Origin of the sequence: Janthinobacterium sp. PC23-8 (assembly GCF_002250505.1) — a bacterium.
Lineage (GTDB): Bacteria > Pseudomonadota > Gammaproteobacteria > Burkholderiales > Burkholderiaceae_D > Janthinobacterium.
Map to the genome: position 1 here is coordinate 939,474 of NZ_NJGY01000002.1, position 46,662 is coordinate 986,135.

Genomic DNA, 46,662 nt, shown 5'->3' on the forward strand with positions numbered 1-46,662 from the left:
GCACCAGCTTTTCATCCCCGCCGGCGCTCTGGTAGAACGGATCTTGCAACGGTTGCCACTGTGCCGCCATGAAGGTGCCGTCACCGTTGGCTATCGCCACGTGGGCGGTGGCGTACTCGACTTCCGATGTGCGCTTGACGTCGTAGCCCAGGTCTTTCAGTCCCTGGATCACTACCCTGGTCTGGAACGCTTCCTCCTGCTGTGCCGTCTGCACGGGAACCACAACCACCCCTTTGCCGGGTGTCAGAGACTGGGCGCCGGCCGCCCCCGTGATCAGCGCCAGCGCTGCCGATGCGAAGCCCATTTGCATGAAGCCGCGCGCAATGATTCCTTGTTTCATATGTTCATCCCCCTTGGTTAACATCATCGAATTTTTATTGAACGAAGGTTCAGGCACCTTTGCGTACCTGCCCCATCGATTGCGTCATGCGGTCGAGCACGATCGCCATCAGCACGATGCCCACTCCCCCCACCGTCGCCAGCCCCATGTCGAGCCGGCCGATCCCGCGCAACACCATCTGCCCCAGGCCACCGACCGCGATCATCGATGCAATGACCACCATCGACAGCGACAGCATCAGGGCCTGGTTGACCCCCGCCATGATGGTGGGCAGCGCCAGCGGCAGTTGGACCCGCACCAGCAATTGCCACGGCGAGGCGCCAAACGAGCGCGACGCCTCGATCAGGTCGGGACGCACCTGGCGTATGCCCAGATTGGTCAGGCGTATCAGCGGCGCCAGCGCGAAGATGATGGTGACTACCACGCCAGGCACGTTGCCGATACCGAACAACATCACCACCGGCACCAGATAGACAAAGGCCGGCGTGGTCTGCATCGCGTCCAGCCCGGGCCGCATCACCTCCTGCAAGCGGTCGCTGCGTGCCACCGCGATCCCCAGCGGCAACCCGATCAGGATGCAGAAGATGAGCGAGGTCAGCACCAGCGCCAGCGTGACCATGGCTTCCGACCAGGCGCCGATCAGGCCAATGAGGACAAACGCTATCACGCTGCCGATGGCCAGCTTGCGCCCGTTCACCCGCCAGGCGATCAGGAAGATCAGCAACAACATCAACAGTTGCGGCATCGATTGCAGGCCAAGCTCCACGCTGCTCAGGAGATAGTTGATCGGCACGCGTATCGCCTGGAACGCCGGCCGGAAGTGCGTCACCACCCAGCTCAGCGCCAGGCCCACCCAGTCGCTCAGGGGGATCACGGCGTCATTGAAGGGATGCCACCAGTCGATGCCGGTGGACACCGCACTATGAGCTGCGCCCAGGAAATCATTGCTCGCTGCGGCCGGCGCCGCGCCCCACTGGTCGACCGGGGCGGACGCCGCCGCGATGGCCGCGTCGGAAACCGCCGCACTGGCGGAATCGGAAACCGCTGCGCTGGCGGCATCGGAAGCCGCCGCGCTGGCGGCCTGTGCAACGGGCTGCGCTATGGAAGTGCTCATGAATAGTTTCTCCTTATTTGAACTTGTTCGAACTTGTGTGAACTTAGGCCTTGACCTGCACCACATTCGACGGCTCGTGCACCGGCGCCCCCGATCGCTGCCCCAGGAACTCCAGCACGCGGGACTTGCTGACCGCGCCCATATAGCGTCCGCCGGCATCGCAGATCGGCACGTCGTGCGGGCAGTTGGCCAGCGGCCCGTAGAGATCCGAGACCGGCGTGTCCGCCGCCAGGCTCGATGTGTTGGGCAAGAACGCGTTGCGCAGCCTTGGCTGACTATTGCCGCGCAACTCCTGTTCGAGCGCATCGATCGACACCACGCCCTGGAACTTGCGGCCACGGTCCACCACATAACCGTACTGGCAGCCATTGGCCGTCAACTGCGCCAGCACCTCGCGCACATCCTGCGTGTCCAGTTCGACGATGGCTTCGGCCCGCATGTCCGAGACGTCCACGGCCGTAAACAGATTGGTGACGTTGACGTTCTTGAAGAAGGAGCGCACATAATCGTTGGCGGGATTCTTGATGATGTCTTCCGCCGTCCCGACCTGTACCACCACCCCGCCTTCCATGATGGCGATCCGGTCGCCGATCCGGAACGCTTCCTCGATGTCGTGCGAAATGAAGATGATGGTGCGTTTATCGTTGCGCTGCAGTTTGATCAGCTCTCCTTGCATCTCGTAGCGGATCAGCGGATCCAGGGCCGAGAATGCCTCATCCATCAACAGCACCGAGGGATCGTTGGCCAGCGCGCGGGCCAGGCCCACGCGCTGCTGCATCCCGCCAGACAGTTCATGCGGGTAGCTGTGGGCGCGCGCGCCCAGGCCAACCTGGTCGAGCGCCTGCTGCGCTTTTTTATCGCGCACCGCACGCGGCACGCCGGCCAGTTCAAGCCCGAACCCGGCGTTCTGCAGCACCGTCAGATGGGGCATCAGCGCGAACGACTGGAACACCATGCTGATGTGCCGCCGCCGCAGTTCGCGCAACTGTGCTTCCGACATGCTGGCGATATCGACGCCGTCGAATATGACCTGGCCCGACGTCGGTGCGGTCAGCCGGTTGAGCAGCCGCACCAGGGTCGACTTCCCCGAACCGGACAGCCCCATCACGACGAAGATCTCCCCCTCATAGACCGTAAACGACGCATCGTTCACCCCCAGCGTCTGCCCGGTCCGGGCAAAGATCTCGGCCTTGTCCACGCCCTGGCGGACCAGCTTCATGGCATCTTCCGGTCGGTCACCGAAGACCTTGTACAGATTCTTGACGATTAGTCGTTCTTTCATTTCTGCCATCCCCATTGATTGCCGGCTGCACAAACTGGCGCTGCGCATGACGGCGTGTGATTGCTTTGGAATTCCACATCTGGACTACAAGATACACTGCCCCTTTGTCGCAAATTGTCCGATTCCGACATCCTGTTGACCACGTGCGTCAGCTTTGTTTCGCGCCGCGCCGCGCCCTGAAAGCGCAGCGGGCACAACACTTGCATGAAGAAACGGTGCGGCCCCGGTCACGCACCGACACAGTGCGGTGGCGCAGTTTCAGGGAGCCAATTGCGCGTTTCCGATCACCCGCCCCTGCCAAGGAGACTGACCTTGTTGAACACGCGACCTGCCGCCAGGCGCAAGCTATCGGTCAGCTTTATCGTCGCCCCGAACTTCACGCTGCTGGCATTTTCCGCCTTCATCGACACGCTGCGCCTGGCGGCCGACGACGGCGACCGCAGCCGGCCCATCCACTGTGAATGGGCGCTGCTTAGTCACGACATGCGTCCTGTCAAATCGAGTTGCGGGGTGGAGATCACGCCCACGACACAACTGGACGCGCCGGCCCGGTTTGACTACATCGTGGTGGTGGGGGGCCTGCTGCACGGGCTCAGGTTGCCGACGGCGCAGAACGATTACCTGCGCGCGGCCGCCGCCGCCCATGTGCCGCTGGTGGGAATCTGCACCGGCAGCTTCGCGCTGGCGCGCCTGGGCCTGATGCAGGGCCGGCGCAGTTGCGTGAGCTGGTATGTGTACGACAACTTCCGCAACGAGTTCCCGGACCTGGAAGTGAGCTCGGACGAATTGTTCATCGACGACACGGACCGGCTGACCTGCGCCGGCGGCACCAGCGTGGTCCACCTGGCAGCCTTCCTGGTCGAACGTCACTGCGACAAGGCGCGCGCCGCCAAAGCGCTGCGCATCATGATTGAGCACGCGCCGCTCCCGGCCGGGACGCCGCAGCCGCAGCCACTGTTCATCAGGGAGGCCGGCGACTTCCGCGTGCGCAAGGCCATGCTGCTGATCGAACGCCATTTGTCCGATCCCTTGCCCGCCGAGCTCATTGCGCAGCACGTCAACGTCAGCGTGCGCCACCTGGAGCGCTTGTTCCAGAACGAACTGGGGACGAGCCCGCTGGCCTTCGCCTTCGAATTGCGCCTCAACAACGCCTACAACCTGCTGATCACCACCAGGAACCCGATCATCGACATCGCACTGCAATGCGGCTTCCTGTCCAACTCGCACTTCTCGCGCTGCTTCCGTAGTGCGCATGGCAAGACGCCATCCCAGGTGCGGGAGCAGGAATCGGCGCGCAAGGCGGCGCCGGCGTTGGTTCTGGTGTGACGGCGCGATAGCAAGCCGGGTCGAAGCAGCCGCTCGCGCCGGCATGCAAGCCGCGCCGGTTCCGGTTCCGGCTCCGGTTCCAGTTCCGGTTCCGCAATGATCTACATGCTGCGCCGCCTTGGCGCACCGCCTTGGCGCAGCGGTAATCGAAGCGCACGGATAGAGGGCGGCAAAAAACGCACTCCAGCGTACAGTCGCGCCGCAGCCGGGCGCGCAACGTGGTCATTGCGCAACAAGTCGATGATCGTGAGGTTCCCGACGCGGCTTTTTTGTCGCCTGCCAGGGCCTTGCTGCGGCGCTGGCTTTCCGCCGCGTCAGCGCCGTCCAGCAGTGCGTGGCAAATGCCACGCATACCCGCTCACACCAGGTGGGCGGGCGCCCGGGCCGGAGAAAACCACAAGGCGTGTTCGGCGCGCGACAGCGCCATCCGCAATCCCACGCCGCGCGCCTGCGGGCAGGCCTGGGGCTTGGACAGCGCCACGTCCAGCCAGACGATGCCGGGATCGGAAGCGAAGACGAAATCGGCCAGCTCGCGCAGCCGGGTTTCCAGCAACGGCGTGTGCGGCGCGGCCGGCCATTGCTCCCTGATCCAGCGCACGATGGGCCGGTGATCGATGCAGCCGCCACCGGCCGACATGGTCAGGTTGACCCGTACCGGCTGGAACTGGCGCTCATGCTCCCAGATGCCGACCCGCAGGCGGGTCTCCAGGTTGGTGATGGCAACGACCGAACCTTTCAGCCAGCCCGGCAAGTCCATCATGGCACCCGCATGACACGCGGCACATGCCCGGTATGCACGAGGAACGCCGCCAGCGCCGCGTGGGTGACCACCATGGTGGCGGTATTGCGCAGCGGGTGGCCCTGCACTTTTTTCGCGGCCCACACGGCTTCGTCCACCACCAGCTCGACTGCATGCTGCTTGTCGTTGACGAGGGCGAAGATGCTGACCCCGCCCGGCGTCACGCCGAGACAGCGCTGCAAGCGGTCGGGCGACGCCATGCTCAGCCGGCTGGCCGGCAATTGCCGTCCCAGTTCCGCCGTATCGACGCGCCGGTCGTGCGGCACGATCACCAGGATATGGCGCTGCCCCTTGCCATCGCGGATGAACACATTCTTGGTCTTGATTCCTTCCAGGTGCGGCACCGCAGCGAGGGCTTCATCGATGGTAAACACGGGCGCGTGTTCCACCGTCTCGAACGGCCATCCCTGCTGCGAAAACAATTCGTGCAAGCCATCGTTCACCACGCTTGCCGCCCCATTGTCGTCCAATATTTCCACGTTCCCTCCGATATGCTTTCAGGTTGCAGTCGAATCCAGATTGTAGAGGCGCGCCAGGCGCGGCCATGACTGAAAACGACATCGGCTGGCACGCTTGCGCCAAGCGCAGCGTGTCGCAATCATGTCATAGCCTGGCGCTCCCGTGACGCTGCCTGCGCCGAGGTTGCGGTGTAATGCACACAGTACCTTCACGCCCAACCGCCACCGGAAACATCATGACATTGCCCCAAACAGTATCGACCTGCATCCTGGCCTTCTCCTGCACCAGCTCGGCGGGACAAGTAGCTGCCGTCACCGCCTTCCTCGAACAGCACCAATGCTACATCGACGACATTGCCGCCTACGACGACAAACGCGAACAGCGCTTCTTCGCGCGCTTCGTGTTCCACCGCGATTCCGGCGCCCCGCTGCCGCTGGAACAATTGCGCACCGGCTTTGCCCCGATCGGCGATCGCTTCGACATGGACTGGTCCATCAGCGACGCGGCGCAGCGTCCGCGCGTGCTGATCATGGTGTCAAAACTGGACCACTGCCTGCACGACCTGCTCTACCGCTGGCGCTTCGGTGAACTGCGGATCGAGATCGTGGCGATCGTGTCCAACCATCCGGACCTGCGGCCGCTGGCCGAAGCGCACGACCTGCCCTTCCACCACCTGCCGCTCACGCCCGACAACCGGGGCGCGCAAGAAGAGGCGCTGCTGGCACTGGTCGACGGCAGCGGCGCCGACCTGGTGGTACTGGCGCGCTACATGCAGATCCTGTCATCGGCGCTGAGCGCGCGCCTGGCCGGCCGCGCCATCAACATCCACCACTCCTTCCTGCCCGGCTTCAAGGGCGCGCGGCCTTATCACCAGGCCCACAGCAGGGGCGTCAAGCTGATCGGCGCCACCGCGCACTACGTCACCTCGGACCTTGATGAAGGGCCGATCATCGAGCAGGTGGTGGAGCGCGTCGACCACAGCTACGACCCGGAGCAGCTGCTGGCCATGGGCCGCGACATGGAATGCCTTGCGCTGTCACGCGCGATCCGCCTGCAGGTGGAAAAACGGGTCTTCCTGAACGGCCAGCGCACTGTCGTGCTGCGCTGAAGGCACGCGCCGGTCCGCCCCGGGACCGGCGCCGAACACCCGGCAGCCATGCCATGAACTCCTCGCTGGTAGCTGATATCGGGAGTCATGCGTCAACCAGCGCACAAGCAGCGGGGCAGCGAAAACATGGCCGCCCCGCCGCTGGCCCGATCAAGGTCAGGCGGCTTTCGCCAGCAGGCCGTGCGGATCGATCACATACTTTTTCGGCGCGCCCGCGTCGAAGGCCGCGTAGCCTGCCGGCGCCTCGTCGAGCGTGATCAGCTGGACGCCGACGATTTCCGCGATATTGATACGGTCCCACAGGATCGCCTGCATCAGTTGGCGGTTGTACTTCATCACCGGCGTCTGGCCGGTATGGAAGCTGTGCGACTTGGCCCAGCCCAGGCCGAGGCGGATCGACAGGCTGCCCTGCCTGGCCGCAGCGTCGGCCGCGCCTGGATCGTCGGTCACATACAGGCCTGGAATACCGATCTTGCCGGCCGCGCGCGTGATTTCCATCAGCGAGTTCAGGACCGTGGCCGGGGCTTCATGCTGGGCGCCCGCGTGGCCATGGCCACGCGCTTCGAAGCCCACGCAATCGACCGCGCAATCGACTTCCGGCGTGCCGAGGATCTGCTCGATCTGTTCGCCCAGGGTGGCGTCCTGCGACAGGTCCACCGTTTCAAAGCCGACCTTGCGGGCATGCTCCAGGCGCGCCGGATTGATGTCGCCGACGATCACCACGGCGGCCCCCAGCAGGCGCGCCGATGCCGCAGCGGCCAGCCCGACCGGGCCGGCGCCGGCCACGTACACCGTCGTGCCGGGACCGACACCGGCCGTCACCGCGCCGTGGAAGCCGGTCGGCAGGATATCGGACAGGCAAGTCAGGTCGCGGATCTTGCCCATGGCCTGGGCCTTGTCCGGGAAGCGCAACAGGTTGAAGTCGGCATATGGCACCATCACGTATTCGGCCTGGCCGCCGATCCAGCCGCCCATGTCGACATAGCCGTAGGCGCCGCCGGCGCGCGACGGGTTGACCGACAGGCACACGCCGGTGTGCTGTTCCTTGCAAGTCTGGCAGCGACCGCACGCCACGTTGAACGGCACCGACACCAGGTCGCCCACGCTGAGCGTTTCCACGTCGGAGCCCACTTCGATGACTTCGCCGGTGATTTCATGGCCCAGCACCAGTCCGGCCGGAGCGGTCGTGCGGCCGCGCACCATGTGCTGGTCCGAGCCGCAGATATTGGTCGACACCACGCGCAGGATCACGCCATGGCCGATCTTGCGTCCGCTCGGCGTCTGCAATTTCGGGAATGGAATAGACTGCACTTCGACCTTGCCCTGCTCGATGTATACGACACCACGGTTTTCTGACATTGCTGTTATCTCCTCGTTATGAATATTGCTGGATTAACGGTCCAGCACCACGTCGGCCAGCGGCTTGCTGCAGCATGGCAGAATCCAGCCCTGGTCGATTTCACGCTGGCGAATGCCGCCGGCGTGCCGCATGTCGACCTGTCCGGCCGTCATCCTGGTCTTGCAAGTACCGCACATGCCCTGCGTGCACGAGATCGGCATCCGTACGCCGGCCGCGCGGGCCGCCGCCAGGATGGTCTGGCCCGGCGCGCAGGTGAGTTCGTCGCCGCTGCGGCTGAAGCTGACCTTGAAGCCCTGCCCCGCGCCTTCTGCGACCAGGGCAGGCGGCGCTTCCGCTTCTGCGCCGGCCTGCGCCAGGGCCGCGAATGAAAAGCTCTCTTCGTGGTAGCCGGCCATATCGAAGCCGGCGCCCTCGAGCATGGCGCGCACCGCCGCCATGTACGGCGCGGGGCCGCAGGTGTAGACCTTGCGTTCGCGGAAATCCGGCGCCACGTTTTGCAGCACGGCCAGGTTCAGGAAACCATTGAAGCCGGCCCATGCCGCCTGCGCGCCGCGCCGTTCACACACGGCGCCCAGCCGGAACAGGCCGTCCCGGTTATACGCCATCAATTCCAGTTCCCGCGCAAAGATGATGTCGTCCGGCGTGCGGGCGCTGTGCACGAAGGCGATGTCGGCGTCGAGCACCAGGTCGTGCATGGCGCGCGTCATCGACATCAGCGGCGTGATACCGCTGCCGGCGGACAGGAACAGGTATTTTTCGCGCGCCGGCATGGGCTGCAGGAAGCAGGAAAATCCGCCCGACGGACCGCGCACCCTGATTTGCGCACCAGGCGCCAGGTTGTCGTGCAGCCAGTTCGACACCTGGCCACCCGGCACCCGCTTGACGGTGATCGAGACCGTGTCGGGCCGCGACGGCGTGGACGACAGCGTGTAGCAGCGCTGGACCGCCTGGCCGCCGATATCGAGTTCCAGCGTGATGAACTGGCCGGGCGCGTAGCGGAACAGGCGCGGCGCCGGGGCGGAAAACACAAACGTCCTGACGTCATGCGTTTCCTGCCGCACGGCGCGGCAAAGCAGCGTATCGTCGCGGTCGCCGTCCCAGGGAGTGGCCATATTGGCAAGCGTTGCGTTCAACATGGCTTACCCGAGTTCCGCCGCCATGCGGGCGGTGTACCAGTTGCAGAATTTATCGACCAGACCTTCGGTAAAGGGCGAATACGGGCCCGGTTCGTAGGCCGGGCTGGCGATGCCGCGCTGCGACTGTTCGCACAGCTGGCGGTCCTGGGCATTGGTGGCGTTCCACACGGCGGTCAGGTTCCCGACCTCGTAATCGACGCCCTCGACCGCGTCCTTGTGCACCAGCCAGGTGGTGCGCACCAGGGTCTTGTCGACCGCGATCGGCAACACCGTGAAGGTCACGATATGGTCGGCCATGAAATGGTGCCAGGAATTGGGCTGGGTCCAGAACGACAGCGCGCCCAGGTCGGATTGCTGGAATTGCCCCAGCCGCTTGCTGCTGGCGGCCTTGCCGTTCAAGGTCTGGGCTTCGCCACCGCGGTCCAGCGGCAGGCGCTGGGTGCGAAAGCCCGTGACCCGGTCATCGAGGTGGTCGATTTCGCGGCACGGCAAGCCCAGCGCTTCCCACTGCGCATGGCGCTCGGCCAGCAGACGGTTGTATTCATTGATGCCGTCGCAGGTTTCCGGCGTCGGCGCGTAGCCGAAGCCGTACTCGAACAGGGAGCGGGTCAGTTCCGGATGGCTGCCGCGGCAGTGGTAGCACTCGCGGTTGTTTTCCATCGTCAGCTTCCAGTTGCAGTGCTCGACCATGTCGATCTGCGCCGCCACCTTGCAGTCGGCCACGCGGTGCTGCACGACGTAAGGCGTCATCTCTGCCGCCAGTTGCTCGAAGTCTTGCGGCGGAACGTCCGCCAGGCAGATGAACAGCAGACCGGCGACGTTGCGCAGGTGGACCGGCTTGAGGTTGTGGGTATCGCGCGCGAAGCCCTCGCCCATGTGTTCGGCAAACATCAGTTTTCCCGTGAGGTCATACGTCCACTGGTGGTATGGGCACACCAGGTTGCCGACCGCGCCCTTTTGCTCATTGCACAGCCGCGAACCGCGGTGGCGGCACACGTTGTGGAAGGCGTTCACGCCGCCGTCGCCGTCGCGCACCAGCAGCACCGACGTGGAGCCAATGTCGACCGTGAAGAAGTCCCCGTCTTCCGGGATGCAGGCTTGCGGCCCGGCATAGATCCAGTGGCGGCCGAAGATCAGTTTCAAGTCCTGCTCGAACAGGACAGGATCGAGGTAAAACGGCGCTTCCAGGCTGTAGCCAGGCTTGCGGCGTTCCAGAAGGGTGCGAAGATTGGGAGTGATGTTCATTGCGGTCGCTTTCTTGCTAGATAGGTCACACGGGAATAACGTTATATTCATCCAAGGCCGCTGGCGCGGCTTGTCTTTTTGCGACGACTTTGGCGCACTTTACGACTTCGCTTCCTGTGCGACGGCTTTCATGAAGCCGGCGATCAGCACCAGGATCAGCGCCAGGAACGGCGGCCCCAACGCGATGGCGCCCGCCTCGATACCTTTCAGCGCCGATTGGTCGCCGACCACGAACAGGATCACCGTCACCAGCGCAATCATCACCAGCCAGATCACTTGCTGGATGGCCGGCGTGTCGGGGTTGCCGCCGGCCGCCAGGTTGTCCACCACGATGGCTGCCGAATTGACCGACGTCACCATGAAAATCACCAGCAGCATGACCACGGCCGCCGCGGTAAAGCCGAACATGGGCAGGGTTTCCAGGAAGCGGAAGATGGCGGTATCGACGCTGCCCAGGCCATCGGCGAAGGCGGGCGATCCGGCCACGATGGTGTCGATCGCACTGTTGCCGAAGGCGGTAAACCACAGGATGGACACCACGGTCGGCGCCACCATTACCACGCCCACCATCTGGCGCAGGGTGCGCCCCTTCGAAATGCGCGCCACGAACACGCCGACCAGCGGCCCCCAGGTGCACCACCAGGCCCAGTAAAACACGGTCCAGCCCTGCATCCAGTCCTGGTCCGGGCGGTTCAGCCAGTTACTCAGGGGCACGAAGAATGTGGCGTAGTCGGTGGCGGTGTTGACCACATTGGCGAGGAAAACCCAGCCGCCGACGCCGGACACCACGGCCACGAACAGCGCCAGCGCAATCAGCATGTTGATGTTGCTGAGCACCTTGATGCCGTTATTCAAACCGCGCAGCAGGGTGAACGCGGCGACAATGACGACCACGGCGATGAACAGCATCTGGTACGCGAACGTGTTCGGCACGCCCAGCACGTAGGTGATGCCGGCGGTGGCCTGCATGGCGGCCAGGCCGACCGACGTCGCATGGCCGAACACGGTGATGATCACGGTGAACACATCGACGATATGCCCGATGGCGCCCTTGTGCGCCTTGCCGATGAACGGCTGCAGGCCGGAGCTGAGGGAAAACGGCAAGCCCTTGTTGTAGCCGAAGTAGCCCACCACCACTGCGGTGGACAGGTAAATCGCCCATGGATGGAGGCTCCAGTGGAAGATCGTCGCGCCCATGGCCGCATGCGCGGCCTCAGGCGTGTCTTTCGCGATATTGAGGGGCGTCTTGAACCAGGCGGTGTAATGCGCAACGGGTTCGGCTACGCCCCAGTACAGCAGGCCCACGCCCATGCCGGCCGCAAACATCATGCAAAACCACGACAGCGTGCGAAATTCCGGTTTTGCCTGTTTGCCGCCCAGCCGGATATTGCCATAGGGCGTGACGGCCAGCGCCACGCAAAACACCACCATGATGTTTCCTGCAAGCATGGTGAACGAAGCAAAATACTTCAGGCTGGCCTGTTTGGCATGTTCCAGGAAAAGGCTGGCGGCGGGAGGATCGACCAGCGCGGCCACCACCAGCACCAGCATGAGAAGGATGGATACCGGGAAGATAAAGCGGTGGAAGTTCAGTCCGAGGACCTCGATATTGGCTTCGGGCCGGAACGCCACCCCGCCTGCTGTGTGATTCATCATGTCGCCTGTCTTTGGAACGCCTGGTGAAACTCAACAATACACAGCACGCAGTCCGGCAAATGTCGCAATTACGACAAGCTGTTGCCTGTCTGCGTCAGCCTTCAATCCTGTTGGCGCCGTCCTGCGCCGGGAGGATGGCCGAACTGCCTCCTGTAAGTCTTGCTAAAAGTGGCTGGCGCAGCGCTAGCCCTGCATCAGGCCGGCTTTGACCAGCGCATAACCGCCGCTGCACAGCCCGATGCGGCAGGCGCAGGCCCGTTCCTGCCGCGATGCTAGCCGTACGCCACTGCTCTGTCAAACCAGCATGACCTGAGGGCCGATGACGCCGGCTTGGCCGGTTCATCGGCCCTGCGGCATGACTCAGGCTATCGACCGCAATTGCACCAGTTCCTGCGCCTGCGACAGCCGCCAGGTGGCGCTCCCTATTGTCAATGCCACGTTGACATCGCCGATCCGTCCATCGCGGCCAAGAATAAAGCCTGCAAGCGCGTGCACGGCCTGTTCGGGCCGTGCGCCGCACGCCGCATCCGACCAGGCGCCCAGGATATGTTCGCAGATCGGCTGGTAGTCGATGCAGTCTTCAATGGTTTGCGGGAACGCCGGCGCCATCGCCCGCACAGTGACGTCGACCGTGGCGGCCTGACGCATGCCGGCGCGCAGCTCGGTGGCCAGCGCGCGGACCTCGACGATCCATGGAATAACGTACTTAACCATGGCTCAGAAGTCGACCAGCCGGTGTTCGCGCAGATAATCGAGCAGGATCTGCGCCTTTTGCTCGGCGCTGCCCTGCTTGACCACCTGTCCGCCGCGCGCGCCGCTGTCGCCGCCGATCGCCCCCATCATCCGGCTGTGGCCGCTTTGCGCCACTGCGGCCTTGAGCGGGCGCGGGCGCCGCGTGGCTGGCTCCAGCTGCCACGCCGGCGCCGCTGCCGGGCTGACGCCCACCGCAGCGGCCACGTAGCTGACGCGCCCGGCCACGGCGCGCGCATAGGCATACTGGCGGGTTCGCGTGGCGCGCGCATGCACGGCCAGCACGGCCGGCAGGCTCACTTCCAGGCGCCGGCGCATCCCCTTCGGCAAGAATTGGCGCACGGTCAACGTCCGGCCGCGGGCGGCCGCTTCCAGCACGTCGCCCACCAGCGGGACCTGCAAGCCTTCGGCCAGCAGGTAAGGCAGCATGCCGGACGCGGACTGGCCATCCGAACGCATGCCACACAACACCAGGTCGTAGTCTTTCAGGCGCGCCAGCAGCGCCGGCAGCACGTCGCCGTTGTCGGCCACGGTCAGCACTTCGATGGTCTCGGCGCCCAGCCCCAGGTAATCGTCCAGGCTTTCCTTGCTGGCCATGCCGGCCGACAGCACCTTGAGGCGTTCGGGCGGCGCCAGGCGGCAGCCGAGTTCCAGCGCGGCCGCGTCACAGGCACTGCGCACGGGCTGGCCGCTGACCGGGTGGCGGGCGGGCGATACCAGCACCGCGATCCTGAGCGTAGTTGTCATTTGTAGCCTCTCATTATCGTTACGCCCCGGCGGCGGCGCGCGCCGCCTTCACTTTCGGCAGCAGCGCGCGCATCAGCGCTTGCGCATCTTCCACCAGGGTCAGGTTGGCGCGCTTGGCGATCGGCGCGCTGTCGTCGAGGTTGACCGCGATGACATGTCGGCAATCCTTAATCCCCTGCAAATGCTGGACCGCGCCGGAGATGCCTATCGCGATATAGGCGCTGGCCTGCACGGTCTTGCCGGTGGCGCCGATCTGCTTGGCGCGCGGGAAGCGGCCATCGTCCACCGCCACCCGCGATGCCCCGGTGGCCGCGCCCAGCGCGCTGGCCAGCGCGCCAAAGATGTCCATGTCGCGCATGCCGTTGCCGCCCGAGAGGATGAAATCGGCCTCTTCCAGTCCGATCTGGTCGGGTGCGCTGGTTTCCAGGCCCAGGTCGCGCACCCCCGGCTGCGCCGCCGCATCCGGCAACGGCATCTGTTCGACCACGCCACGCCCCAGGAACGGCAGGCTGGCGTCGGCGGCATTGCGCGCCAGCAGCACGATGCGCGGCAAGGCGCAGCGCGCGAAGCGCCCGCCCGGCACCACGCGGCACGCCACGGCGGCATCGAGTTCGACCACGTCGGTGGCGATGCCGCAACCGATGCGCGCGGCCAGGCGCCGTCCCAGGTCGCCGTCGGCACCGCGGTCAGGCAGGAAAATGTGGACCGGCTGGTAGCGCTCGATCAATTGCTGCGCCACGGCCAGTACGCGCTCGGGACCGAAACTGGCCACATCAAGCTGCGGCAAGTCGATCACGGCATCGGCGCCGCTGGCGCCCAGCTCGTCCGGGCTGCCCGAGACGCCGCCCAGCACCGCCACTGCGACACCGGTCGCGCTGTCGGCCAGCAGCGCGGCTGCGGCGATCGCCTGGTTCGCGTGTTCGTCGAGCATGCCGCGGTCGGCATGCACCAGCACCAGCATGTGGCGCTCGAACGGCTGCGTGCTGCGCACCGGCTTGCGCGCCGCAGCGTGCTGCGACTGCAGCACATCGCGCAGGCCGTCCTGCGCGCCCAGGATGATGCGCTTGCGGCCTTGCGGCGTGACCACGTAAGGGCGGCGCGGGTTGACCCGGCGCGCCATGATTTGATGACCTTCCATTTATTCCCCCAATCGCTGGGCAACCAGCTCGGCAAGTTCCATCACTTCAGGACGCGGCCCCACCACGCCTTCGAGCATGGCGGTGCAATTCGGGCACGCCACCGCCATCACTTCGGCACCGATGGTGCGCGCGTCGATGATGCGGATGTCCGGGATCCGCGTGGCGCCGGGGATATCGGTAAACGGCGCGCCCCCCCCGCCGCCGCAGCAGCGTCCGCGCTCGCGCGAGCGCTCCATTTCACGCACCGCCACACCCAGCGCCGCCAGCACGGCGCGCGGCGCGTCGAACTCGCCGTTGTAGCGGCCCAGGTAGCACGGGTCGTGGTAAGTCAGCGGTGCCAAGAGCGCTTCGCCTGTCAGGCGGATGCGTTGTTCCCTGAACAGCGTCGCGATCAGGCCGCTGTGGTGCAGCACATCGTAGCGGCCGCCCATGGCCGGGTATTCATTTTTCATGCAATGGAACACGTGCGGGTCCGGCGTGACGATGTGCCTGAACTGGCGCTTGCCCAGCATGGCGACGTTGGCGCGCGCCAGATTCTGGAAGCCGGCTTCGTCGCCCAGGCGGCGCGCCAGGTCGCCGCTGTCGATTTCCGCCTCGCCCAGCACCGCGAATTCGACGCCGGCGTGTTTGAGCACTTTCACCAGCGCCCGCAAGGCGCGCTGGTAGCGCATGTCGAATGCTCCTTCGCCGGCGATCAGCAGGTAATCGGTGCGTCCGCCCGCTTCCAGCACCGGCACGTCCATGTCGATCGCCCAGTGATAGCGCACGGCGCGCGGGAAGCCGCCCACGGTTTGCGTATGGCGCAGGTTTTCCAGCGCCTGGGCACCCTTGCCGGGAACCGCGCCTTGCACCATCGTCAGGGAGCGGCGCATGTCGACCACCGCGTCCACATGCTCGATCAGCATCGGGCATTCCTGCACGCAGGCGCGGCAAGTGGTGCACGACCAGATCGTGTCGGGGTCGACCAGCCCCGGGAAGATCGGCAACTCCGGCGCGCCGCCATGCTCGCCCACCGGCTTGCCCGGATACGGCGTGCCGGCATAGGCCGAGTCGGTCTTCCCGGCCAGGCCCACCACCATGTCCTGGATCAGTTTTTTCGGGTTGAGCGGCTGCCCGGCCGCCAGCGCCGGGCAGGCCGCCTCGCACTTGCCGCACTGCACGCAGGCGTCGAACTGCAGCAGGCGGTTCCATTCGAAATCGGCCGGCTTGGCCACGCCGAAGTCGCCGCTTTCCAGCTTCAGTGGGCGCAAATCGGTGGAACGCTTGCCCTCGAAACGCTGCTGGCGCGGATGGAAGGCCAGGTTCAGCAGGCCGGCCACGGCGTGCTTCATGGGGCCGCCCATGCCGATGCCCAGCGCCAGTTCGGCGGCGCCGACCGCCAGCAAGGCAATGGCCAGCAGTGCCGGGGCCTGCGCACCCTGCGGCGCATACCAGGCGGCCAGGCCGGAACCCAACGCGAACGCGGCCAGGGTGAACGGCAGGCGCATCCACGGTCCGCGCGACAGCCGGGCCGGCGGCGCGCGGCGGCGCCAGGCCACCATGGCCGTGCCGGCAAGCATCAGGCACGAAGCCACCAGCAAGACTTGGTCCAGCACCGGCCAATACAGCGCCAGCCCGTAGTTGACGCCGATCACCAGCAGCGCCAGCACGGCGCCGCCGGCCACCGCCATGTGGGTGCGGGCGATGAACGGCTCGCGCGCCACCACGTGGTGCAGGTCGATGAAATAGCGTTTCGGGATCGCCAACAGCGCGCCCAGCGCCACCTGGTGGCTGCGGCCCTTGCGCCACAGGCGGGCCCGCCGCCCCAGGCCCAGCAGCATCAGCGCCATGCTGGCCCAGAACGAAATGGTCAGGAAATTGGCCAGCATGTCAGAAGTCCTTGCACAGGCGCAGCGCATCGTAGATGGCCGCGTGGATGTTGTGCATCGAAATGCAATCGCCTACCCGGAACAGCAGGAAGTCGCCCGAGCCGATGTCCTGCTCCAGCCGCGGCTGCGGCTCGGCGGCGAACAGCCGGTGCACGTCGGTCTCGCCGCGGTTCAGCGAGCGCTCCTTCAATTCCCAGTACAGGCCATCGTTGGGCGTGATGCCGTTTTCAATCACGACCTGGTCGACTTCCCGCTCTTCGAGCTCTTCGGTGTATTCGTTGCGGATGGTGGCGACCAGCTTGTCGCCGTCGCGCGCCACCGCGTCGAGCCAGTAGTTCGGCGTCATCACCACGCCCTGGGCGTACATGCGGCGGTAAAAAATCGGGAACGTGGTGCCGCCAACGTCGTCGCTGACCTTGACGTCCGGCGTCACGATTTCCACCAGGTTGCCGCGGCTGGCGATGAAGTCGGCCACGCCGGCGCCGGCGTGGGTGCTGATGCCGTCGTACACCAGCACGTTCTTGCCCGGCGCCACCTTGCCGGACAGGATATCCCAGCTGCTCACGGCCAGGCCTTCGGCCACGTTCCAGTGCGGATTTTCCCCGGTATGGCTGCGCCCGCCCGTGGCCAGCACCACGATGTCCGGCTGTTCCGCCATGATGGCGCCGACGGTGGCTTCCGCGCCCAGGCGGCGGTCCACGCCCAGGCGTTTGGTTTCCATGTCGAACCAGCGCACGATGCCGGCCATCTGTTCACGCTGCGGCGCCTTGGCCGCCAGCATCACCTGGCCGCCGACGTAGTCGTTCTTTTCGAACAGCACCACATCGTGGCCGCGCTCGCGCGACACGCGCGCCGCTTCCAGGCCCGCCGGCCCGGCCCCCACCACCACCACCTTGCGCTTCTTGCCGCGCGATTTTTCTATCACGTGCGGCATGGTTTCCTCGCGGCTGGTGGCCGCGTTCTGGATGCACAGCACGTCCAGGCCGTTGTACTGGCGGTCGATGCAATAGTTGGCGCCGACGCACTGCTTGATCTGGTCTTCCTTGCCGTCGCGGATCTTGATGACCAGGTAAGGATCGGCCATGTGGGCGCGCGTCATGCCGACCAGGTCGCACATGCCGTTGGCCAGGATGCGTTCGGCCTGGACCGCGTCGCGGATGCTTTGCGCATGCATCACCGGCAGGGTCAGGACCGACTTGATGCCGGCCGCCAGGTGCACGAAAGGCTCGGGCGGCAGCGCCATCGGCGGCATGCAGTTGACCAGCGTGTTGTGGGTATCGGCGCCGGAACCGACGATGCTGATATAGTCGATCAGGCCGGTCTGTTCCATGGCCAGCGCGATTTCCTTCAAGACCTCATGGCTCAAGCCATCTTCGTGGAATTCATCGCCGCACATGCGCAGGCCGACGCAAAAGTCCGGCCCCACCGCGTCGCGCACGGCAGACAGCACTTCGACGCCGAAGCGCATGCGGTTGGCCAGCGAGCCGCCATACTCGTCGGTGCGCTTGTTGGTGCGCTGGCTCCAGAACTGGTCGATCAGGTGCTGGTGCGCGGCCGAGATCTCGACGCCATCCATGCCGGCCGCCTGAACCCGCTTCGCCGCCGCAGCGAAATCCTGCACGATGCGGCGCATTTCATGCAGCTCGATGGTCTTGGCATTGCCGCGGTGGACCGGCTCGCGCACGCCCGAAGGCGTCAGCAGGTGCGGCCAGTGCTCGCCGTGGTAGTTGGAACGGCGGCCCATGTGGGTGGCCTGGATCATGATCTTGGCGCCGTGCTTGTGCATGCTGGCGGCCAGGCGCGCCAGCGGCTCGATCACGCGGTCGTTGGACAGGTCGACCGACTTCCACCAGCCTTGCGGGCTGTCGATCGACACCGGGCTCGAGCCGCCGCAGATGCACAGGCCGACGCCACCCTTCGCCTTTTCCTCGTAATAGCGGATGTAGCGCTCGCCCGGCACCCCGTTTTCGGCATACACCTCGGCGTGTGCGGTACTGATGATGCGGTTGCGGATCGTGAGCTTGTTGATGGTGATCGGCGCGAACAGGTTAGGGTAACGCATGACGGCCTCTTATTTCGGTTCGACGGTGAAGACGCAATGATCGCAACCCTCGGCCGCGCATTGCGCCTCGTGGCTGGTCGTGAGGTAATTGCGGCCGGTATCCTTGCCCACCCAGTCCATGGCGCCGGAGAACCAGCCGGCGAACATGTAGCACAGCTTGTCGCGCGCTTCGGGCTGGGCCAGCACGAACGATGAATTGTGCAGGCAGATGCGGGCATGGCCGGTCTCGGCATCGGCCGATTCGAAGGTGAACAGGCCCCAGCCGCGCTGCGACAGGCGCAGCAGGTAGTGCTCGTACACCGCCATGCCGGACAGGCCGTGCGTCACGGCTTCCTTGGCACACCAGAAATAGGCCGACTTGTAGCCCGCGTCATACAGTTGCTGCGCATAGCGCTCGCGGCCCAGGGCCGCCTCGATGGCAAGGTGGTTATTGGTGAAGAAGTGGCGCGGCACGTACAGCATCGGCAAGCCGTCGGTGGTCCAGACACCGGTTTCTTCATCGACTTCGATCGGAAGTTGGGGATTCATCGCTAATACCTTTCAATGCAATTGAGTGTAAATCCGGGGGGCCGGCAATGGGTGAGCAAAGGCTGGCGTCATGCGCCCCACACTTCCCTGAAGGTGTTGACCCAGTTGGCGCCCATCACCTTGCGGATGCGGCTTTCCGTCCAGCCGGCCTTTTCCATCGCGGCGGTCAGGTTCGGGAACTCGCCGATGGTGCGGATGCCGAGCGGGTTGACGATGGGGCCGAACTTGGTCAGCTGGCGGTGGCGGCCCTTGTCGTGGGTAATCCAATCGAAAAAGCCCTTGTCGTAGCCCTGCGTGAAGTCGGTGCCGACGCCGACGCAATCCTCGCCGGCCAGGTTGATCACGTATTCCAGCGCCTCGATGTAGTCGTCGACGGTCGCTTCGATGCCGCGCTTGAGGAATGGCGGGAACATGGTCACGCCGATGAAGCCGCCGCGATCGGCGATGAAGCGCAATTGCTCGTCGCTCTTGTTGCGCGGATGTTCCTTCAGGCCGGACGGCAGGCAGTGCGAATAGCAGACCGGCTTGCTGGACGCCAGGATCGCTTCTTCCGAGGTGGCGCCGCCGACGTGCGACAGGTCGACCATGATGCCGACCCGGTTCATTTCGGCGATGACTTCGCGGCCGAAGCCCGACAGGCCGCCGTCGCGCTCATAGCAGCCGGTGCCCACCAGGTTCTGGGTGTTGTAGCACAGCTGGACCACGCGCACGCCCATGTCGGCGAATGCTTCGATGTAGCCCAGGTTGTCCTCGAACGCATGGGCGTTCTGGAAGCCCAGGATGATGCCGGTGCGGTTATTCTTCTTGGCGTCGAGGATGTCTTCGGTGCCGCGCACCAGCGACACCAGTTCGCTGTTTTCGCGGATCAGCTTTTTCATGTCCGCGATATTGGCGACCGTCTCGCCGAAGCCTTCCCACACCGAGACCGTGCAATTGGCCGCCGTCAGGCCGCCGCGCCGCATGTCTTCGAAGATATCCCGGCCCCACTTGGCGATGATCAGGCCATCGATGACGACCGCTTGTTCGTGCAATGTACTCATGATTGTCCTCTCGATGGGCTCAGTAAATCGGGAATTGCTTGCACAGCGCCGATACTTCGGCGCGCACGCGCTGCTCCACGGCGGCGTCGCCGGCCGGGTTGTCGCGCAAGCCTTGCAGCACTTCCAGGATCAGGGCGCCGATGCGGCGGAACTCGGTCTCGCCAAAGCCGCGCGTGGTGCCGGCCGAGGTGCCCAGGCGCACGCCGGAGGTGACGGTGGGCTTTTCGTCGTCGAATGGAATGCCGTTCTTGTTGCAGGTGAAGCCGGCGCGCTCGAGCGCCTGCTCGGTGGCGTTGCCCTTCAGGCCCATGGGGCGCAGGTCGACCAGCAGCAGGTGGTTGTCGGTGCCGCCGGTGACCAGGTCCACGCCGCCCGCCACCAGCACTTCGCCCAGCGCCCTGGCGTTGCCGACCACGCGCTCGATGTAGGTCTTGAACGAAGGCTGCAGCGCTTCGCCGAAAGCCACCGCCTTGGCCGCGATCACGTGCATCAGCGGGCCGCCCTGCAGGCCGGGGAATACCGCCGAATTGATCTTCTTGGCGATGTCCTCGTCGTTGGTCATGATGATGCCGCCGCGCGGGCCGCGCAGGGTCTTGTGGGTGGTCGAGGTCGTGATGTGGGCGTGCGGCACCGGGCTCGGATGCACGCCGGCCGCCACCAGGCCGGCGATGTGCGCCATGTCCACCATCAGGAAGGCGCCCACCGCGTCGGCGATGGCGCGGAAGCGAGCCCAGTCCATCTCGCGCGGGTAGGCGGAAAAGCCGGCAATGATCAGCTTGGGCTTGTGCTCGCGCGCCAGGCGCTCGACTTCGTCGTAGTCGACGCGGCTGTCTTCGCGTCGCACGCCGTACTGCACCGCGTTGAACCACTTGCCCGACAGCGCGGGCTTGGCGCCGTGCGTCAGGTGGCCGCCGGCCGACAGCGCCATGCCCAACACCGTGTCGCCCGGCTGCAGCAGCGCCAGCATGACGGCGCCATTGGCCTGGGCGCCCGAATGCGGCTGCACGTTGACGTAGGCAGCGCCGAACAACGCCTTGGCGCGCTCGATCGCCAGGGTCTCGATGACGTCGACTTCCTCGCAGCCGCCGTAGTAGCGCTTGCCAGGATAGCCTTCGGCGTATTTGTTGGTCAGCACCGAACCCTGGGCTTCCAGCACGGCTTTCGAGACGATGTTTTCCGACGCGATCATCTCGATCTGGTCTTGCTGGCGGTGCAACTCGCCGGCGATGCCGGCCGCGACGGCCGTATCCGATTCAGCCAGGGTATTGCGGAAAAATGCGGTTTGCGACATGGTATCTCCAATGTGATGCTCAGCAGCTGACGACGTTGACCGCCAGCCCGCCAAGCGAGGTTTCTTTGTAGTTGCTTTGCATATCGACGCCGGTCTGGCGCATGGTTTCTATCACCTGGTCCAGCGAGACGATGTGGCTGCCGTCGCTCATCAGGGACATGCGGGCGGCATTGACGGCCTTGATCGCCCCCATGCTGTTACGCTCGATGCAGGGCACCTGCACCAGGCCATTGAGGGGATCGCAGGTCATGCCGAGGAAATGCTCCATCGCGATCTCCGCCGCGTTTTCAACCTGTTCCGGGGTGCCGCCCAGCACCGCCGCCAGGCCGGCTGCCGCCATCGAGGCCGACACGCCGATCTCGCCCTGGCACCCCATTTCCGCTGCGGAAATCGACGCATTGCGCTTGTACAGCATGCCGATGCCGGCCGCCGTCAGCAGGAACGTCATGACGGCGTCCTCGCCGGCCTGCGGATGGGCGCCGGTGTAGTACATCAGCACCGCCGGTATCACCCCGGCCGAGCCGTTGGTGGGCGCCGTCACCACCCGGCCTCCGGCCGCATTTTCCTCATTGACCGCGATGGCGTAGGCGGACAGGATGTCCATCATCGCGAAGTCGGCCGACAGCCTGCCGTTGGCGCCATCGCGCGCCTGCCGGTACAGGCTGGAGGCGCGCCGCTTCAGGTTCAAGCCGCCGGGCAGCACGCCTTCGGTGTGCAGGCCGCGCTCGACGCAGTCGCGCATCACGTGCCAGATTTCCAGCACCCGGGCACGGGCGTCGGCGGCGCCGTGGTAGCTCGCTTCGTTGCGCAGCACCGCCTCGGCAATGCTGCAGCGCTGGCGGTGGCACCACGCCAGCAACTCGGCGGCGCTGACGAACGGACATTGCCCTGCGTGCGCTTCCGGCACATCCGCGCCATCCTGCGCTGCGGCCGGCCGCAGCACAGGCCGGATTTCATCCTCATCCTTGACGGCGCCGCCGCCGATGGAGAAATACTCGCGCGCCAGCAATACCGCACCGCTTGCGTCGAACGCGGTGACGCGCATGCCGTTCGGATGCTGCGGCAGGCGCTCGCGCTTGTGGAACAGCAGGTCGGCGGCCTCGTCGAACGGCACTTCGTGCGTGCCGGCCAGCGGCAGGCGGCCCTCGGCGCGCACGCGCGCCACCCGCTGCTGCGCCAGGGCAGGATCGACCAGATGCGGCTCCTCGCCCAACAGGCCCAGCAGCACCGCGCTGTCGGTGCAGTGGCCCACGCCGGTCAGCGCCAGCGAGCCGTACAGGTCGACCCGTACCCGCGCCACGCGCGCCAGTTGCGGACGCAGCGCCCGCAGGTAGCGGTTCACCGCCAGCATCGGCCCCACCGTGTGCGAGCTCGATGGGCCGATGCCGATGCGGAACACGTCAAAAATACTGAATGGCATGCGATCCTCCTTACACCAGGCGCAAGACGGGGTGCGACGCGTCGGCCTTGACGGCGGCGATGCCGAGGCCATAGGGCCGCGCCGACTTCGACAGCAGGCGCCACACGTAGTCGGCAAAGCTGCGGCGCAAGATCACGAAGATGCCCTGCAGGTCGTGGCGGAACACTGTCAGCGTGGCCTTGCCGCATACCGTGCTGGCCAGGCGCCCGGGAGCGAGCGCATCGAAGTCATACACGCCGACGTGGCGCAGCAAGGTGACCTGGTGTGCGCCGCTCAGGTAGACCATGGTCAGGCCGCCCGAGTTGTCCACCACCTGGGCATGCACGTCCTGCAGCGCCGCTTCCAGGGCGTCGATGCTGGCTTGGCAGGCGCTGCGGGCGCACACCAGCAGCCATTCGTCAGGCGCCTGCCACAGCGCGACGCCGTGCGCGAACGGCGCCACCGTGCCGGGTTCCTGCGGCAAGGCGATGCCCAGCACTGTCTGGCAGGCCTTCACAAAGGCCCCATCCTGGGCGTCGCCGCGCACGATCACATAGCCGAGCAAGCCCAGCTCATTCATCCACACGCCGCAGCTGTCGTCCTGGCGGCGCGCTTGCGCGCCCAGGCTGAAGCCATGCAGCGGGCTCTGCGCATACGGCGCGAAGGCGACCCTGGCGCGCGCTTGCGGCTGGGCCGACTGGGCCAGTTTGAGGTTAGTCTTAGGCATGTTGACGCTTCCCTTCCGGATCAATGAACACTGGAGATACGATCTTGGCGGCCGTGGTGGCGCCGCCATCCCAGGCGTAGAACACTTCGCCCTCCCTGGCCAGACCGCCTTCGATCAGCGCCAGCGCGATCGAACGGCCCAGGAAGGCACTGTGGTAACTCGACGTGACACGCCCCACGCTGTGCTGTCCCGCGCCCGGCCGGGCGACGATTTGCGCGCCCTCGGCCAGCACCACTTTCGGGTCTTCCGTCATCAGCCCGACCAGTTGCTTGCGGTCGCCGCGGGCGGTGTCGGCACGCGCCAGCGAGCGCTTGCCGAGGAAGCTGAACGGCTTTTTCATGCTGACCGCCCAGCCCATGCCGAGGTCGATCGGCGAGACCGAGCCGTCGGTATCCTGGCCGACGATGATGAAACCCTTTTCCGCGCGCAGCACGTGCATGGTCTCGGTGCCGTACGGCGTGATGTTGTATTGCTCGCCGGCCGCCATCAGCGTTTCCCACATGTAATGGCCATAGGCGGCGTCGACGTTGACTTCATACGCCACCTCGCCCGAAAAGCTGATGCGGAACACGCGGGCCGCTACGCCGGCCACGGTGCCGACGCGGCAATCCATGTACTTGAAGGCGTCCGGCGACAGGTCGATGTCGGTGCACAGCTTGGCCAGCACCGCGCGGCTGTCGGGGCCGACCACGGCGCTGGTGGACCAGTGGTCTGTGACCGACGTCAGGTACACCTTCAACTCCGGCCATTCGGTCTGCAGCCATTTTTCCAGCCAGGTCAGCACGCGGGCGGCGCCGCCGGTGGTGGTGGTCATCATGAAGTGCTGGTCGCTCAGGCAGGCGGTCACGCCGTCGTCCATCACCATGCCGTTTTCGTCGAGCATCAGGCCGTAGCGGCACTTGCCCGGCGCCAGCTGGCTCCACGCGTTCGAATACACGCGGTTGAGAAATTCGCGCGCATCCGGGCCGCGGATATCGATCTTGCCCAGGGTCGACGCGTCCATCATGGCCACGCCCTTGCGCGCGGCCAGCGCTTCGCGGTTCACGGCGGCGTGCATGTCTTCGCCGGGTTTCGGGAAGTACCACGGACGCATCCACTGTCCCACGGTTTCAAACAGCGCGCAGCGCTGCACGTGCGACTGCTGCGCCGGCGCATAGCGGCGCGGCTCGAACGTGTCGCCCACCATGGCGCCGGCCAGCGCACCGAAGGCGACCGGCGTATAGGCCGGGCGGTACGTCGTGGTGCCAACTTCGCCGATCGGCTTGCCGAGCGCGTTGGCGGCGATCGCGAAGCCGTTCACGTTCGACAGCTTGCCCTGGTCGGTGCCGAAGCCCAGGCCAGTGTAGCGCTTGACATGCTCGATCGAACGGTAGTTCTCGCGCACCGCCAGCTCGATGTCGGAGGCCGCGACGTCGTTCTGGAAGTCGACGAAGGCCTTGGCGCCGTGCCCTTCGCGCTTGCCATCCGGGACGCGGAAGATGCGGCGCGCGGGCGCGCCCTCGACCGGCATCCTGCCCCCGCCCGCCGTGGGCGCGGTGGCCGACGACTTGCGCCCCAACTGGGCGCACATGGCGTTTGCGGCGCTGGTGGTTTGCGACATCGCGCCCTGCAGGTCGAATTCGCCGGCCACGGAACCCACGCAGGCGATGCCCGGACGGCCCTGCGAAGGGGCGACGAAGGCCAGCCGCTCTTCATCCCAAGCGGGACGGCTGCCGTTGTGGCAAAACAGGTGCACGTTCGGCGACAGGCCGCCCGACGACAGCAGCAGGTCGCAATCGACGCTCGGCCCGGCGCCGGTCACGGTATTCTGGCGCGGGTCGAGCTTGACCAGGCGCGCGCCGTTGACGCTGCGCCCGCCCGTGGCCTGGGCAATGCCGTAACCGTTGAGGATTTCCACGCCGGACTTGGCGGCCACCGCAGCGCGCGCCGCCAGGGCGCCGCTGCTGCGGGTATCGCACAGGACGACGCGGGCGCCGGCCGAGGCCAGGTCGGTGGCCGCGCCATAGGCCCAGTCGTTGCTGGTCATGACCAGCACGCGCTGGCCGGCGCGCACCGCGTAGCGGTTCAGGTAAGTCTGGCCGGCGGCGGCGGTCATCACGCCCGGCAAGTCGTTATTGCCGAACACCAGCGGGCGTTCGATGGCACCGCTGGCCAGCACCACGTGGCGGGCCCGGATCTTGTGCAGGCGCTGGCGCGGCTGTTCCGCCCTGCGCGCGGCCGGCGCCAGGTGGTCCTGCAACAGCTCCACCGCCTGCACCAGGTTGGCGTCATGCATGGCAAACGCCGTGGTGCGCGCCAGACGGGTGACGTTGGCCAGGGTATCGAGTTCGGCCAGGCAGCGCCGCAGCCAGGCGGCGGCCTTATGCTTGTCCAGCACCGCGTCCGGGTCGGACAGCAGCCAGCCGCCCATCTCGGCCTGCTCATCGACCAGCAGCACGCGCAGCCCGGCGCGGCCGGCCAGCAGCGCCGCCCAGATGCCGCAGGCGCCGCCGCCGATCACCAGCACGTCCGGATGGTGGTGCAGGTGGTCGTAGTATTCCGCATCCGGATCGACCGGCGCACGGCCATAGCCGGCGGCGCGGCGGATCACGTCTTCGTACAGCGGCCACATTTTCGCCGGCGCCATGAAGGTCTTGTAGTAGAAACCGGCCGGCATGAAGCGCGCGGCGCGGCCCATGATGCTCTTCACGTCGAATTCCAGCGAAGGCCAGCCGGTAGTGGAAAAGGCGCGCATGCCCGGGTACAGCTCGACCTGGGTCGACTTCAGATTCGGCACCGTGCCGGGGCCGCGCTCGAGCTGGATCAGCGCATTCGGTTCTTCGGCGCCATGGCCGACGATGCCGCGCGGGCGGCCATACTTGAAGCTGCGCCCTATCATGCGCACGCCGTTGGCCAGCAGCGCGGAGGCCAGCGTGTCGCCGGCATAGCCGCGGTAGGACTGGCCGTCGAACGAGAAGTTGACGGGCTGGTCGCGGTCGATGCGCGCGTCCGGACGATTGATGCGATGCGAGTTCACGCTTGCTCCTTGAGGTAGATCTGCTTGCCTTCGGCCAGCGTCCAGCAGCCGGCGATCTCGTGGGTAAAGGTATGCCGCTTGACGGCGACGACTTTGCGGCAGGCCGCCGAGTGCAGCCATTGCTCCCAGTGCCAGCCCTTGCTGTTCTTGCGCATGAACACGTAGTCGCCCCACTCGGCGTCGCTGCTGGTGTCCGGCGCCGGCGGACGCACGATGTAGGCCTCGCCGGCGTAGCTGAACTCTTCTTCTTCGCGCACTTCTTTGCAGTGCGGGCAGTGAAACTTCAACATGGTCAAATCCTCTGTCAGTGGGCGACGCCGGCGGCGCCATGTTCGTCGATCAGGTGGCCGCTGTGGAAGCGGTCCAGCGCGAACGCCGCGTTGAGCGGGTGCGGCTCGTCGTGCGCGATGGTGTGGGCAAATACGTTGCCCGAACCGGGGGTGGCCTTGAAGCCGCCGGTGCCCCAGCCGCAATTGAAATACAGGCCTTTGATGGGGGTCTTGCCGATGATCGGGCAGGCGTCCGGCGACACGTCGACAATCCCGCCCCACTGGCGGTTCATGCGCACGCGGGAGAACATCGGGAACAGTTCGATGATGGCGGCGGCCGTGTGTTCGATCACGTGCGGGCTGCCACGCTGCGCATAGCTGAGGTAGCTGTCGATGCCGGCGCCGATCACCAGTTCGCCCTTGTCGGACTGACTCAGGTAGCCGTGCACCGCGTTCGACATCACCACCGTATCGAGCACCGGCTTGAGCGACTCGGACACGAACGCCTGCAGCGGATGGCTCTCGAGCGGCAGGCGGATGCCGGCCATGCTTGCCAGGGTGCTGGAGTGGCCCGCCGCCACGCAGCCGACGCGCTCGGCGCGGATGACGCCGCGCGACGTCTCCAGCCCGCGGATGCGGCCGCCTTCGATGTGCATGCCGGTCACTTCGCACTGCTCGATGATGTCGACACCGAGGTTGCTGGCGGCGCGGGCAAAGCCCCACGCCACCGCATCGTGGCGCGCCACGCCGCCGCGCGGCTGGAAGCTCGCGCCCATGATCGGATAGCGCGCATTGCTGCTGGCATCGATCAGCGGGATGCGCTGTTTGACTTCGGCCGCCGTCAGCACCTGGGCGTCAATCTCGTTGAGCAGGTTGGCGTTGACCCGGCGCTCGATGTCGCGCATATCTTGCAAGGTATGGCCAAGGTTGAACACACCGCGCTGGCTGAACATGACGTTGAAGTTGATTTCCTGCGACAAACCTTCCCACAGCTTGAGCGAATGCTCATACAGCATGGCCGCTTCATCCCACAGGTAATTCGAGCGCACGATGGTGGTGTTGCGCGCGGTGTTGCCACCGCCTAAATATCCCTTTTCCAACACGGCAATGTTCTTGATGCCGTGCTCCTTGGCCAGGTAATAAGCGGTGGCCAGGCCGTGGCCGCCGGCACCGACAATGATCACGTCGTATGACGCCTTCGGTTCCGGGCTGCGCCAGGCCTGGTCCCAGCCTTCCTGGCGCTTGAAGCCTTGCTGAAGCAGGCTCCATAATGAGTAGTTCTTCTGTGCCATATCGCGCTTTCCACATTGAGGATCGTGGGGTCCATTATTGGGATCGTTGCGAATTGCAAATTGATCGAATCAGACGGCTGCTTGTCTGATTCCGACATCCTGTGCTTTGCGCGTGCCGTTGGCGCCGTTATGCAACAAGGCTTGATTGGGACGGACAGGGATTATCCTGATTCCGACATGCGTGGGTCGCATCCATTGTTTGTCCATTGTTTGATGCAGGCTCGGGGGTGTATATTTTGAACACAATAAGGCGCGCCAATTCGAGTGTGCCAAGGAGACAGCCAAATGAACGCCATCCACTGGAAAAAACCCCGGCTCACGGTCGGATTCGTACTCTCGCCCAGCTTCACCATGTTGGCGTTTGCCGCCTTCATCGATACACTGCGACTGGCCGCCGACGACGGCGACCGCAGCCGCCCCATCCATTGCGCGTGGGACGTGCTGAGCCACGATATGCGCCAGGTGAAAGCCAGTTGCGGCATCGAAGTCACGCCGACTGCCGGCCTGGACGACCCTGCACGCTATGACTACATCGTCGTGGTCGGTGGCCTGCTCGGCGCGCTCAAGCTGGCGCCGGCCGTCAACGACTACCTGAAGCGGGCCGCCACCGTGAGGCCGCTGGTGGGCATCTGCACCGGCAGTTTCGCCATCGCCCGGTTGGGCCTGATGCAGGGACGGCGCAGTTGCGTCAGCTGGTATGTGCACGGCGACTTCAGCAATGAATTTCCTGGCCTGGAAGTGAGCTCGGACGAGCTGTTCATCGACGATGGCGACCGCCTCACCTGCGCCGGCGGCACCAGCGTGGTGCACCTGGCCGCTTACCTGGTGGAGCGCCACTGCGACAAGGCGCGCGCGGCCAAGGCCACCCGCATCATGATCGAGCACGCGCCGCTGCCGGCCAAGACGCCGCAGCCGCAGCCGCTGTGCACCCGCACCACCGACGATATCCGGGTGCGCAAGGCCATGCTGTTGATCGAGCGCCACCTGGCCGACCCGTTGCCGGCCGAATTCATCGCGCAGCACGTGAATGTCAGCGTGCGCCATCTGGAACGCCTGTTCCAGGCTGAACTGGGGATGAGTCCGCTGGCCTTCGCGTTTGAATTACGGCTGAACAACGCGCTGCAATTGCTGATCTCGACCAACAACTCCATCATCGATGTTGCGCTGCAATGCGGCTTCCTGAGCAATTCACACTTTTCCCGCTGTTTCCGGGTGCAATACGGCAAGACCCCGTCGCAAGTGCGCGAAGAAGCCGGCGGCAGGATTGTCGCCGCAATCACTTCGGCTGCAGTGGCGCCGATGCTGTGGTAGCGGGTGCCTGGCGACCGGCTTAGTGAAACGCTTCCGCCAGGGTGGCGATGCGGCCCGCTTCGGCGCCATCGTAGCCCGGATACTCCAGCAGGCTGGTGCGGAACTCCGGCCCTTGCAGATACGCCAGGGTGGCGGCAAAGCGCGGGTCGGCCAGGGTAGATTCGTTACATACCAGGAAATACCGTTCGGTCAACACCGGCACGAAATCCAGGTCGAACTGGCGCGCCGCGGCTTCCACGCCAAGTCCTGCGTCGGCCTTGCCCGATGCGATGTAGGCCGCGATGGCCGCATGGGTCAATTCCACGGTTTCCATGCCGTCGATGTCGGCGCCCGGCAAACCGGCCCGCTCCAGCAGCAATTCCAGGATCATGCGGGTACCCGAACCTTGCTGCCGGTTGACGAAACGCACGCCCGGACGGGCCAGGTCGCCGATGGTCCATACCTGGCTTGGATTGCCTTTCCTCACCATCAGGCCGAGGTGCCGGGCCGTCACGGTGATCACGCGGTAACCGTCTTTCAACAGCGCCTGCATCCGCGCCACCACCACCGGCTGCAATTGACCGACAGGTATCGGAAAGCCAGCCACGTCGCAGCTGCCCCGGGCCAGCGCGTGCAGCGCTTCGACGCTGCCCCGGTAGCCGAGTTCGACCGGCGCCTGCACCCGCTGCAAGTGCGCATTGAGCGTGGCGATCGCATAGCCATGGCTGGCGAAGATGCGCAGGTAGCTCTGGCCGCGCGCCAGCGTCAGCTGGACCTGGGCATCGATTTCCGCCGCCATGGAGTCGAGCAGCGGCTCGAAACGCGCGTGCACCAGCTTCAGGGCCCACACCAGGCGCTGGCCCAGTTCCGTCAGCGACGAACCGCGGCCGCGCTGCATGTCCAGCACCTGGCCGCCGACCCGCCTTTCCAGCGCGCCCACCATGTCCCAGCCGCTGCGATAAGACATGCCGAGGCGCTCGCATGCCATGCGCAAGTTGCCGTGCCGCTCGACCTCCGCCAGCAGGCGCAGGTGGCGGTCAATAGCATCGTCGCCGTCCGGGCCGGCGATGGAAAAGCTGGGCTGCAGGCAGATGCGCATGGCAAGAGGCTCTCTTCGCGAGAATTAATATGCATATTATTACATATATAAATTGATGAGGAGTGCATACACTTCGCACATTTTCCAACATATTGCGCTAATAAGCGTTCTACAGCTACCATCGTACTTGCAAATGCAGGAGCGCGTAATAGGCAAATTCCTGCATCTTTATCCCAGCCGGCCAGGAACCACATGCAAACTTCACTTACCGCCACCGAGGCTGTCCAGGCAGCCCTCCAGGCCCACCGGGACATGCCCGGCGCCCTGCTGCCCATCCTGCACGGCGTCCAGGACCGGCTCGGCCACGTGCCGGCCGATGCCGTACCGGCAATTGCCGACGCCCTGAACCTGTCGCGCGCCGAAGTGCACGGGGTGCTGACGTATTACCACCACTTCCGCCAGCAGCCGGCCGCGCGCCGCGTGGTGGAACTGTGCCGCGCCGAAGCCTGCCAGGCGCGCGGCGCCGAAGCGCTGGCCGGCCACGTCCAGCGCGCGCTGGGCTGCGGCTTCCACGAAACCAGCGCGGATGGCCAGGTCACACTGGAACCCGTGTATTGCCTGGGGCACTGCGCGGTGGGTCCGAACATCGCCATCGACGGGCGGCCATATGCGCGCGTCCATGCAGCGCGTTTCGACGCGCTGCTGCAATCGTGTGGAGGCGAGCAATGAGCTGTACTGTGTATGTTCCGCGCGATTCCACCGCCCTCGCGCTGGGCGCCGGCGAAGTCGCCGATACGATCAGGGCGGAAGCGCAGCGCCGAGGCATCGACGTGCGCATCGTGCGCAATGGTTCGCGCGGCATGTTCTGGCTGGAACCGCTGGTGGAAGTGGCGACGCCGCGCGGCCGCGTCGCTTACGGGCCGGTGGCGCCGGAAGACGTGACCGGCCTGTTCGACGCCGGCCTGGCACAGGGCGGCGAGCACCCGCTCGCGCTGGGACTGACCGACGAACTGGACTTCCTGAAGCGGCAGGAACGCATCACGTTCGCGCGCGTCGGCATCACCGATCCGGTGTCGCTGGACGATTACCTGGCGCACGGCGGCTACGCCGGCCTGCGCCGCGCGCTGGCGCTGCAACCGGTCGCCATCGTGCAGGAAGTGCTGGACTCGGGCCTGCGCGGACGCGGCGGCGCGGCCTTCCCGACCGGCGTGAAATGGAACACCGTGCTGGGCGCGCAGGCGCAGCAAAAGTACATCGTCTGCAATGCCGACGAGGGCGACTCGGGCACGTTCTCGGACCGCATGGTGATGGAAGACGACCCCTACATGCTGATCGAGGGCATGACGATCGCCGGCCTGGCAGTGGGCGCCACGCAGGGCTATATCTATGTGCGCTCCGAATACCCGCATGCGATCGCGGCGCTCGAGGAGGCCATCGCACTGGCCCTGGCGGCGGGCTATGTCGGCGCCAGCGTGCTCGGCAGCGGCCAAGCCTTCCACCTGGAAGTGCGCAAGGGCGCCGGTTCTTACGTGTGTGGCGAGGAAACCGCGCTGCTGGAAAGCCTGGAAGGCAAGCGCGGCATCGTGCGCGCCAAGCCGCCGCTGCCGGCCCTGTCCGGGCTGTTCGGCCGGCCGACCGTCATCAACAACGTCATCTCGCTGGCGGCGGTGCCGCTCATCCTCGACAAGGGCGCCGCGTTTTACCGCGACCTCGGCCAGGGGCGCTCGCGCGGCACGCTGCCGTTCCAGCTGGCCGGCAACATCAAATACGGCGGCCTGGTGGAAAAAGCCTTTGGCGTGACCCTGCGCGAACTGCTGTACGGCTTTGGCGGCGGCAGTGCCAGCGGCCGGCCGCTGCGCGCCATCCAGGTGGGCGGCCCGCTCGGCGCCTACCTGCCTGAATCGCACTTCGACGTCCCGCTAGACTATGAAGCTTACGCCGCCATCGGCGCTGCCGTGGGCCACGGCGGCATCGTCGCCTTCGACGACAGCGTGGACATGGCGCGGCAGGCGCGCTACGCGATGGCATTTTGCGCCGCCGAATCGTGCGGCAAGTGCACGCCCTGCCGCATCGGCTCGACGCGCGGCGTTGAAGTCATGGACAAGATCATCGCAGGACGGCAACGCCCCCAGCAAATCCACCTGCTGCGCGATCTGTGCGACCTGATGAGCGCCGGCTCCTTGTGCGCGATGGGCGGCATGACGCCCTATCCCGTCCTGTCGGCATTGACACACTTTCCGGAAGATTTCGGCGCCAGCGCCGGCGATGAGTCCGGCATGCAAGCGGCCTGAATTGAGCCCCGCAACAAGGAAAACCATGAATACCATTGAGTTCAAGCGGCCCGATATGGGTACGCCGCCGAAGGAGTCCGACGTCCTTGTGACACTGCAAATCGATGGCGCGGAAGTCACCGTCCCGGCAGGAACGTCCGTCATGCGCGCGGCCGCCATCGCCGGCACCAACATACCGAAACTGTGCGCCACCGAGAGTCTGGAAGCGTTCGGCTCCTGCCGGGTATGCCTGGTCGAAATCGAAGGTCGGCGCGGCTATCCGGCCTCCTGCACCACGCCTTGCGAGCCTGGCATGAAAGTGCGTACCCAGACGCCGAAGTTACAGCATCTGCGCAAGGGCATGCTGGAGCTGTACATCTCGGACCACCCGCTGGACTGCCTCACTTGTGCCGCCAACGGCGACTGCGAGCTGCAGGACATGGCCGGCGTCACCGGCTTGCGCGAGGTGCGCTATGGTTACGAAGGCAACAACCATCTGCGCATGGAGAAAGATGAATCGAATCCCTATTTCAGCTATGACCCATCGAAATGTATCGTGTGCAGCCGGTGCGTGCGCGCCTGCGAGGAAACCCAGGGGACGTTTGCCTTGACCATCGATGGGCGCGGCTTCAATGCGCGCGTCGCAGCCGGCCAAGATGAAAGTTTCCTCTCGTCGGACTGCGTGTCGTGCGGCGCCTGTGTCAGCGCCTGCCCCACAGCGACCCTGACCGAGAAAAGCATCATCATGCTGGGACAGGGCGAGCACAGCAAAGTAACCACCTGCGCCTATTGCGGCGTAGGCTGCTCGTTCCGGGCTGAGATGAAAGGCAATGAAGTGGTACGCATGGTCCCCAACCCGGACGGCAAGGCCAACCACGGCCATGCTTGCGTCAAGGGCCGTTTCGCGTGGGGCTACGCAAGCCACAAGGACCGCATGCTCAAACCGATGATACGCCAGCGCATCACCGACCCGTGGCGCGAAGTGTCCTGGCAGGAAGCGGTCGACTACACCGCGTCCGAGTTCCGCCGCATCCAGGCCAAGCATGGGCGCGCGTCGATCGGCGGCATCACATCGTCGCGCTGCACCAACGAAGAGACGTATCTGGTGCAAAAGCTGGTCAGGGCGGCGTTTGGCAATAACAATGTCGACACCTGCGCACGGGTATGCCATTCCCCTACCGGATACGGCCTGAAGCAAACCCTGGGCGAGTCGGCCGGCACACAGACCTTCGATTCCGTCATGAAAACCGATGTGGTGATGATCATCGGCGCCAACCCTGCTTCCGCTCATCCGGTATTTGCGTCCCAGATGAAGCGCCGTTTGCGCCAGGGCGCCAAACTGATCGTCATCGATCCGCGCACCACGGAAATGGTCAAGTCACCCCATATCCAGGCTGACTATCACTTGAAATTGCGACCGGGCACCAATGTCGCCATCGTCAATGCGCTGGCCCATGTGATCGTCACGGAGAATTTGTGCCAGGACGAGTACGTGGCCGAGCGCTGCGACCAGGCATCCTTCGCCGAATGGAAAGAATTCGTTTCACTCCCGGAAAACGCGCCGGAAAACGTCGAGGCAGCCACCGGCGTGCCGGCGCAACAGATCCGTGGCGCCGCGCGCCTGTATGCGACTGGCGGCAATGCGGCAATCTACTACGGCCTCGGGGTCACTGAACACGCTCAGGGTTCGACCATGGTGATCGGCATCGCCAACCTGGCGATGGCAACCGGGAACGTCGGGCGCGATGGCGTCGGCGTCAACCCCTTGCGGGGGCAGAACAATGTGCAGGGTTCGTGCGACATGGGCTCGTTCCCGCACGAATTGCCAGGCTACCGCCATGTATCGGACAGCACGGTGCGCGCCGAGTTCGAAGCGGCGTGGAACTGTACGCTCGATCCCGAACCTGGCCTGCGCATTCCCAACATGTTCGACGCGGCGCTCGACGGCAGCTTCATGGGCCTGTACTGCGAAGGCGAGGACATCGTCCAGTCCGACCCCAACACCCAGCACGTCACCGCCGCCTTGTCGGCAATGGAGTGCATTGTGGTGCAGGATCTGTTCTTGAACGAAACGGCAAAATACGCCCACGTATTCCTGCCCGGTTCATCATTCCTCGAAAAAGACGGCACCTTTACCAACGCCGAGCGGCGCATCTCGCGCGTGCGCAAGGTCATGCCACCGAAAGCCGGCAAGTCGGATTGGGAAGTCACCATGATGCTGGCCAATGCACTCGGCTACCCGATGCACTATCGCCATCCGCGCGAGATAATGGAAGAGATTGCCAGCCTGACGCCCACTTTCCGCGGCGTCAGCTACCGCCGCATTGATGAACTGGGCGGCAGCATCCAATGGCCGTGCAACGAGGACGCACCGGACGGTACGCCGATCATGCATATCGGCGCCTTTGTACGCGGCAAGGGCCGTTTCATCCCGACGAAGTTCTTTGGCAGCAGCGAAAAAGTCACCCTGCGCTACCCGCTGATCCTGACCACCGGACGCATCCTGTCGCAATACAACGTCGGTGCGCAGACCCGGCGTACCGCCAACAATGCCTGGCACAGCGAAGACCGGCTGGAGATACATCCGCACGATGCGCAGGAGCGCGGCATTGCACAGGACGACTGGGTCGGCATCGCCTCTCGTGCCGGACAAACAGTGCTGCGCGCCACCATCACGGAGCGCATCCAACCCGGGGTGGTCTATACGACCTTCCACTTCCCGGAGTCCGGCGCCAATGTCATCACGACCGACGCGTCCGACTGGGCAACGAACTGCCCGGAATACAAGGTCACCGCAGTGCAGGTCATGCCCGTTGCCCAACCGTCCACATGGCAACAGGAATACGCACGCTTCAACGCGGCGCAGGTTGACTTGGCACATGGTCAGCGCATTGCGCCGCTGGCGGACAGCGCAACCAGTCCGAAACAGGGCTAAGAACCCACCCCGTGCGAACCAACAATGCATCGACAAGGAAACAGCATGAGTGCAAATGTGAATGTACTGATTACAATGGCCAATCAGATCGGCGATTTTTTTGACACGATGAAAAATCGCGAGCAGTCGCTGGAAGAAATTGCCAGCCACCTGCGTCGCTTCTGGGAGCCGCGAATGCGTCTTGCCCTGCTTGCGCACGTCGACCAGCAAGCCGGGGCGGGATTGAACGAGATCGTACTCGACAGCCTGAACACCCACCGGAACCTGCTTGCCTTGCCAGCCAGGCCGTGAGCAAACACGGTCCCACCAGCGCCAGCGCTTCTTGCGGCTCCTGCACCGTGCCGCCACAGGCCTTGATGACCCGCAGGCCGGCCGTGATGGTCACCAGCATGTGCAGCACAGGTGCGGACCCGGGCCAACCGTTACAATGCGGCTCACTTCGCTTCGATATCCGCCATGCCCTATCTTGTTCTTGCCGTGTTCGCCTTGCTGTATCTTGCCGCCACCGTGCTGTACGGGCTGGCGCCGCTGGTGGCGGCCGTGTATGGCATGATGAGCCTGACCTGCTTTGCCGTCTACGCCATCGACAAGCGCGCCGCGCGCGCCAAGGCCTGGCGCACGCCGGAAAAAACCTTGTGGCTATTGGGCTTGTTGTGCGGCTGGCCGGGCGCCCTGCTGGCCCAGCAATGGCTGCGCCACAAAACAAACAAGCGCTCGTTCCAGCTGGTGTTCTGGATGACCGTGGTGGTCAATATGGCGGGGTTTGTTTGGCTGACGCTACAGTATGCTCAAACAAATGCATAGCAACGAGCGCCTCGACACCTGACAAAACCGTAGCGAGCGGAAGGGAGAGGCGGCTAAGAAGCGCAACCGTGCCAAGGCACGGTGAGCATCGCAGGCTGCCTATACCGACGCGCAGTAGGTTTGGTCAGGGGGCCTTCAGACAGGGGTTTTGAAGATAGGATCGACAATGAACTGCTGGGCCTTGATGCGCAAGGTACGCTCTTCATCGAGTTCGGCGCGGGTCTCGCCCAGTTCTTCGCGTTCGGCTTCCAGTTCCAGGCGCGCGGTGGCCAGTTCGGTTTCCACGCGGGTCAGGGTTTCGAGCTTCAGCTGGGCTTCGATCAGCTCGGTGCGCGCCGTTTCGGCCGCCGCTTCCAGGCGCGGAATGCCTTCGAGCTTGAATTGCGCCTTGGCCAGGTCCATGCGCGCCTGCTCGGCAGCTTCTTCCAGGCGTGGCAAGCCTTCCAGGCGCAGCTGGGCCTTGGCCAGGTCGGTGCGGGCCTGGTTGGCCACCTGGCGTTCGCGCTCCAGTTCGGCGCGCAAAGTTTCCAGCTCGCTCGCCTGCAAGTCGAGCAGCTCCTGCTGGCGCTCGTTCTCGCTGGCCAGGTTCATCAATTCCTGTTGATTGTCGTTCATCTCGGCGTCATGCGCAGTCTGGCTGGCGGTCAATTCCTGTCCCACAAAATCGAGTATGGCCTGGCGCAGCACGGGCGACAGTTCGGCGGCGGCGGCGATCCGGCGCTGGGCGCCGGCCTTGCGCCGTTGCAGCAACTTGCTGATGGTACCCAGGCAGACCGCGCCGCCGAGCTTTTCGCGCAGCGCGCGCACCGTGATGGGCTGGCCTTCGGCCGCCATGGCGTCCATCGCCGCATTGATCTGTTCTGCGCTTGCTTTTGCCATGATGTGTTCTCGTCTACGTAGCCTGCGGCCGGGAAGCAGCATTGCTCAGGGGCCTTATCTTATTCCAGCGGCGGCACAGCGTAAAGTATTTCTCAAGAGAAATTGCAATTGCACAACAGAACCTTGATGCAAGCGCTGTCTTGCCGCATTATTCTTCGAGCAAACCGTTCTCGGACAGGGTGTCCTGGATCAGTTCAAGGCGCAATACGGGATTTTCCTGGCTCAGCAACAATTGCTTCTGCACCGGCGTCAGCGACAGCAATTCGCACCAGCGATTGGCCACCCAGCCGCACTCATCGAGCCGGTAAGGCGGCTGGATCGGCATCTGGTCCCTGGGAATTTTTTGTTCCTGCAAGGTGCGGATCAGGGCGCCCAGGGCATCGGCCACGTTTTGCTGTTCACGTGGAACCGGCACCGCCATGTCTGCCGGCAATAACGCCACCTGCGCCATCCACAGGCCCGTTTTCCGCTGTTCGCTGGAAACAATCTGAAAGCGCTCGGTACCCATGCATTTGATTTGCAGCAGACCCGACAGGGGCGCGGCCCAGTCGATCACGCGCGCCAGGGTGCCCACCTGGGCCAACGTTTCGTGCTGGCCAGGCTGGCGCACTTCGGCGCCATCGAGCAATTGCACCACGCCAAACGGCTGCTCGCCGGTGATGCACTTGCGTATCATGTCCAGGTAGCGCACCTCGAAGATCTGCAAGGGCAGATAACCGTCGGGATACAGCACTGTATTGAGGGGGAACAAGGGTATCGAAGTCATGCCGCCATGATGGCACGAATGGCCGGTGCCTGCAGCACGCCTCGCGTTATCGCCTCGCGTTATCGCCTCGCGTTATCGCCCCGCGTTATCGCCCAGCTGATACGCCTACTTGTAAAAACGGCGCTTGGCCGCGCGCTCGGCCGCCTTGGGCGCCAGCACCTTGACCGGCTTTCTCTGGATCGCACCGCCAGCGGCCGTGCCCGGCACGCGGTGCTCGGCCTCGAAGCCCGGTTCCTCGCTGCGTTTGAGGGTTTGCCGGGTCAGCGCTTCGACCGCCGACAGCAGTTCCACTTCGTCGGCGCAGACCAGCGAAATCGCTTCGCCCGTGGCGCCGGCGCGGCCGGTGCGGCCGATGCGGTGGATATAGTCTTCGGCCACCGTCGGCAGGTCAAAATTGACCACTTGCGGCAATTGCTCGATATCGAGGCCGCGCGCGGCCACGTCGGTGGCCACCAGCACCTGCACTTCGCGCGCCTTGAAACGGGCCAGCGCGCGCAGCCGGTTCGGCTGGGTCTTGTCGCCGTGAATCGCATCGGCGCTCACGCCCTGCTCCAGCAAGGTTTTCACCAGCACTTCGACGCCCTTGCGGGTTTTCACGAACACCAGCACCTGGCCCCAACGCTTTTTCCTGAGCAGGTGCAAAAACAGTTCGGGCTTGCGTTTCTTGTCGCACACGATCACCGACTGTTTCACGGCCTTGACGGTGCTGTTGCGCGGACTTACTTCCACCGACAGCGGATCGTTCAGCATGGTTTTGGCCATGGCGCGGATGGCGTCCGAGAACGTGGCCGAGAACAGCAGGGTCTGGCGCTGTTTCGGCATGGTCATCAGCAGCAGATCGAGTTCGCGTTCGAAACCGAGATCGAGCATGCGGTCGGCCTCATCAAGCACCAGGGTTTGCACCTGCTCGAATTTGACGGCGCCCTGCGACTGCAGGTCGAGCAGGCGCCCTGGCGTGGCCACCAGCACGTCGAGACCCTTGCGCAATTTGCTGATTTGCGGTTCGATCGGCACGCCGCCATAGGCGACAAAACTGCGCAACGGCAAGTTGCCGCCATAACTGCGAAAGCTTGCATACACCTGCTCGGCCAGCTCGCGGGTGGGCACCAGCACCAGCACGCGCACGCACTGCGGCGCCACCACGCCCGCCAAAGTCAGGCGCTGCAGCAGCGGCACGGCGAAGCCGGCCGTCTTGCCGGTGCCGGTCTGGGCGGCGGCCATCAGGTCGCGTCCGGCCAGCACCGCCGGGATCGCCTGCGCCTGCACGGGGGTCGGCTTGGCATAGCCGAGCTCGTCAAGTTTGCGGACCAGGGGATCGATCAGGCCGAGGGAGGAAAACGTCATGGGGAACCTTGCAACAGTAAAAGACAGCGTATCGGAAGGCGCGATTATAGGATACTGCGCGCCGACGGCCGGCGTTTTCCTCTGCAAACTTGCAAAATCAGAACTTCATTTCCATGGTGGCGCGCGCCTGTGGCGCGGTGCTTGAAATGCCTGAGCGGATAAGGCTGCCGTGCGCGTCCGTATAAATGCTGTTGCTTTCATAATCTTGCGCCAGCAGGTTCGAGACGGACAGGCGCAGCTGGTTTTTCGGGTTGAACTTCCATAGCGCATACAGATCCAGGTCGCGCCGCGGCGAAGTATAGGCGTAGCGCTGCAGCGTCAGGCGCACCGGGCCGCCACCGGTAAAGCTCAAGCTGCCGCCGGTGGTCAGCATGCCGCCCGGCCACTTGTAGTCGATGCCGACATTGCCGCTGACCGGGGTTTGCTGGTCGAGCCGGTTGTTCGGCCCGGGCACGTGCGCCACTTGCGACCAGTTGCGGCTGATGCTGGCGCGCACATCGATGGCCGGCGCGGTGGCCGCCAGCACCGCGCGCAGCGGGAACTTCGCTTCCAGTTCCAGGGTTTGCGTATTGGCGCGGCCATCATTGACGGGCGTCGAGACCCAGCGATCACCGATCAGCAGCAGGCCCTGGCGCGTGTAGCCGTCGATGCGGCGCGCCGAGGCGCGGGCGCCGAGCAAGGCGCCTTCGGCCCAGTAATGTTCATACGAGGCGTCGAGGCCCAGCGCCAGTTCAGGCTTGAGCTGGGGGTTGCCCTGGCGGTCGGGCTCGAACTGGCTGTTGTTGGTCGACATGCTGCGGCGCGGCACCAGGTTCGAGGTCGATGGCGCCTTGTAGGTGCGCGTGAGCGCCAGGCGCAGCTGGTCGCCCTTTGTATCGGGCAATTTCCACAGCGTTTGCAGCAGCGGGCTCCAGACGCTGCTGCGCTGGTCTACAACGTCAAACAGGCTGCCCGAGGTGCGCGTGGCGATGCCCTCCCAGCGCAGGCCTGCATACATCGCCCAGCGCGGCGTGATATCCCATTCATCCTGCGCGTAGGCGGCCAGCAATTTGACGTCGGCATCGAAGTTGTCATCGCTGGCGACGGGAACGCTGCCGCCCGGCAAGTCGCGCTCACGCTGCCGGCGTTGTTCCTCGCGCCGGCTGACAGTGCCGTCCCAGCCCATAGCCAGGGCGTGGCCCGGCATCCACGGCGAGGAATATTTGCCGCTTGACGACAGCGTTCTGTACCTCGCCTCGACGCGCACCGTGCGCTCCAGCACCAGCCCCAGGCCGTCGATCCGGCCCTGGGTTGCGGTGTCGGTCGAATTGTTGGTGAGCATGCTGCGCACACCCAGTTCCAGCTTGGCACCGCCGTCCAGCTTGTGTACCCAGCTGAGGTCGGCGCGGCCGAAGGCCTGGTGGTTGCCTGACGCGCTGCCGTTGCCATCGTAATCGGGCCGCGCGCCGAGCACGGTTTGCGTCTGGTATTTGCTGTGGCTGCTGCTGCGGCCGGCATTGAGAAAAAATTGCGCTGTCAGGCTGTCGCCGCCGAGCCTATTCCAGTTCAGCCGTGGCGCCAGGTTGATGCCTTCGGAGCGGCCCCTGCCGTCGCCACTGATCAGGCGCAGCAGGTTTTGCCGGCCATCGGGCAAATAGCCGAGGTCCAGCGCCGGACTGTCGTGCGCGCCGCCATAGTCGTAATCGTAGCGGTACACGGAGGCGGACAGCGAATACGACAACATGCCGTCCTTGTCCGACCATTGCAAGCTGCCATTGCGCGAGAACGCATCGCGCCCGCCCCCTGCGCCCAGCTTGAGCTCGCGCTGCGCCGTCTTCACGGCCTTTTTCAGCACCACATTGATGGTGCCGGCGATCGACTGCGTGCTGTACTCGGCGCTGGCCGCATGCAGGATCTCGATGCGCTCGATCAGCTCGGGCGCCAGGCTGTCGAGCGAAAAGCCGGCCGGCGCCCGTTCGCCGTTGAGCAGGATCTGCGTGTAGCCGCTGCCCAGGCCGCGCATGCGGATCTCGCCGCCGGCGCGCCCGGCCGCGCCGGTGACGCTAATGCCGGGCAGGCGCTTGAGCACGTCGGTGACGCTGGTGTCGCCATATTTGAGGATTTCTTCGCTGCCCACCACCATCTTGCTGGCAGTATCGTCGCGGCGCGGATCGTAAGCGTTGCCCTTGATTTCGACCTGCGGCACTGTCGTCACCGGTTTGGTCTCGGCCGGAGGGACGCTGTCCTGGGCGGCTTCTTGCGCCCAGGTATTGCAGACAAACACGACGGCGGCGCCGCACAACGTACGACGAAACACGGGTAAACAAGATGACATGATGGATACGTTGAAAGTGGCCGCGCCAGGATGGGGCAGCGGCATTTTGCAGCAAATTTTGCTCTACGGTACATTTTGCAGAAAATATAATTTATGGTGCTGCGCGCCCGGGCACGCCATGCCGGATTCGCCGCAGCCCTCCTGCACCGCTATAATGCGTTTACATCATTGTTTCCATCCGCTCAAAGGCCCCTATCGTGTCCGACCGTCTTGCCGTCCTGCCCCAATATCTGCTGCCCAAGAGCGCATTGACCAATTTCGCCGGCAGGGTTGCAGGCGCCAGGGGCGGCGCCATGACCACGCGGCTGATCCGCTGGTTCGTCGGCCGCTACAACGTCAACATGGACGAGGCGCTCGATTCGGACATCACGCACTACACCAGCTTCAACGACTTTTTTACCCGCGCGCTGCGCCCCGGCGCGCGCCCGATCGCGCAGGCCGATTATGTCTGCCCCGTCGATGGCCGCATCAGCCAGTTCGGCGCCATCGACAAGGACCAGATCTTCCAGGCCAAGGGCCATAACTTCACCACCACCGCCCTGGTCGGCGGCGACGCGGCGCTGGCGGCGCAATTCGAGCACGGCAGCTTCGCCAACCTGTACCTGAGCCCGCGCGACTACCACCGCATCCACATGCCCTGCGACGGCCGCCTGACGCGCATGATCTATGTGCCCGGTGAGCTGTTTTCCGTCAACCCGACCACCGCACGCGGCATTCCCGGCCTGTTCGCCCGCAACGAGCGCGTGGTGTGCGTGTTCGACACCGCCAACGGCCCCTTCGTGATGACCCTGGTGGGCGCCACCATCGTCGGCAGCATGGCTACCGTCTGGCATGGCGTGGTCAATCCGCCGCGCTCGGGCCAGGTGCGCGACTGGAGCTATGCCAACGACCATATCGTGCTGAAAAAAGGCGAGGAACTGGGTCGCTTCCTGCTCGGCTCCACCGTCGTCATGCTGTTCCCGAAAGACACGCTGCAGTTCAATCCGGGCTGGCAACCGGCCGGGCCGGTGCAGCTCGGTGAAGTGATGGGCAATTTGCCAAAATAAACCATTCAGACGGGCATGCTCGTCTCGTACATCTCCTCCATCAAGTCCAGGAATGCGCGCGTCTTGGCCGGCATCAGCCGCCGGCCAGGAAACACGGCCCAGCCCGTAACCAGCGGAAAATTCCACTCCGGCAGCACGCGCACCAGCTCCCCCGTCTGCAGATAGGCCCTGGCGAAGCGGTCCGTACTGGCCGCGATGCCCACGCCAGTGCAGGCCATGCGCACCAGCAATTCCGGTGAATTGGCCAGCAGGCGCACCGGCAAGTCGCGCTCCCACGTCGTCTTGCCGCGTATCAGGGTCCAGCGCACCAGGCCATGCACGGCACGCGGCAAGCTGAGCAAATCGTGCCGGAACAGGTCATCGGGATGCTCGGGCAAGCCATGCACGCTGGTGTATTGCGGCGAGGCATACAGCGCCAGCGTGCTGAAGGCCACGCGGCGCGCCGCCAGGCTGGCGTCGTCCGGCAGCTTGCCCATGCGGATGGCCAGGTCAAAGTTTTCCTCCAATAAATCCACGCGCCGCGCCGACAGATCGAGCTCCAGCGAAATCGCCGGATAGCGGCGCACGAATTCGGCCAGCACCTGGCGCATCAGGATGTCGGCAAAATCGGCCGGCATCGAGATGCGCAGCAAGCCGCTGGGGCCAAGCTGGCGGTGCCGGGCCAGCGCGCCGGCCGCTTCCGTTTCTTCCACCACCTTGCGCGCGTGCTCGAGCAGGCTGGCGCCAAATTCAGTCAGCACCAGCTTGCGCGTGGTGCGCTGCAACAGGCGTTCGCCCAGTTTGCCTTCCAGCAGCGAAATACGGCGTGACAAGGTGGATTTGGGCAAGTCCACGCGCGCGGCCGCGCGCGAAAAACTGCCGCATTCCACCACGCGGGCAAACAGCAGCAAATCGCCGGGGTCGATGTCCATGTGCCCTCATTGTTCCATCAGTGGATTAATGTTATCCATTTTAACGGCTTCCGCATGAATTTTGGAATTGCTATAGTTCATCCATCGCAAGCCAACTCACCCACACGGAGAAACAAGATGAACATCCTGCAAATCAATTCCAGCGCCCGCAGCACCGGTTCCGCCTCCACCCGCCTGGCCGATGCGATTGTTGCCCGCATCGCTGCCGCCAACCCGGACGCCAGCGTGGTACGCCGCGACCTGGCCGCCCAACCGCACCCGGTGCTGGACGAGCCGACCCTGCAGGCACTGTTCACGCCGCCTGAGCAGCGTAGCGCCGAGCAAGCGGCCCGCGTCGCGCTCGACGACGCGCTGATCGCCCAGGTACAGGCGGCCGACGTGATCGTGGTCGGCGCGCCGATGTACAACTTCGGCGTTACCGTACAACTGAAAAGCTGGTTCGACGCGATTGCCCGCGCCAACGTCACCTTCAAGTACACGGAAACCGGCCCGGTTGGCCTGTTGACCGGCAAGAAAGTCTATGTGGGCCTGTCGCGTGGCGGTTTGCACCGCGACAGCGCCACCGACAGCCAGGTGCCTTACCTGAACACCATGTTCGGTTTCCTGGGCTTGAGCGACGTGCAATATGTGTATTCGGAAGGCATGGGCATGGGTCCGGAAGCCATCGCCAAGGCGCAAGCCCAGGCCGACGCCGAGATCAACGCCATCCTCGTGTAAGACATCACACACTGACAAGTTTCAACTGGAGAGCATGATGAACGAGATCACTACCGCCACCACCGCCACCACCGCCACCACCGTCACCACCGCGCGCGCCGTCGAGCGCGTCATTGCCGGCCAGGCCGTCATGGATGGTGCTGGCGTAAAAATCAACCGCGTGCTGACGCAAGCGCTGCAGCGCCGTCTCGATCCGTTTTTGATGCTCGACAACTTTGCCAGCGACCAGCCGAACGACTATATCGCCGGCTTCCCCGAGCACCCGCACCGCGGCTTTGAAACCGTGTCCTACATGATCACGGGCCGCATGCGCCATCGCGACAGTGCCGGCCACGAAGGCCTGCTGACCTCGGGCGGCGTGCAATGGATGACGGCCGGCAGCGGCGTAATCCATTCCGAAATGCCGGAACAGGAAGAAGGCGTAATGGAAGGTTTTCAGCTGTGGCTGAACCTGCCGGCCAGCGACAAGATGCGCACGCCCTGGTACCGCGATTTCGACAGCGGCGACATTGCGCGCTATACCACCAGCGCCGGCGTGGCCGTGCAAGTGATCGCCGGCAGCAGCCATGGCGTGGCCGGCGCGGTGCAGCGCGAGCGCACCGAACCGCTGTACCTCGATATCGACCTGCCGGCGGGCAGCAGCTTCGAGCAGCCTTTGCCAGCCGGCCACAACGCCTTTCTGTACACTTTCCGCGGTGCGGTCGAGGTCGACGGCAAGGCTGTGCCGGCCCTGCGCATGGCGATTTTCGCCAACACACCGGGCAGCGATGGCGTGCGCATCACGGCGCCCGAAGGCGGCCGCGTAATCCTGCTGGCCGGCCAGCCATTGAACGAGCCGATCGCACAATATGGCCCCTTCGTGATGAATACCCAGGCCGAAGTATTCCAGGCGGTGCAGGACTTCCGTGAAGGTAAGTTCGGCGAAACTGCCTCCACGTAATCTGGCATCGTCATAAAACCTGCATCGCTCACGCCATGCAGGTTTTTTTGCGCCTGCCGTTTCCACTGCCTGAAGGCATTTCCATTACACTGGCGGCAAGATCATTTTGTAAAGCTGGCCATGCACGACACCACCGACCACGACCCCACCCATCTGCACGCCCATTTGAAAGGCGACGCCAGGCATACGCACTCGTTCGAGGGGCGCAGGCAAAGCGTGCTGGCGTGGGCGCTGGGATTGACCTTGTCGTTTGCCGGCGTCGAAGTGGCGTTCGGTTTCCTGTCCAATTCGCTGGCCTTGATTTCCGACGCCGGCCATATGGTGACGGACGCGGCCGCGCTGGGCCTGGCGCTGCTGGCGCAGGTGATCGCGCGCCGCCCGCCCTCGCCGCGCCACTCGTTCGGTTTTGGCCGCGCCGAAGCGCTGGCCGCCTTTGTCAACGGCCTGGCCATGCTGTGCGTGGTGGGCTGGATCTGCTATGAAGCGGTGCTGCGTTTTTCCACGCCCGAAGCCGTGCATGGCGACACCGTGGTGGTGGTGGCGGTGATCGGCCTGGCGATCAATCTGGTGGTGGCATGGGTGCTGTCGAAAGACAAGGACAGCGTCAACACGCGCGCCGCGCTGGTGCACGTGATGGGAGACCTGCTCGGTTCGGTGGCCGCCATCGTCGCCGGCGCCGTGATCTATTTCACCGGCTGGATGCAGATCGATCCACTGCTGTCGGTACTGGTTTCCTTGCTGATACTGAAGTCGACTTTTGGCGTATTGAAAGACTCCTACCACTTCCTGATGGAAGGCGTGCCGCATCAGATCGATTATTTGCAGGTAGGCGCCGACGTCGAGAGAATCCCGGGCGTGCTGTCCGTGCATGATCTCCATGTGTGGGATATGTCGCCGGGCCAGCCAGCCTTGATCGGACACGTGCAGATCAATGAACTGCAAGACTGGCCGCAGGTGCTGCGCGCCATCAAGTCCATGTTGCTGACCAAGCATGGTATCGACCATATTACCCTGCAAGCCGAGACCGCCGGCATGGCCGGCCTGCATCAGCAGGACCACAGCCACGACCGGATCTCCTGACGCAGGCAAACGGCTGCGCGGCCTGCCTTACTGGCTTTCCACGCTGGTGTTGCCGCCTTGCACCGGCATGCGCAACCCCGTATCGATCACACTCAACTGCAAGCCCGGCAGCACATTGGTCGTCACCGTTCCAGCCACTCGTACCGCCGGCGTATTGACTGCGCTGGTGCCATTGCCGGCGTTGACGCCCTGCTCCGGCTCGCCCTTCGCCACGGCGACCGCTTCGACCTTGCTGTCCACCTTCTGCCCCGTCGATACCATGTCGGCCTGCACCATATTGCCTTGCGATGGCGCCAGATTGACCGCCGCGATCACGCTGGCCACGGTGCTTTGCAGCGCCTCGGTCGGCTTGACGGTCAGCACGCCCGGCGTGT

The 46,662-nt window shown here is 64.9% G+C and carries 41 protein-coding genes (1 of these 41 cut by a window edge); 12 read left to right on the forward strand and 29 right to left on the reverse strand.

Annotation, left to right across the window (positions count from 1 at the left end):
- The 3 genes in view from proX to proV are tightly spaced (at most 49 nt apart) and all read right to left on the reverse strand, a layout consistent with a single transcriptional unit that may run on beyond the window.
- Positions 1-340, reverse strand: the 5' end (the start) of a protein-coding gene (gene proX, locus CD932_RS19375) for a glycine betaine/L-proline ABC transporter substrate-binding protein ProX (protein ID WP_254926686.1). Its footprint begins 683 nt before the window's first position; the window shows 340 of its 1,023 coding nt (coding positions 1-340); it begins with the start codon at positions 338-340; the stop codon falls past the left edge of the window.
- A gap of 49 nt (positions 341-389) precedes the next feature.
- Positions 390-1,454, reverse strand: a complete 1,065-nt coding sequence (gene proW / locus CD932_RS19380) for a glycine betaine/L-proline ABC transporter permease ProW (RefSeq protein ID WP_094444376.1) — start codon at positions 1,452-1,454, stop codon at positions 390-392.
- Positions 1,455-1,497: 43 nt separating this feature from the next.
- Positions 1,498-2,736, reverse strand: a complete 1,239-nt coding sequence (gene proV / locus CD932_RS19385; RefSeq protein ID WP_094444505.1) for a glycine betaine/L-proline ABC transporter ATP-binding protein ProV — start codon at positions 2,734-2,736, stop codon at positions 1,498-1,500.
- A gap of 312 nt (positions 2,737-3,048) precedes the next feature.
- On the opposite strand from proV, the gene CD932_RS19390 reads away from it, so the two are divergent.
- Positions 3,049-4,062, forward strand: coding sequence for a GlxA family transcriptional regulator (locus CD932_RS19390; protein WP_217907318.1), 1,014 nt, complete (start codon positions 3,049-3,051; stop codon positions 4,060-4,062).
- 358 nt (positions 4,063-4,420) lie between these two features.
- Here CD932_RS19390 and CD932_RS19395 read toward each other — a convergent pair whose 3' ends face one another.
- Entirely contained in the window at positions 4,421-4,822 is a 402-nt protein-coding gene (locus CD932_RS19395; protein ID WP_094444378.1) for a dihydroneopterin aldolase, read from the reverse strand.
- Complete coding sequence (locus CD932_RS19400; RefSeq protein WP_094444379.1) at positions 4,819-5,340, reverse strand: prolyl-tRNA synthetase associated domain-containing protein; 522 nt, start codon at positions 5,338-5,340, stop codon at positions 4,819-4,821. The genes CD932_RS19395 and CD932_RS19400 overlap by 4 nt, the downstream gene beginning before the upstream one ends.
- A gap of 215 nt (positions 5,341-5,555) precedes the next feature.
- Here CD932_RS19400 and purU point away from each other — a divergent pair, with 215 nt between their 5' ends.
- On the forward strand, positions 5,556-6,428 hold the full coding sequence (gene purU / locus CD932_RS19405) for a formyltetrahydrofolate deformylase (RefSeq protein WP_094444380.1): 873 nt from the start codon (positions 5,556-5,558) through the stop codon (positions 6,426-6,428).
- 156 nt (positions 6,429-6,584) lie between these two features.
- Here the strand turns inward: purU and fdhA are convergent, their stop codons facing one another.
- From fdhA to CD932_RS19490, 17 genes are all read right to left on the reverse strand, one after another.
- Positions 6,585-7,787: a formaldehyde dehydrogenase, glutathione-independent gene (gene fdhA / locus CD932_RS19410; protein WP_094444381.1), complete on the reverse strand. Its 1,203-nt coding sequence runs from the start codon at positions 7,785-7,787 to the stop codon at positions 6,585-6,587.
- A gap of 33 nt (positions 7,788-7,820) precedes the next feature.
- Positions 7,821-8,924, reverse strand: coding sequence for a hybrid-cluster NAD(P)-dependent oxidoreductase (locus tag CD932_RS19415; RefSeq protein ID WP_094444382.1), 1,104 nt, complete (start codon positions 8,922-8,924; stop codon positions 7,821-7,823).
- 3 nt (positions 8,925-8,927) lie between these two features.
- Positions 8,928-10,169, reverse strand: a complete 1,242-nt coding sequence (locus tag CD932_RS19420; protein WP_094444383.1) for an SRPBCC family protein — start codon at positions 10,167-10,169, stop codon at positions 8,928-8,930.
- Positions 10,170-10,268: 99 nt separating this feature from the next.
- Complete coding sequence (locus CD932_RS19425; RefSeq protein WP_254926676.1) at positions 10,269-11,825, reverse strand: BCCT family transporter; 1,557 nt, start codon at positions 11,823-11,825, stop codon at positions 10,269-10,271.
- A gap of 360 nt (positions 11,826-12,185) precedes the next feature.
- Positions 12,186-12,539: a hypothetical protein gene (locus CD932_RS19430; protein WP_094444384.1), complete on the reverse strand. Its 354-nt coding sequence runs from the start codon at positions 12,537-12,539 to the stop codon at positions 12,186-12,188.
- Positions 12,540-12,542: 3 nt separating this feature from the next.
- Positions 12,543-13,322 carry a hypothetical protein gene (locus CD932_RS19435; protein ID WP_094444385.1) on the reverse strand — a complete coding sequence of 260 codons (780 nt, stop codon included), beginning with the start codon at positions 13,320-13,322 and terminating at the stop codon, positions 12,543-12,545.
- Positions 13,323-13,341: 19 nt separating this feature from the next.
- Positions 13,342-14,460, reverse strand: coding sequence for an electron transfer flavoprotein subunit alpha/FixB family protein (locus CD932_RS19440; protein WP_254926677.1), 1,119 nt, complete (start codon positions 14,458-14,460; stop codon positions 13,342-13,344).
- A complete protein-coding gene (locus tag CD932_RS19445; RefSeq protein ID WP_094444386.1) occupies positions 14,461-16,329 on the reverse strand; it encodes a (Fe-S)-binding protein in 1,869 nt (622 codons plus the stop codon).
- 1 nt (position 16,330) lies between these two features.
- Complete coding sequence (locus CD932_RS19450; protein WP_094444387.1) at positions 16,331-18,391, reverse strand: NADH:flavin oxidoreductase; 2,061 nt, start codon at positions 18,389-18,391, stop codon at positions 16,331-16,333.
- Between the two features lie 9 nt (positions 18,392-18,400).
- Positions 18,401-18,919, reverse strand: coding sequence for a DUF5943 domain-containing protein (locus CD932_RS19455; protein WP_094444388.1), 519 nt, complete (start codon positions 18,917-18,919; stop codon positions 18,401-18,403).
- 68 nt (positions 18,920-18,987) lie between these two features.
- The gene (locus CD932_RS19460) at positions 18,988-19,959 is read right to left on the reverse strand and encodes a dipeptidase (protein WP_094444389.1); all 972 of its coding nucleotides are present in this window, start codon (positions 19,957-19,959) and stop codon (positions 18,988-18,990) included.
- Between the two features lie 19 nt (positions 19,960-19,978).
- The gene (glyA, locus tag CD932_RS19465; RefSeq protein WP_094444390.1) at positions 19,979-21,250 is read right to left on the reverse strand and encodes a serine hydroxymethyltransferase; all 1,272 of its coding nucleotides are present in this window, start codon (positions 21,248-21,250) and stop codon (positions 19,979-19,981) included.
- A gap of 19 nt (positions 21,251-21,269) precedes the next feature.
- Positions 21,270-22,670 carry an L-serine ammonia-lyase gene (locus CD932_RS19470; RefSeq protein WP_094444391.1) on the reverse strand — a complete coding sequence of 467 codons (1,401 nt, stop codon included), beginning with the start codon at positions 22,668-22,670 and terminating at the stop codon, positions 21,270-21,272.
- A 10-nt stretch (positions 22,671-22,680) separates the two neighbouring features.
- Positions 22,681-23,376, reverse strand: coding sequence for a sarcosine oxidase subunit gamma (locus CD932_RS19475; protein WP_094444392.1), 696 nt, complete (start codon positions 23,374-23,376; stop codon positions 22,681-22,683).
- Positions 23,369-26,392 (reverse strand): sarcosine oxidase subunit alpha family protein, encoded by a 3,024-nt coding sequence (locus CD932_RS19480; protein ID WP_094444393.1) that lies wholly within the window; start codon positions 26,390-26,392, stop codon positions 23,369-23,371. The genes CD932_RS19475 and CD932_RS19480 overlap by 8 nt, the downstream gene beginning before the upstream one ends.
- On the reverse strand, positions 26,389-26,682 hold the full coding sequence (locus tag CD932_RS19485) for a sarcosine oxidase subunit delta (RefSeq protein WP_094444394.1): 294 nt from the start codon (positions 26,680-26,682) through the stop codon (positions 26,389-26,391). Before CD932_RS19485 ends, CD932_RS19480 begins: the two co-directional genes overlap by 4 nt.
- 14 nt (positions 26,683-26,696) lie before the next feature.
- Positions 26,697-27,953 (reverse strand): sarcosine oxidase subunit beta family protein, encoded by a 1,257-nt coding sequence (locus tag CD932_RS19490; RefSeq protein ID WP_094444395.1) that lies wholly within the window; start codon positions 27,951-27,953, stop codon positions 26,697-26,699.
- 285 nt (positions 27,954-28,238) lie between these two features.
- Between CD932_RS19490 and CD932_RS19495 the strand changes: the two genes are divergently transcribed.
- Entirely contained in the window at positions 28,239-29,264 is a 1,026-nt protein-coding gene (locus CD932_RS19495; RefSeq protein WP_094444396.1) for a GlxA family transcriptional regulator, read from the forward strand.
- 19 nt (positions 29,265-29,283) lie between these two features.
- Here CD932_RS19495 and CD932_RS19500 read toward each other — a convergent pair whose 3' ends face one another.
- Complete coding sequence (locus CD932_RS19500; protein WP_094444397.1) at positions 29,284-30,342, reverse strand: substrate-binding domain-containing protein; 1,059 nt, start codon at positions 30,340-30,342, stop codon at positions 29,284-29,286.
- Between the two features lie 192 nt (positions 30,343-30,534).
- On the opposite strand from CD932_RS19500, the gene CD932_RS19505 reads away from it, so the two are divergent.
- The 5 genes from CD932_RS19505 (at position 30,535) to CD932_RS19525 (ending at position 36,291) form a co-directional block, all read left to right on the forward strand.
- Positions 30,535-31,011 (forward strand): formate dehydrogenase subunit gamma, encoded by a 477-nt coding sequence (locus CD932_RS19505; RefSeq protein WP_094444398.1) that lies wholly within the window; start codon positions 30,535-30,537, stop codon positions 31,009-31,011.
- Positions 31,008-32,573: an NADH-quinone oxidoreductase subunit NuoF gene (locus CD932_RS19510; protein ID WP_094444399.1), complete on the forward strand. Its 1,566-nt coding sequence runs from the start codon at positions 31,008-31,010 to the stop codon at positions 32,571-32,573. The genes CD932_RS19505 and CD932_RS19510 overlap by 4 nt, the downstream gene beginning before the upstream one ends.
- 25 nt (positions 32,574-32,598) lie before the next feature.
- Positions 32,599-35,487 (forward strand): formate dehydrogenase subunit alpha, encoded by a 2,889-nt coding sequence (fdhF, locus tag CD932_RS19515; protein ID WP_094444400.1) that lies wholly within the window; start codon positions 32,599-32,601, stop codon positions 35,485-35,487.
- A gap of 45 nt (positions 35,488-35,532) precedes the next feature.
- Entirely contained in the window at positions 35,533-35,778 is a 246-nt protein-coding gene (locus tag CD932_RS19520; RefSeq protein WP_094444401.1) for a formate dehydrogenase subunit delta, read from the forward strand.
- A gap of 165 nt (positions 35,779-35,943) precedes the next feature.
- Positions 35,944-36,291, forward strand: coding sequence for a DUF1294 domain-containing protein (locus CD932_RS19525; RefSeq protein WP_094444402.1), 348 nt, complete (start codon positions 35,944-35,946; stop codon positions 36,289-36,291).
- Between the two features lie 135 nt (positions 36,292-36,426).
- Here CD932_RS19525 and CD932_RS19530 read toward each other — a convergent pair whose 3' ends face one another.
- The 4 genes from CD932_RS19530 to CD932_RS19545 form a co-directional block, all read right to left on the reverse strand.
- Positions 36,427-37,170, reverse strand: coding sequence for a DNA-binding protein (locus CD932_RS19530; RefSeq protein WP_094444403.1), 744 nt, complete (start codon positions 37,168-37,170; stop codon positions 36,427-36,429).
- A 148-nt stretch (positions 37,171-37,318) separates the two neighbouring features.
- Positions 37,319-37,936 carry an LON peptidase substrate-binding domain-containing protein gene (locus tag CD932_RS19535; protein ID WP_094444404.1) on the reverse strand — a complete coding sequence of 206 codons (618 nt, stop codon included), beginning with the start codon at positions 37,934-37,936 and terminating at the stop codon, positions 37,319-37,321.
- 105 nt (positions 37,937-38,041) lie between these two features.
- The gene (locus CD932_RS19540; protein WP_094444405.1) at positions 38,042-39,280 is read right to left on the reverse strand and encodes a DEAD/DEAH box helicase; all 1,239 of its coding nucleotides are present in this window, start codon (positions 39,278-39,280) and stop codon (positions 38,042-38,044) included.
- A gap of 97 nt (positions 39,281-39,377) precedes the next feature.
- Positions 39,378-41,594, reverse strand: coding sequence for a TonB-dependent siderophore receptor (locus CD932_RS19545; protein WP_094444508.1), 2,217 nt, complete (start codon positions 41,592-41,594; stop codon positions 39,378-39,380).
- A gap of 197 nt (positions 41,595-41,791) precedes the next feature.
- On the opposite strand from CD932_RS19545, the gene asd reads away from it, so the two are divergent.
- Positions 41,792-42,640, forward strand: a complete 849-nt coding sequence (gene asd / locus CD932_RS19550) for an archaetidylserine decarboxylase (protein WP_094444406.1) — start codon at positions 41,792-41,794, stop codon at positions 42,638-42,640.
- Positions 42,641-42,645: 5 nt separating this feature from the next.
- On the opposite strand, the gene CD932_RS19555 is transcribed toward asd, so the two are convergent.
- Positions 42,646-43,551, reverse strand: a complete 906-nt coding sequence (locus tag CD932_RS19555) for a LysR family transcriptional regulator (protein ID WP_094444407.1) — start codon at positions 43,549-43,551, stop codon at positions 42,646-42,648.
- A gap of 117 nt (positions 43,552-43,668) precedes the next feature.
- Between CD932_RS19555 and CD932_RS19560 the strand changes: the two genes are divergently transcribed.
- The 3 genes from CD932_RS19560 (at position 43,669) to CD932_RS19570 (ending at position 46,288) form a co-directional block, all read left to right on the forward strand.
- Positions 43,669-44,268 carry an FMN-dependent NADH-azoreductase gene (locus CD932_RS19560; RefSeq protein ID WP_094444408.1) on the forward strand — a complete coding sequence of 200 codons (600 nt, stop codon included), beginning with the start codon at positions 43,669-43,671 and terminating at the stop codon, positions 44,266-44,268.
- A gap of 37 nt (positions 44,269-44,305) precedes the next feature.
- Positions 44,306-45,208: a pirin family protein gene (locus tag CD932_RS19565; RefSeq protein WP_094444409.1), complete on the forward strand. Its 903-nt coding sequence runs from the start codon at positions 44,306-44,308 to the stop codon at positions 45,206-45,208.
- 120 nt (positions 45,209-45,328) lie between these two features.
- Positions 45,329-46,288 (forward strand): cation diffusion facilitator family transporter, encoded by a 960-nt coding sequence (locus tag CD932_RS19570; protein WP_094444410.1) that lies wholly within the window; start codon positions 45,329-45,331, stop codon positions 46,286-46,288.
- A 27-nt stretch (positions 46,289-46,315) separates the two neighbouring features.
- On the opposite strand, the gene CD932_RS28990 is transcribed toward CD932_RS19570, so the two are convergent.
- A partial coding sequence (locus CD932_RS28990) for a hypothetical protein (RefSeq protein ID WP_176461056.1) occupies positions 46,316-46,662 on the reverse strand: 347 nt, incomplete at its 5' end.

Coding starts and splice junctions, on each gene's coding strand:
- CD932_RS19415 (WP_094444382.1), bottom strand. CDS start 8,924: ATGTTGAACGCAACGCTTGCCAATATGGCCACTCCCTGGGACGGCGAC.
- CD932_RS19460 (WP_094444389.1), bottom strand. CDS start 19,959: ATGAGTACATTGCACGAACAAGCGGTCGTCATCGATGGCCTGATCATC.
- fdhF (WP_094444400.1), top strand. CDS start 32,599: ATGAATACCATTGAGTTCAAGCGGCCCGATATGGGTACGCCGCCGAAG.
- CD932_RS19440 (WP_254926677.1), bottom strand. CDS start 14,460: ATGGAAGGTCATCAAATCATGGCGCGCCGGGTCAACCCGCGCCGCCCT.
- CD932_RS19510 (WP_094444399.1), top strand. CDS start 31,008: ATGAGCTGTACTGTGTATGTTCCGCGCGATTCCACCGCCCTCGCGCTG.
- CD932_RS19455 (WP_094444388.1), bottom strand. CDS start 18,919: ATGAATCCCCAACTTCCGATCGAAGTCGATGAAGAAACCGGTGTCTGG.
- CD932_RS19555 (WP_094444407.1), bottom strand. CDS start 43,551: ATGGACATCGACCCCGGCGATTTGCTGCTGTTTGCCCGCGTGGTGGAA.
- CD932_RS19540 (WP_094444405.1), bottom strand. CDS start 39,280: ATGACGTTTTCCTCCCTCGGCCTGATCGATCCCCTGGTCCGCAAACTT.
- CD932_RS19535 (WP_094444404.1), bottom strand. CDS start 37,936: ATGACTTCGATACCCTTGTTCCCCCTCAATACAGTGCTGTATCCCGAC.
- CD932_RS19420 (WP_094444383.1), bottom strand. CDS start 10,169: ATGAACATCACTCCCAATCTTCGCACCCTTCTGGAACGCCGCAAGCCT.
- glyA (WP_094444390.1), bottom strand. CDS start 21,250: ATGTCGCAAACCGCATTTTTCCGCAATACCCTGGCTGAATCGGATACG.
- proV (WP_094444505.1), bottom strand. CDS start 2,736: ATGAAAGAACGACTAATCGTCAAGAATCTGTACAAGGTCTTCGGTGAC.
- CD932_RS19490 (WP_094444395.1), bottom strand. CDS start 27,953: ATGGCACAGAAGAACTACTCATTATGGAGCCTGCTTCAGCAAGGCTTC.
- CD932_RS19395 (WP_094444378.1), bottom strand. CDS start 4,822: ATGATGGACTTGCCGGGCTGGCTGAAAGGTTCGGTCGTTGCCATCACC.
- CD932_RS19445 (WP_094444386.1), bottom strand. CDS start 16,329: ATGCTGGCCAATTTCCTGACCATTTCGTTCTGGGCCAGCATGGCGCTG.
- purU (WP_094444380.1), top strand. CDS start 5,556: ATGACATTGCCCCAAACAGTATCGACCTGCATCCTGGCCTTCTCCTGC.
- CD932_RS19435 (WP_094444385.1), bottom strand. CDS start 13,322: ATGACAACTACGCTCAGGATCGCGGTGCTGGTATCGCCCGCCCGCCAC.
- CD932_RS19530 (WP_094444403.1), bottom strand. CDS start 37,170: ATGGCAAAAGCAAGCGCAGAACAGATCAATGCGGCGATGGACGCCATG.
- CD932_RS19545 (WP_094444508.1), bottom strand. CDS start 41,594: ATGTCATCTTGTTTACCCGTGTTTCGTCGTACGTTGTGCGGCGCCGCC.
- CD932_RS19565 (WP_094444409.1), top strand. CDS start 44,306: ATGAACGAGATCACTACCGCCACCACCGCCACCACCGCCACCACCGTC.
- CD932_RS19520 (WP_094444401.1), top strand. CDS start 35,533: ATGAGTGCAAATGTGAATGTACTGATTACAATGGCCAATCAGATCGGC.
- CD932_RS19450 (WP_094444387.1), bottom strand. CDS start 18,391: ATGCGTTACCCTAACCTGTTCGCGCCGATCACCATCAACAAGCTCACG.
- CD932_RS19425 (WP_254926676.1), bottom strand. CDS start 11,825: ATGATGAATCACACAGCAGGCGGGGTGGCGTTCCGGCCCGAAGCCAAT.
- CD932_RS19500 (WP_094444397.1), bottom strand. CDS start 30,342: ATGCGCATCTGCCTGCAGCCCAGCTTTTCCATCGCCGGCCCGGACGGC.
- fdhA (WP_094444381.1), bottom strand. CDS start 7,787: ATGTCAGAAAACCGTGGTGTCGTATACATCGAGCAGGGCAAGGTCGAA.
- CD932_RS19495 (WP_094444396.1), top strand. CDS start 28,239: ATGAACGCCATCCACTGGAAAAAACCCCGGCTCACGGTCGGATTCGTA.
- CD932_RS19470 (WP_094444391.1), bottom strand. CDS start 22,670: ATGCCATTCAGTATTTTTGACGTGTTCCGCATCGGCATCGGCCCATCG.
- CD932_RS19560 (WP_094444408.1), top strand. CDS start 43,669: ATGAACATCCTGCAAATCAATTCCAGCGCCCGCAGCACCGGTTCCGCC.
- proW (WP_094444376.1), bottom strand. CDS start 1,454: ATGAGCACTTCCATAGCGCAGCCCGTTGCACAGGCCGCCAGCGCGGCG.
- CD932_RS19505 (WP_094444398.1), top strand. CDS start 30,535: ATGCAAACTTCACTTACCGCCACCGAGGCTGTCCAGGCAGCCCTCCAG.
- CD932_RS19475 (WP_094444392.1), bottom strand. CDS start 23,376: ATGCCTAAGACTAACCTCAAACTGGCCCAGTCGGCCCAGCCGCAAGCG.
- CD932_RS19430 (WP_094444384.1), bottom strand. CDS start 12,539: ATGGTTAAGTACGTTATTCCATGGATCGTCGAGGTCCGCGCGCTGGCC.
- CD932_RS19485 (WP_094444394.1), bottom strand. CDS start 26,682: ATGTTGAAGTTTCACTGCCCGCACTGCAAAGAAGTGCGCGAAGAAGAA.
- CD932_RS19570 (WP_094444410.1), top strand. CDS start 45,329: ATGCACGACACCACCGACCACGACCCCACCCATCTGCACGCCCATTTG.
- CD932_RS19525 (WP_094444402.1), top strand. CDS start 35,944: ATGCCCTATCTTGTTCTTGCCGTGTTCGCCTTGCTGTATCTTGCCGCC.